The sequence below is a fragment of the Acinetobacter sp. YH16051 genome (assembly GCF_013417135.1).
In the GTDB taxonomy this organism is placed as follows: domain Bacteria; phylum Pseudomonadota; class Gammaproteobacteria; order Pseudomonadales; family Moraxellaceae; genus Acinetobacter; species Acinetobacter towneri.
Map to the genome: position 1 here is coordinate 1 of NZ_VPEN01000014.1, position 51673 is coordinate 51673.

54 protein-coding genes, 1 rRNA gene and 2 pseudogenes are annotated in these 51673 nt (G+C 39.3%); 26 read left to right on the top strand and 31 right to left on the bottom strand.

Features of this window, described 5'->3' with window-relative positions; genetic code table 11:
• The first annotated feature begins 4 nt into the window (after nt 1–4).
• A 5S ribosomal RNA gene (gene rrf, locus FTV41_RS10995) occupies nt 5–119 on the top strand.
• A gap of 156 nt (nt 120–275) precedes the next feature.
• Here rrf and FTV41_RS11000 read toward each other — a convergent pair.
• Complete coding sequence (locus FTV41_RS11000) at nt 276–827, bottom strand: lytic transglycosylase domain-containing protein (protein WP_179991597.1); 552 nt, start codon at nt 825–827, stop codon at nt 276–278.
• Nucleotides 828–1152: 325 nt separating this feature from the next.
• Between FTV41_RS11000 and FTV41_RS11005 the strand changes: the two genes are divergently transcribed.
• The 7 genes from FTV41_RS11005 (at nt 1153) to FTV41_RS11035 (ending at nt 6618) form a co-directional block, all read left to right on the top strand.
• Nucleotides 1153–2745: a Na/Pi symporter gene (locus FTV41_RS11005; RefSeq protein ID WP_179996554.1), complete on the top strand. Its 1593-nt coding sequence runs from the start codon at nt 1153–1155 to the stop codon at nt 2743–2745.
• Between the two features lie 117 nt (nt 2746–2862).
• Entirely contained in the window at nt 2863–3330 is a 468-nt protein-coding gene (gene ybaK / locus FTV41_RS11010; RefSeq protein ID WP_004973860.1) for a Cys-tRNA(Pro) deacylase, read from the top strand.
• A 239-nt stretch (nt 3331–3569) separates the two neighbouring features.
• Nucleotides 3570–3743 (top strand): hypothetical protein, encoded by a 174-nt coding sequence (locus tag FTV41_RS11015; protein ID WP_004973856.1) that lies wholly within the window; start codon nt 3570–3572, stop codon nt 3741–3743.
• Nucleotides 3744–3991: 248 nt separating this feature from the next.
• Nucleotides 3992–4408 (top strand): YeeE/YedE family protein, encoded by a 417-nt coding sequence (locus FTV41_RS11020; RefSeq protein ID WP_004973854.1) that lies wholly within the window; start codon nt 3992–3994, stop codon nt 4406–4408.
• Nucleotides 4409–4825, top strand: coding sequence for a DUF6691 family protein (locus FTV41_RS11025; protein ID WP_004973852.1), 417 nt, complete (start codon nt 4409–4411; stop codon nt 4823–4825).
• A gap of 1 nt (nt 4826) precedes the next feature.
• Nucleotides 4827–5693, top strand: a complete 867-nt coding sequence (locus FTV41_RS11030) for an MBL fold metallo-hydrolase (protein ID WP_004973849.1) — start codon at nt 4827–4829, stop codon at nt 5691–5693.
• Nucleotides 5694–5856: 163 nt separating this feature from the next.
• Entirely contained in the window at nt 5857–6618 is a 762-nt protein-coding gene (locus FTV41_RS11035) for an alpha/beta fold hydrolase (protein WP_179996555.1), read from the top strand.
• A 206-nt stretch (nt 6619–6824) separates the two neighbouring features.
• On the opposite strand, the gene accC is transcribed toward FTV41_RS11035, so the two are convergent.
• From accC to FTV41_RS11060, 5 genes are all read right to left on the bottom strand, one after another.
• On the bottom strand, nt 6825–8192 hold the full coding sequence (accC, locus tag FTV41_RS11040; RefSeq protein ID WP_004973841.1) for an acetyl-CoA carboxylase biotin carboxylase subunit: 1368 nt from the start codon (nt 8190–8192) through the stop codon (nt 6825–6827).
• Nucleotides 8193–8209: 17 nt separating this feature from the next.
• Complete coding sequence (gene accB, locus FTV41_RS11045) at nt 8210–8632, bottom strand: acetyl-CoA carboxylase biotin carboxyl carrier protein (protein WP_004973838.1); 423 nt, start codon at nt 8630–8632, stop codon at nt 8210–8212.
• 16 nt (nt 8633–8648) lie between these two features.
• Complete coding sequence (gene aroQ, locus FTV41_RS11050; protein ID WP_179994446.1) at nt 8649–9104, bottom strand: type II 3-dehydroquinate dehydratase; 456 nt, start codon at nt 9102–9104, stop codon at nt 8649–8651.
• A gap of 967 nt (nt 9105–10071) precedes the next feature.
• Complete coding sequence (locus FTV41_RS11055; RefSeq protein WP_178319304.1) at nt 10072–11478, bottom strand: ATP-binding protein; 1407 nt, start codon at nt 11476–11478, stop codon at nt 10072–10074.
• Nucleotides 11475–12143 (bottom strand): response regulator transcription factor, encoded by a 669-nt coding sequence (locus FTV41_RS11060; RefSeq protein WP_096902342.1) that lies wholly within the window; start codon nt 12141–12143, stop codon nt 11475–11477. Before FTV41_RS11060 ends, FTV41_RS11055 begins: the two co-directional genes overlap by 4 nt.
• A 170-nt stretch (nt 12144–12313) precedes the next feature.
• Between FTV41_RS11060 and dsbD the strand changes: the two genes are divergently transcribed.
• The 3 genes and pseudogenes from dsbD (at nt 12314) to dsbG (ending at nt 16021) form a co-directional block, all read left to right on the top strand.
• Entirely contained in the window at nt 12314–14377 is a 2064-nt protein-coding gene (gene dsbD, locus FTV41_RS11065; RefSeq protein ID WP_179996556.1) for a protein-disulfide reductase DsbD, read from the top strand.
• Nucleotides 14374–15204: a TlpA disulfide reductase family protein gene (locus FTV41_RS11070; protein ID WP_104851946.1), complete on the top strand. Its 831-nt coding sequence runs from the start codon at nt 14374–14376 to the stop codon at nt 15202–15204. Before dsbD ends, FTV41_RS11070 begins: the two co-directional genes overlap by 4 nt.
• 60 nt (nt 15205–15264) lie before the next feature.
• Nucleotides 15265–16021: pseudogene (dsbG, locus tag FTV41_RS11075) on the top strand (thiol:disulfide interchange protein DsbG).
• Between the two features lie 109 nt (nt 16022–16130).
• On the opposite strand, the gene FTV41_RS11080 reads toward dsbG, so the two are convergent.
• Together FTV41_RS11080 and FTV41_RS11085 are read right to left on the bottom strand one after the other, a co-directional pair.
• Nucleotides 16131–16760: a class I SAM-dependent methyltransferase gene (locus tag FTV41_RS11080; protein ID WP_179996557.1), complete on the bottom strand. Its 630-nt coding sequence runs from the start codon at nt 16758–16760 to the stop codon at nt 16131–16133.
• A gap of 30 nt (nt 16761–16790) precedes the next feature.
• Nucleotides 16791–17138: a carboxymuconolactone decarboxylase family protein gene (locus FTV41_RS11085; RefSeq protein WP_004973824.1), complete on the bottom strand. Its 348-nt coding sequence runs from the start codon at nt 17136–17138 to the stop codon at nt 16791–16793.
• A 293-nt stretch (nt 17139–17431) separates the two neighbouring features.
• Between FTV41_RS11085 and FTV41_RS11090 the strand changes: the two genes are divergently transcribed.
• Nucleotides 17432–19639 (top strand): OsmC domain/YcaO domain-containing protein, encoded by a 2208-nt coding sequence (locus FTV41_RS11090; RefSeq protein WP_179996558.1) that lies wholly within the window; start codon nt 17432–17434, stop codon nt 19637–19639.
• A gap of 180 nt (nt 19640–19819) precedes the next feature.
• Here FTV41_RS11090 and FTV41_RS11095 read toward each other — a convergent pair whose 3' ends face one another.
• The 4 genes from FTV41_RS11095 to FTV41_RS11110 all read right to left on the bottom strand — a co-directional run bounded on the left by FTV41_RS11095 (nt 19820) and on the right by FTV41_RS11110 (nt 22503).
• The gene (locus FTV41_RS11095) at nt 19820–20134 is read right to left on the bottom strand and encodes a DNA-binding transcriptional regulator (protein WP_004973819.1); all 315 of its coding nucleotides are present in this window, start codon (nt 20132–20134) and stop codon (nt 19820–19822) included.
• Nucleotides 20131–20439 (bottom strand): transcriptional regulator, encoded by a 309-nt coding sequence (locus tag FTV41_RS11100; protein ID WP_096902348.1) that lies wholly within the window; start codon nt 20437–20439, stop codon nt 20131–20133. Before FTV41_RS11100 ends, FTV41_RS11095 begins: the two co-directional genes overlap by 4 nt.
• Before the next feature lie 111 nt (nt 20440–20550).
• Complete coding sequence (locus FTV41_RS11105; RefSeq protein ID WP_167846009.1) at nt 20551–21846, bottom strand: Y-family DNA polymerase; 1296 nt, start codon at nt 21844–21846, stop codon at nt 20551–20553.
• A gap of 42 nt (nt 21847–21888) precedes the next feature.
• Complete coding sequence (locus tag FTV41_RS11110) at nt 21889–22503, bottom strand: LexA family transcriptional regulator (protein ID WP_131261983.1); 615 nt, start codon at nt 22501–22503, stop codon at nt 21889–21891.
• A gap of 198 nt (nt 22504–22701) precedes the next feature.
• Here FTV41_RS11110 and FTV41_RS11115 point away from each other — a divergent pair, with 198 nt between their 5' ends.
• The 3 genes from FTV41_RS11115 to FTV41_RS11125 all read left to right on the top strand — a co-directional run bounded on the left by FTV41_RS11115 (nt 22702) and on the right by FTV41_RS11125 (nt 25991).
• Entirely contained in the window at nt 22702–23283 is a 582-nt protein-coding gene (locus FTV41_RS11115; RefSeq protein WP_096902351.1) for a hypothetical protein, read from the top strand.
• Between the two features lie 92 nt (nt 23284–23375).
• Nucleotides 23376–24563 (top strand): phosphotransferase enzyme family protein, encoded by a 1188-nt coding sequence (locus FTV41_RS11120; protein WP_179996559.1) that lies wholly within the window; start codon nt 23376–23378, stop codon nt 24561–24563.
• Between the two features lie 180 nt (nt 24564–24743).
• Complete coding sequence (locus FTV41_RS11125; protein ID WP_179996560.1) at nt 24744–25991, top strand: ISNCY family transposase; 1248 nt, start codon at nt 24744–24746, stop codon at nt 25989–25991.
• A 190-nt stretch (nt 25992–26181) separates the two neighbouring features.
• On the opposite strand, the gene FTV41_RS11130 is transcribed toward FTV41_RS11125, so the two are convergent.
• Nucleotides 26182–26640 carry a DUF2147 domain-containing protein gene (locus FTV41_RS11130; protein WP_136143933.1) on the bottom strand — a complete coding sequence of 153 codons (459 nt, stop codon included), beginning with the start codon at nt 26638–26640 and terminating at the stop codon, nt 26182–26184.
• Nucleotides 26641–27061: 421 nt separating this feature from the next.
• Here FTV41_RS11130 and FTV41_RS11135 point away from each other — a divergent pair, with 421 nt between their 5' ends.
• From FTV41_RS11135 to FTV41_RS11150, 4 genes are all read left to right on the top strand, one after another.
• Nucleotides 27062–28921 carry an ABC transporter ATP-binding protein gene (locus FTV41_RS11135; protein ID WP_167846013.1) on the top strand — a complete coding sequence of 620 codons (1860 nt, stop codon included), beginning with the start codon at nt 27062–27064 and terminating at the stop codon, nt 28919–28921.
• A gap of 227 nt (nt 28922–29148) precedes the next feature.
• On the top strand, nt 29149–30177 hold the full coding sequence (locus FTV41_RS11140; protein ID WP_004973729.1) for an AraC family transcriptional regulator: 1029 nt from the start codon (nt 29149–29151) through the stop codon (nt 30175–30177).
• 71 nt (nt 30178–30248) lie between these two features.
• Complete coding sequence (gene gcvH / locus FTV41_RS11145; RefSeq protein WP_104851960.1) at nt 30249–30623, top strand: glycine cleavage system protein GcvH; 375 nt, start codon at nt 30249–30251, stop codon at nt 30621–30623.
• A gap of 295 nt (nt 30624–30918) precedes the next feature.
• Nucleotides 30919–32109, top strand: a complete 1191-nt coding sequence (locus FTV41_RS11150; protein ID WP_179996561.1) for an MFS transporter — start codon at nt 30919–30921, stop codon at nt 32107–32109.
• Between the two features lie 123 nt (nt 32110–32232).
• Here the strand turns inward: FTV41_RS11150 and FTV41_RS11155 are convergent, their stop codons facing one another.
• Together FTV41_RS11155 and FTV41_RS11160 are read right to left on the bottom strand one after the other, a co-directional pair.
• A complete protein-coding gene (locus tag FTV41_RS11155) occupies nt 32233–33291 on the bottom strand; it encodes a 3-deoxy-7-phosphoheptulonate synthase (RefSeq protein WP_104851962.1) in 1059 nt (352 codons plus the stop codon).
• Between the two features lie 517 nt (nt 33292–33808).
• Nucleotides 33809–34924, bottom strand: a complete 1116-nt coding sequence (locus FTV41_RS11160; RefSeq protein WP_004973720.1) for an S-(hydroxymethyl)glutathione dehydrogenase/class III alcohol dehydrogenase — start codon at nt 34922–34924, stop codon at nt 33809–33811.
• Nucleotides 34925–35161: 237 nt separating this feature from the next.
• Here FTV41_RS11160 and FTV41_RS11165 point away from each other — a divergent pair, with 237 nt between their 5' ends.
• Complete coding sequence (locus FTV41_RS11165; protein WP_131261443.1) at nt 35162–36685, top strand: phospholipase D family protein; 1524 nt, start codon at nt 35162–35164, stop codon at nt 36683–36685.
• 77 nt (nt 36686–36762) lie between these two features.
• On the opposite strand, the gene FTV41_RS11170 is transcribed toward FTV41_RS11165, so the two are convergent.
• From FTV41_RS11170 to FTV41_RS11205, 8 genes are all read right to left on the bottom strand, one after another.
• Nucleotides 36763–37353 (bottom strand): uracil-DNA glycosylase family protein, encoded by a 591-nt coding sequence (locus FTV41_RS11170; RefSeq protein ID WP_104851964.1) that lies wholly within the window; start codon nt 37351–37353, stop codon nt 36763–36765.
• A 32-nt stretch (nt 37354–37385) separates the two neighbouring features.
• Nucleotides 37386–37838, bottom strand: a complete 453-nt coding sequence (locus FTV41_RS11175) for an XRE family transcriptional regulator (protein WP_154320746.1) — start codon at nt 37836–37838, stop codon at nt 37386–37388.
• Nucleotides 37835–37978, bottom strand: a complete 144-nt coding sequence (locus FTV41_RS11180) for a hypothetical protein (protein WP_179988972.1) — start codon at nt 37976–37978, stop codon at nt 37835–37837. The genes FTV41_RS11175 and FTV41_RS11180 overlap by 4 nt, the downstream gene beginning before the upstream one ends.
• A gap of 80 nt (nt 37979–38058) precedes the next feature.
• Nucleotides 38059–38769: an SGNH/GDSL hydrolase family protein gene (locus FTV41_RS11185; RefSeq protein WP_179996562.1), complete on the bottom strand. Its 711-nt coding sequence runs from the start codon at nt 38767–38769 to the stop codon at nt 38059–38061.
• Between the two features lie 162 nt (nt 38770–38931).
• Nucleotides 38932–39675: an SDR family oxidoreductase gene (locus tag FTV41_RS11190; protein ID WP_004973576.1), complete on the bottom strand. Its 744-nt coding sequence runs from the start codon at nt 39673–39675 to the stop codon at nt 38932–38934.
• Between the two features lie 10 nt (nt 39676–39685).
• On the bottom strand, nt 39686–40384 hold the full coding sequence (locus tag FTV41_RS11195) for a histidine phosphatase family protein (protein WP_004973573.1): 699 nt from the start codon (nt 40382–40384) through the stop codon (nt 39686–39688).
• Nucleotides 40381–41502 (bottom strand): phosphotransferase family protein, encoded by a 1122-nt coding sequence (locus tag FTV41_RS11200; RefSeq protein ID WP_004973572.1) that lies wholly within the window; start codon nt 41500–41502, stop codon nt 40381–40383. The genes FTV41_RS11195 and FTV41_RS11200 overlap by 4 nt, the downstream gene beginning before the upstream one ends.
• A gap of 130 nt (nt 41503–41632) precedes the next feature.
• Nucleotides 41633–42874, bottom strand: coding sequence for an acyl-CoA dehydrogenase family protein (locus tag FTV41_RS11205; protein ID WP_004973568.1), 1242 nt, complete (start codon nt 42872–42874; stop codon nt 41633–41635).
• Nucleotides 42875–42967: 93 nt separating this feature from the next.
• On the opposite strand from FTV41_RS11205, the gene FTV41_RS11210 reads away from it, so the two are divergent.
• The gene (locus FTV41_RS11210; RefSeq protein ID WP_104851971.1) at nt 42968–43885 is read left to right on the top strand and encodes a LysR family transcriptional regulator; all 918 of its coding nucleotides are present in this window, start codon (nt 42968–42970) and stop codon (nt 43883–43885) included.
• 104 nt (nt 43886–43989) lie between these two features.
• Here FTV41_RS11210 and FTV41_RS11215 read toward each other — a convergent pair whose 3' ends face one another.
• The 5 genes from FTV41_RS11215 to FTV41_RS11235 form a co-directional block, all read right to left on the bottom strand.
• On the bottom strand, nt 43990–44481 hold the full coding sequence (locus FTV41_RS11215) for a hypothetical protein (RefSeq protein WP_004973565.1): 492 nt from the start codon (nt 44479–44481) through the stop codon (nt 43990–43992).
• Nucleotides 44482–44856: 375 nt separating this feature from the next.
• Nucleotides 44857–45240, bottom strand: coding sequence for a type II toxin-antitoxin system HicB family antitoxin (locus tag FTV41_RS11220; RefSeq protein WP_004973564.1), 384 nt, complete (start codon nt 45238–45240; stop codon nt 44857–44859).
• A 2-nt stretch (nt 45241–45242) separates the two neighbouring features.
• Entirely contained in the window at nt 45243–45431 is a 189-nt protein-coding gene (locus FTV41_RS11225) for a type II toxin-antitoxin system HicA family toxin (RefSeq protein WP_004973562.1), read from the bottom strand.
• A 132-nt stretch (nt 45432–45563) separates the two neighbouring features.
• Complete coding sequence (fumC, locus tag FTV41_RS11230; protein WP_179995488.1) at nt 45564–46958, bottom strand: class II fumarate hydratase; 1395 nt, start codon at nt 46956–46958, stop codon at nt 45564–45566.
• A gap of 173 nt (nt 46959–47131) precedes the next feature.
• Nucleotides 47132–48136 carry an SDR family NAD(P)-dependent oxidoreductase gene (locus FTV41_RS11235; RefSeq protein ID WP_096902815.1) on the bottom strand — a complete coding sequence of 335 codons (1005 nt, stop codon included), beginning with the start codon at nt 48134–48136 and terminating at the stop codon, nt 47132–47134.
• A gap of 61 nt (nt 48137–48197) precedes the next feature.
• On the opposite strand from FTV41_RS11235, the gene tusD reads away from it, so the two are divergent.
• The 4 genes from tusD (at nt 48198) to FTV41_RS11255 (ending at nt 49680) form a co-directional block, all read left to right on the top strand.
• Nucleotides 48198–48566 (top strand): sulfurtransferase complex subunit TusD, encoded by a 369-nt coding sequence (gene tusD, locus FTV41_RS11240; protein WP_136144696.1) that lies wholly within the window; start codon nt 48198–48200, stop codon nt 48564–48566.
• Nucleotides 48567–48609: 43 nt separating this feature from the next.
• Nucleotides 48610–48960: a hypothetical protein gene (locus FTV41_RS11245; RefSeq protein WP_167846018.1), complete on the top strand. Its 351-nt coding sequence runs from the start codon at nt 48610–48612 to the stop codon at nt 48958–48960.
• A gap of 65 nt (nt 48961–49025) precedes the next feature.
• Nucleotides 49026–49310, top strand: a complete 285-nt coding sequence (locus FTV41_RS11250) for a DsrH/TusB family sulfur metabolism protein (RefSeq protein ID WP_004973553.1) — start codon at nt 49026–49028, stop codon at nt 49308–49310.
• 58 nt (nt 49311–49368) lie between these two features.
• Entirely contained in the window at nt 49369–49680 is a 312-nt protein-coding gene (locus FTV41_RS11255; protein ID WP_026438386.1) for a TusE/DsrC/DsvC family sulfur relay protein, read from the top strand.
• A 31-nt stretch (nt 49681–49711) separates the two neighbouring features.
• Here the strand turns inward: FTV41_RS11255 and FTV41_RS11260 are convergent, their stop codons facing one another.
• From FTV41_RS11260 to FTV41_RS11270, 3 genes are all read right to left on the bottom strand, one after another.
• Nucleotides 49712–50200: a helix-turn-helix domain-containing protein gene (locus FTV41_RS11260; RefSeq protein WP_004973550.1), complete on the bottom strand. Its 489-nt coding sequence runs from the start codon at nt 50198–50200 to the stop codon at nt 49712–49714.
• A gap of 197 nt (nt 50201–50397) precedes the next feature.
• Nucleotides 50398–50856, bottom strand: coding sequence for a hypothetical protein (locus FTV41_RS11265; protein WP_225530225.1), 459 nt, complete (start codon nt 50854–50856; stop codon nt 50398–50400).
• Nucleotides 50846–51223 (bottom strand): hypothetical protein, encoded by a 378-nt coding sequence (locus tag FTV41_RS11270; protein WP_004973545.1) that lies wholly within the window; start codon nt 51221–51223, stop codon nt 50846–50848. Before FTV41_RS11270 ends, FTV41_RS11265 begins: the two co-directional genes overlap by 11 nt.
• A 203-nt stretch (nt 51224–51426) precedes the next feature.
• On the opposite strand from FTV41_RS11270, the pseudogene FTV41_RS11275 reads away from it, so the two are divergent.
• Nucleotides 51427–51673 (top strand): annotated as a pseudogene (locus FTV41_RS11275) (RNA-guided endonuclease TnpB family protein); the annotation flags it as partial.

Genomic DNA, 51673 nt, shown 5'->3' on the forward strand with positions numbered 1-51673 from the left:
TTGTGCTGGCGACCATAGCAAGAGTGAACCACCTGATCCCTTCCCGAACTCAGAAGTGAAACCTCTTCGCGCTGATGGTAGTGTGGGGTTACCCATGTGAGAGTAAGTCATCGCCAGCTCATTATTCGAACACCCTCAACTCACGTTGAGGGTGTTTTTTATGGGAGAAAGAAAATATTAAGAAGAAAAGTAGAAAAAGAAAGGAAAATAAAACCATCTGAGGATGGCTTTAATTCAACGGGTATTGGCTACTTTATTAAGCTAGTAAGTCAAAATTAAAGTGCATCTTTTAAGTTTTTTTGGTGCTGTTTGACTTGTTTCGCGTAGCGTTTACCTTGCTTTTTCTTTTTTCGATTACTATTGTAGCCAGTAGGTCCCACATTGTAATAGGCCAAAGCTTTAGGCCATTTACCCGACTGATTTTTATAATGATTTAAAATAAATGTACCACAGTTGATATTGGTATGTTCATGGAATAAATCGCCAGGACAAGTCTGCTGCCAATAACGTGGAATAATTTGTGTGAACCCAACTGCACCTGAAGGTGAAACAGCATAGGCACGATAATTCGATTCTTGTCTAATAACTGCAGCGACAAGCAGAGGATCAACATTATGTTGTTCTGCACTTTGTACAATGATTGGTGCTACACGATTTGCTGTATCAGGATGCACAGCATAAGCCTTTTGGATCCCTGTAGAAAGTTTAGCTGAGCGTTTTGCAAGAGAACCACCTCCTAGTGGAGAGCAAGCTGCTAGCGTTAAAACAGTACAACCAATACTGAATATTTTTATAGATGGATATTTTCTAAAAGTATTAAAAATCATATTAAAACTATATCTGTCATTTTGGCGTATGTGAGTATATATACTGATTTTGAGGTGAGCGATTGACCTAGTCAAGCCATTCACAGATTTGAATTGTATCGTGTCAGCATAATACAGAGGTTTCGTTTTGTTTTATCGAATGATTGGATAAACCAATGGAGTCTGATCTATCCTTAGGTTTTAATAATATGTCAAATTGATGACAAGTTTTTTATTTAATATAAACTATTGGAATAGAACAAATAAACTGCAATTTTAAGATAAAAGTACGTACAATATCGGCTTTTTAGCACTTTGAAAATTGCTTATTGCACAGGGAGTAAGTGTGTTAGAAGTCTTTGTACAATTATGTGGTGGTATTGGCCTATTTTTGATTGGTATGACCATGATGACGGACAGCTTAAAAGATATGGCAGGGGAAACCTTGCGTATTTGGTTGTCTAAGTTCACAGGTTCACCCATTAAAGCTGTGCTTTCAGGCATCGGTTTAACTTTAATTGTACAGTCTTCTATGGCAACAACTTTAGCCACGATTGGTTTTGTTAGTGCGGGGATTCTTACTTTTGCTCAGGCAATTGGTGTCATTATTGGCGCGAATATTGGCACAACCAGTACGGGTTGGATGGTGGCATTTTTAGGTGTTAAATTTTCCATCACCAGTTTTGCATTACCTTTGCTGGGTTTGGGTGCAATGCTCAAATTATTTAGTCAGGGGCGAGTTGCATTATTTGGAATGACATTGGCAGGTTTTAGTCTGATTTTCCTTGGCATTGATATGTTGCAAGTTGCCATGTCAGGTTTTGCTGAACGTGTCGATTTATCAGTATTTTCAAGTAGATCTTTGATTGCCCAACTCAGTTTGGTTTTGGTCGGTATTATCATGACCATTCTGTTGCAATCTTCAAGTGCTGCAATTACCGCGACCTTAGCAGCATTGGCCAGTGGTGCGATTGATTTGCAACAGGCTTTAGGTTTGGTGATTGGACAGAATATTGGTACGGTGGCGACAGCCATTATTGCTGCAATTGGTTCAACTGCAAATGCCAAACGTACTGCAGCGGTTCATGTGATTTTTAACATCATTTCAGCCATTTTTGCTTTTATTATTTTAAAACCGTTATTTCTTGAGCTAACACAAAATCAACGTCTTATGGCAACATGGGACAATGTGGTGATTGTTGCTGCATTTCATACAGCATTCAGTATTTCTGGTACTTTGATTATTTTGCCTTTTATCCGTCAGTTCGAAAAACTGATTATGAAAATTATCCCAGATCAAACTCAATCGGTTTTATGTTATCTCGATCAAGCGAGTTTATCTGTGCCCGCCTTGGCTATTCATGCTGCATCAAAGGTGATTTACCATAGTTTGTATGACGTTTTGGTGATGCTGAAACTGGCTATCCAAGAGGGAAGATTACCTTCAAAAGTACGTTTATTACAGCTAGATGAAGTACTCATTCAAGTCCAACGCTATTTGGAAGAAATGTCGATTTCAGAAAATGAAGCCGATCAACAGCGTTTAATGGCGATGCTTCGTTTGATGGTGTATTTACGTGTTTTACGAAGTGATTTGGAAAATATTACTTTAGCAAAAGAAATACGCACGCAACCTGCAATTTATCAAGTTGGCTTAGATTTTTTACAAATTCTTGATGAACATCTAAAGGAAATGGATGATTTTGATGTGCATAAACACGTGCTAAGTCTAAATACGGAATTATCTAATTTGAAAAAATGGACAGAAGATCAACGTGCCGAAAACCGTGAAAAAGTGTTGCAATATACTGCTGTGAATCAGCTCAATGCTGCGACAGGTTTAGAGTTGTTGGCGGCACAACGCTGGTTGGACCGCGTGATTGCGCATGCACAACGCTTAGCTAACGTGTTGGTTGAAAATTCGCGTAAACCGAGTTGATGATTTTAGGCTATTTTTTCGATAGTTACTTTTATATTTAAAAATGGCCTAAGCGAATTCACTTTTAATCTCAATCAAGCGTATAATTTGAGCATCGTTTTTTACAGTATTTTTTCAATGACTCCAGCAGCTAAACTTTTAAAAGCCAAGAAAATTCAATTTTCTATGCATGAATATGAACATGATCATAATGCTAAAAGTTTTGGTTTAGAAGCTGCGGAGAAGTTAGGCTTAGATGTCACAGAAGTATTTAAAACTTTATTGGTCAGTGATGATAAGCATTATTTTGTGGCGATTTTACCTGTCCATTACCAATTAAATCTTAAAAAAGTTGCGGCTGCTTTTCAGTGTAAAAAAGTACACATGGCTGATCCTAAAGATGCTGAGCGTTTGACAGGTTATTTGGTTGGGGGCATTAGTCCAATTGGGCAGAAGAAACAACTGAAAACAGTGATTGATGCATCCGCTCAACAGCTTGCAACTATGTATGTGAGTGGAGGGAAGCGGGGATTAGATATTGGTTTAACACCAAGCGATTTGGCAAAAGTTTTAAATGCTAATTTTGTAGATATTGTAGATGCATGATATGTTGAACTTTATATTGTTTTGAGTCCAAAGCATACAGATGCTTGTTCTTGTATGAATGTAGCAACTATTCCTATTCGTTTCATCTCAGTGATTCTTGTTCCAAGCGACCATTTAATAACAAAAAAAGTTATCTTTAAGCAATAAATAGGGTAATTAAAAACTCGTATTGATGATTTTTTAACAAACTAAATTTTATGTTATATTAGTGAAAGTTAAGAAATTCTGAGAGGTGCAGTATGGGTAAGCGTCTTAAAGACTACACAATCGAAGATCGAAAAGCTCGTCCAATGTGTCCAGCTAAACCTATTGACTTTGGTGATGATGAGACTACCAATCGCATTATGTTAGATGCTGCTAAACGTGTAATTCGTCGGCATAAAAAAGAACTTATTGCGCTTGCTCACAAATGAGTCTAATGCCCTCAACTTTTGTCGTTGCTGTCTATTTTGATATATCTTTATTACGTTATGAGGCAGTCATTTAGAATGACTAAATTTTCTGCCTTATGACTTAATATCAGCCAAAAACTTGCGAAATCTCTCTCACATCGCAAACATAGACGAATAGTCAGATGAAGTTTACAAAACTTACAAGAGAATAGTTGAATAATAATTACAATAATATATTATAAAAACATATATTGTTTTGGGTGTTCAAAATGCATGATTATCTGCTGGCATTAATCGGTGGTGGATTGCTTGGTCTTGCAGTCGTGGGCTATTTATATGTTCATGGTCGTATTGCAGGCATTAGTGGTTTACTGGCTCAAGTATTAAATCCGCAAACGCTGTTCAAAACGCCTGCATTGTGGTTTGTGTTAGGTATTTTCATTGTGCCTTTTTTCTATGGCATCGTGGCTCAACCTAAAGTTGAATTGAATGCAAGCCCATTGATGATGATTGTGGCGGGATTGTTGGTTGGTTTCGGTACTCGTTTGGGTTCGGGTTGTACCAGTGGACATGGTATTTGTGGCATGAGTCGTTTATCTAAGCGCTCCATTGCAGCAACAGCTACCTTTATGTTAGCTGGCTTTATTACCGTTTATGTTATCCGCCATATCACAGGAGCATTCTAAATGAAAAATTTCTTAGCCTTTGTTTTCGGTGGTATTTTTTCAGCTGGATTGATTCTTTCTGGTATGTCGAATCCTGAAAAAGTTTTAAACTTCCTCGATCTTTTCGGTACATGGGATGCAAGTCTGGCATTTGTTATGATGGGTGCAATTGCGGTTGCCTTTATTCCATTCCAAAGAATTATGCGCCAAGCTGAACCAAAAACCATTTTAAATGAACCAATTGATTTGCCTAAACAAACTCAAATTGACTCTAAACTGATCACAGGTAGTTTTATTTTTGGTATCGGTTGGGGCGTTGCAGGAATTTGTCCAGCGCCAAGTCTAACCTTGATTGGTTTAGGTTATTATCAAGCAATCTATTTCATTGTTGCAATGTTGGTGGGGATTCTCATTCATCGTAAGGTTGCAGGAGCATAAGATGCACGCAGATATTCAGCATTTTTTTGATGAAAATACCAATACATTCAGTTATGTGGTAAGTGATCCTGTAACGCGTCAATGTGCCATTATTGACAGCGTGTTGGATTATGACCCTGCATCTGCGACTACTTCAACAATTCATGCCGATGAAATCATTGCTTACATCCAAAAAAATGAATTAACGGTTGAATGGATTTTAGAAACGCATGTGCATGCCGATCACCTGACAGCTTCTCAATATTTAAAAGAGCAGTTGGGTGGTAAAATTGCCATGAGCCATAAAATTTCGATTGTGCAAGAAACATTTAGTGCTATCTACAACTTGGATATCAAGTATTTCAATTCACATCAATCATTTGATTATCTGTTTGACGATCATGAAACTTTTACGATTGGTGAATTACAAGCCTATAACATCCCTACACCGGGGCATACGCCTGCTTGTTTAAGCTATGTGATCGGTGATGCTGTATTTGTAGGTGATACTTTGTTTATGCCTGATTATGGTACGGCACGTTGTGATTTCCCGAAAGGCAGTGCAGGGCAGTTGTACGATTCTGTGCAAACGCTATACGCATTGCCTGAAGAAACACGAGTGTTCTTATGCCATGATTATCTACCAGAATCACGTGAACAATATGAACATGAAACACTGCTCAAAACTCAAAAAGAGCAGAATATTCATATTCATACAGGGGTAAGCAAAGCTGAATTTATTGAGATGAGAACTCAGCGTGATGCTACTTTAACGATGCCTAAATTGATTCTGCCATCAATTCAAATCAATATGGACGCAGGTAAGTTCCCACAACCTGAGGCCAACGGCATTCGTTATTTGAAGTTGCCTTTGAATTATTTTAAATAAAATTTTAAGAAAAGTTCATCTTGTATGTTATTGCTTAGGCTCACACAAATAGCCTAAGTAATATTATAAGTTTCACCGTAAAAAGCACATATAAAATTTGATTTATAAACTCAAAACTCATTAAATAGATTAATCATTTGTATTCAAGTTTAGAGTCTATTTTATGTTATTAAATTATCAAATCACGCAAAATCAGCCTGAATCTACGTTGCCATCTTTGGTTTTTATTCATGGTTTATTTGGTAGTTTGAGTAATTTAGGCATGCTCGCACGTGCATTTCAAGAACAGCGCACCGTAATTCAATTAGATGTGCGCAATCATGGTAAGTCTGCGCATTGTGATGACATGAATTATGCAGCAATGGCACAAGATATTTTAGAAACACTGAACAGCTTGAATATCAAACAGTTTTCTATGGTTGGGCATTCAATGGGCGGTAAGGTTGCAATGACTTTGGCGCCTTTGGCTGCCGAGCGTTTACAGCAATTGGTTTTATTGGATATCTGTCCTTTTGCTTATCCTGAAAATCGTCACGATCAAATTTTTACAGCCTTGTTTGCTGTGCAAGATGCACAAGTTGAAAGTCGCCAAGCGGCAATGGAAATTATGCGTGAGCATCTTCAAGAAGAAATGGTTGTGCAATTTTTGATGAAGTCATTTAGCAAAGGGCAATGGTTATTTAACTTAAATGCGCTACATGAACATTATGCCGAAATTTTGTCATGGCAGACGGTGCATAGTGATGTCAATACTTTGTTTATTCGTGGCGGTAATTCACCTTATATTGAGTTACCTGAGCATTATGCCGCTATTCAAGCACAGTTTCCTCACGCAAAAGTTGAAACAGTCGCTCATGCAGGGCATTGGTTGCATGCCGAAAAAACAGCAGAGGTATTGGCATTCATGACTGAGTTTTTAGATTAATCTTGTCTAGTATTTTGCATCATTCGATGATCTAAAATGATCTCAGTTTTTAAGTCAATTTTAAACCAATACTTCATTTGGAGTATTGTTTTTTTCTTCACACTGATCTGCATAGATGAACGGTTTAGCTTTTATTCTCAACAATAAAAAAGAGCTGATGTTGAATCATCAGCTCTTCATTTTAAACTTAAGCAACCTTAAATTGCTTATGCTTTTTCTTCTTCATTGCCTGCAAGTTGCTTTAGCAAATGCTTTTCAAGATAGTGAATATCCATTGCTTGTTTGCAGAAGTTTTTATCTTGCAGAATTAAGTCTTTGTGCAAAGGAATGTTGGTTTTAATTCCTGTTAAGATGGTTTCATCCAAGGCTTGACGCATACGCGCAATACTGGTTTCACGATCTTTACCATGCACAATCAGTTTAGCAATCATTGAGTCGTAATACGGCGGAATGCTATAACCTTCGTAGATGTGTGAATCTACACGAACACCTGCACCACCTGGGGCATAGAAGTGTTCAATTTTACCCGGTGAAGGTACGAAGGTGGTTGGGTCTTCTGCGTTAATACGACATTCGATTGCGTGACCACGAATTTCAACCTGATCTTGCTCAATGTCTAAACCTAGACCTGCAGCAATACGCAATTGTTGTTCAATGATGTCAATGCCTGTCACCATTTCAGTTACAGGATGCTCAACCTGAACACGTGTATTCATTTCAATGAAGAAGTATTCATCATCTTCAAATAAGAATTCGAAAGTACCTGCACCACGGTATTGCATTAACTTACATGCATTAACACACGCTTCTAAAATATCGGCACGTGCTTGTTCTGGTAAGTTAGGTGCTGGCGCTTCTTCAAGAACTTTTTGGTGACGACGTTGTAAAGAACAGTCGCGGTCATAAAGGTGAATCGCGTGACCATTACCATCAGCCAATACTTGTACTTCTACGTGACGTGGCTTTTGTAAGAAACGTTCCATATAGACCGTGTCATCACCAAACCACATTTCTGCATCACGTTGAGCCGCTTGAACTGATTCAAGCAGGGTGTCTACGCGCTCTACAATACGCATACCACGACCACCACCACCAGCAGCCGCTTTTACAATGAGCGGGAAACCAATTTCTTTGGCTTCAGCTAAAGCATTGTGTGGTGTAACGGCGTGTGCTGAACCCGGTACAGTTGGTACGCCAGCTTTACGCATTGCAGTAATTGCAGAAACTTTGTTACCCATTAAGCGAATATGCTCAGGGCGTGGACCAATGAAAATGAAACCTGAACTTTCTACAATTTCAGCAAATTCGGCATTTTCAGCAAGGAAACCATAACCAGGGTGAATGGCATCTGCACCTGTAATTTCTGCTGCAGTAATAATTGCAGGAATATTCAGGTAACTTTCACTGCTCGCACCCGGACCAATACACACGGCTTCATCACAAAAGCGTAAGTGCATCAGGTCTTTATCGGCATCTGAATAGATACCCACGGTTTTGATCCCTAAAGTTTTGCAAGCTCGGGTGATGCGCAGGGCAATCTCACCACGGTTTGCAATTAAAACTTTTTGCAACATTGTGAATCCCCGAGGTCTTAAGCGCGGTAGCGGAAGAGTGGTTGACCAAATTGAATCACTTCGCCATTTTTAACTAGAATTTCTTCAATCACGCCACTTTGAGTTGCTTCAATTGGGTTCATGATTTTCATTGCTTCGATAATGCCAAGCGTTTCACCAGCAGAAACAGTTTGACCCACTTTAATAAATGGTGCTTCACCTGGGCTTGGTGCTGCATAGAACACGCCAACCATTGGAGAAGTTTCAACAGCACCACGTGGTGAAGATTTAGGTGCAGATGGTACTTCTGCAGAAGGTGCAGGCATTGCAGGAACTGCTGCCGCTACTACTGGACTGCGACGAGTTAATGCAATCGACTGATCGCCTTCTTTAACTTCAATCGCTTGTAAGTCAGATTCAATCATCAAGTCGATGAGTTTCTTGATTTTACGAATATCCATGGACAGTATTCCTAGTTTAAGATTGTGTAGTAGGTTGAATTTTTTCAAGAACAAAGTCGAGTGCTGCGGCATAGCCTTTTGCGCCTAAACCGCAAATCACACCAATGGCTTTGTCTGATAAATATGAATGATGTCTAAACGCCTCACGTGCATGCACATTCGACAAATGGACTTCAAGAAATGGAATAGCGACCCCTAACAAGGCATCACGTACCGCAACAGAGGTATGCGTTAATGCAGCAGGGTTAATAATGATATATTGTGTGCCATCTAACGCGGCTTGATGAATTCGGTCTACAATTGCGCCTTCCCAATTACTTTGGAAAGTATCTATAGAAATTGATGCTTTTTGCGCTTGTGAAATGAGCTGTTGATTTATATCCTCAAGAGTGAGGTAACCATAAACTTCGGGTTCACGCTTTCCTAGCAAATTTAGATTCGGTCCATGAATAACCAAAATGGTCGAAATCATTCCGCTTGCTCCAATAAATAATTGCAATAATACTTTGCAAGATGTCTGCAAAGTTTGCTAATTATGGCATAAAATTCCACATTTTTTTTGTAATTTGTTTAATTTGACGTAGAAAGCGTGTGCCAAAATGAGGCACTATAATGAAAACTTTGCAGGGAATTCGCAATGTTAAAAAATTACATTTTTAGTTTTTTTTGCTGATTTTTATATTCTAAAACAACTGACCAAATCTATTCATTTGTTTTCTGTAACGACTGATCAAGCGAGTGACTTGAACTGGTTTGATTCGGAATGTCAAAGCCAGAAAACAACCAACATCAATATCGCATTTCTTTATAGCATGATATTTCGTTGCTGTTTATAAAAAATGGCGATTCCATTTTTTCAGTTCATTCAAAGTAGATGACCACACAAACTGCAGTGGATCATCTAATACGTTTTGTGATCATCGTTCAAGTGGTTATGGATTCGATAGAAAGATCATTTCGATAATAAGATATTTTAAAAATTCAACTTTATTTAAATAAAACATGAGCTTAAATGGAATGCTTTGATTGATATATTTATCTATATTTTAGTCTGGAATAGATGCTCCTACGCTGCGTATTATATTTTGAGTGGGGTGCTGTTGGTTTTATGTACACTTTAATTAAGTTGTAGATTGATCACAAGACCAAGCACATGCACGATCTGCACGGATATCTACCTCATTTAAAAATATGACGTGGTATCGAACAAAAAAACGGTGATGAAAGTTTCAGCAATTTTTTTCTAGCCAATGTTCTTCTACTCAATAGCCCGCAGCATCTACATCATAGATAAAATTTTAGAACGCATTGACCTTTTATTTCAAAAATCACCTTAAAAATGGCGTTATCGTAAAGTAGAGCAATATGTTCGGTATTGGCAAAAGTTAAGTGATCTTGTTCTGAATCTTGCTTTATTTGCTGTTAAAGCTCAGAAAAGCTTAATCCGTCTGTTGTTTCTCTGTTGCAGAAGGTGCTGCATCAAAACTGACAATCACTTTTAAACCTTGCGGTTGGTTAGCCTGAAATTGAAGTAGGTAGCCATATTGCTCTAATAATACTTTGACTAGAGTTAGACCTAAGCCATAGCCTTGTTTATGCGCAGATTTACGCCAAAAACGCTGAGTCAGAATGGTAAAATCATCTTCATTCAGGCTTTTGCCTTGGTCTGCAATGATCAATTGCAGGTCTTGCATATAAATTTGAATGTTTGGTGCATCCTCTGCATGCAAATAAGCATTTTGAATCAAGTTTTTCAGTACCATGTGCAACGCAGGCGCTGGAATATTAATGTGTTGTGCTACCAAACTCGCCCAATCAATCTGTAATTTCGCTGATAAATTGGGATATTCCACAGTCAGTTCCGACAAGACTGTTTCTAATACGCTACGCATATCTGCATGGCTATGTGCCGCTTGAATACCTGCTTCAGTTTGACTGAGCAATAACAGTTGTTCCAAAAGTTGTTGATAACGTTGGATGCTGCGTTCTGCGTGTTTTAAATTGTCGATGACTTTGGCTGTATCTTGGGCAGATGCGGTTTGATTCAACATCAATTGGCTCAGTTGCACATGCGTTTTAATAGCCGTTAACGGCGTGCGCAGTTCATGCGCAGCAAATGCACTAAAGTTTTTTTCGTGTTCCAGACTTTTATGTAGGCGTTCAATCAGCATCAATAAGTTATCGACAAAAGGCTGAATTTCTTTAGGAATTTTTTGTGATCTCAGTTCAATTAAATAACGAGAAGCTTCATCTAAAGATTGTTTTTTCTGAATTAAGTGGCGGGTGATGTGATCGAGCGGTAAAAACTCCAGACGGATAATCCACAAAATTAGCAAAATACAAATAATCAAAGTAAGCAGTAAAGGAATCAGTACCGACTGTAAAATTTGTTTAAGTAGGTTTTGCCGTAACTGAATTTTTTCAGCCACCACCACCTGAACTTCACCTTCACGCAGTACATAACTACGCCATTGCAGTCCATTTTCTGTCCATGTGCTGAAACCGACTTGTTGGTTTTTTAAATTTTTCGGTGCGCCTTGAGTGCGTGCAATCACATGCTGTGGTAATGAAACATTGGCACGGAAAATAGAGACTTCACAAGCAATTAAACTATGTAGCAAGGCATTTTCTGATTCGGCATGCAAACTTTCTGTGAGTTGTTCTAGGGGCAGTTGCTGAATCAGGCGGGCGACCATACGGGCTGAGGTAGAAAGTCGTTCATCCAGCGTATTTTGTAAGCGTTGTTCCAAGTCATGGTAGAGCCATGCAAAGACAATCACCCACAGCAAAATAAATGCACAGCTGATGGTCGATACCAAACGCCATTTCAGACTGTAGTTTTTCATGTCAGCAGCTCAGGTTTAAAGATGTAGCCGACACCACGCACCGTTTGAATAAAATCGGGGTGGATTTTATGCCGTAAATGGTAGATATGCACATTTAAGGCATTGCTTTCGATACTGTCTTGAAAGCCATACACTTTATCTATCAGTTCTTCATTTTTTAAGATTTGGTTCGGATGCCGTAAAAAGGTTTCCAATAGGCTATATTCACGGCGTGAAAGCTGAATGTTTTGTGAATGCCAACTGACTTCTTGTGTATCGAGGTTCATGTGTAACTGACCACTTTGCAGTTGGTTCGATGAATAACCACGATGACGGCGGCTTAATGCATATACACGGGCAATCAGTTCATTTAATTCAAAAGGTTTAGTTAGGTAGTCATCTGCTCCTAAGTTGAGCGCCTGTACGCAGTCTTGAGTATGATTCCGCGCGGTTAATACCAATACTGGAATATGAATGGCATCTTTACGCCAGTTTTCGAGTAACTGTAAACCATCTTGGTCAGGCAGACCTAAATCGAGCAGGCACAGATCTACCGCACTATGACGTATGAAGTAATCGGCATTGCGCGCGTTATTCACGTGTTCGACTGAAATACTTAAAAATTCGAGTGCTGCCACAATACTTTGGGCAATATAAGGATCATCTTCCACCAAAACGACGAACATATTTGCTCCTATACCACAGTCAGCCCAATATATGACACATCTCGATCACGCCACAAATTTAGATTAGGCACCTACAATGCTCAAGTTTACAAAGAAAAATCTTTATTAATGTTCTCTTAATCTACACTTACCGATAATACAGTCAGTTTTTTAATTTTTAGTATAAATACATGATTTTTATTCGCGTCATTGCTTATTTTGTGTTGAGTCTGTGTGCGGTGTGGGTCAATGCTGCCAATGAATTTTTAGCGTCCGATCAAGCTTTTAAGTTTCAGGCGACGTCATTGTCTGAACAAACGGTTGAACTGAAATGGGATGTCGCACCGCATTACTACTTATATCACGATCAATTCAAAGTCAGTCAGGCTCAAAAGCCGCTTGCTTTTAAATTGCCTGCAGGGCAGGAAAAAGATGATCCGACTTTCGGGCTGACACGTGTGCATTATGGGCAAGTGACAACACAGATTCAGGTGAAGCCTAATCAGCAATATCAAATTACTTGGCAAGGCTGCGCTGAAGATGGTTTGTGTTATCCCGTACAGCGTAAAACGATTCAAACCGATGCCGATGGTTTATTGCCACAGCATAATTTAAGTGCGGGCAAAGGTAATTTACTTCAGCAACTCAATCAGAATAATCAGGCTGCTTTAAACACTAACTTAAATGATGCAGATAAGCATCAAGCCAATGGTTCTAGTACACAAAAACAAGTTACGACAACTGCAAATACTGTAACGACAAAAGAACTCAAACTTGAACAGCAAACGCTAGAAAACAAAGCACAGCTTGCTGAAAATGCGGTTGCTGTAACACAAGCTGATCCTAAACTTACCCCTGAACCAGTAGAAAACGTTGATTTAGCAAATTCCTTAGAGATTGAAAATACAGATACGGCGTTGACAGACAATACATTCGCTGCATCAGCCAATTCAAGCAATACGGAAACAGCCAGTAGTACGAGTCTGAATCAGCAATGGAACAATGATCAATTTTTCCTGAATTTATTGTCTGAGCAAGGGTTGTTACTGAATGCGTTTATCTTTTTAGGTTTTGGGGTATTACTGGCTTTTTTACCGTGTTCATTGCCGCTGATTCCAATTCTTTCTGGCATTTTGGTGCAGCGCAATACAGGCTATAAAGCGGCAGTAATTGCGATCACCTTTATCGTCAGTATGGCGCTAGTCTATAGCTTGATGGGCGTTGTTGCGTCACACATTGGTTATAGCGTACAGCGTTGGTTCCAAAATCCCGTAGTGATTGCAGTTTTTGCTATGTTGTTTGTGCTCTTTGCTTTAAACCTGTTTGGACTGTATCAGTTGTCATTACCACAAGCAGTGTTACAGCGTTTAGATCGTATTCAGCAATATCAAAAAGGCGGTACTTTATTGGGTGCGGGCGTTATGGGGGTGATTTCTGCACTGATTGTCGGGCCATGTATGAGTGCGCCTTTAGCGGGAGCATTGCTGTACGTCTCACATTTGGATCAAGCAGCATTGGGTGGTTTATATTTGTTCCTGCTCGGTTTAGGTATGGGAATTCCTTTACTTATTGCCAGCGTGTTTGGCGCGAAATATTTGCCAAAGCCAGGTTTGTGGATGGAACGGCTAAAATTTAGCTTTGGTTTTATCATGTTGGCAATGGCTTTGTATTTTGCTCGTCCGCTATTTTCTGTGACTTGGTACTATGTTGCTTTTGCTGTGGTGTTATTTGCCTTCGCTGCATATTTAATTGCAATTTTGCGCCACGTGTTACATCGTCCACAGCGTTTTTCGTTATTGGCTTTGGTGGCAGTAATCGCCAGTAGTGGAATTTGGCATGTCAATCAGAGTATTGCCAGTGTCAATGCGCAGGTACAAGCAGACCAATTACAGCCATGGATCAAAGTACGCACAGAACAAGAGTTGAATGCAGCTTTGGCCGCACATGCTCATCAAAAGATTGTGATTGATGTCTATGCCGATTGGTGTGTGGCGTGTCAGCCGATTGAGCGTGATGTGATTCCTCGTACCGATGTGCAAGATGCTTTAAAGCATGTGGTGCGGATTAAACTCGACTTAACCGAACAGCATCCTTCACAAGATGCCTTATTGAAAAAATGGCAGATTTTAGGGCCGCCAACGTTGTTATTTTTGGCAGATCCACAACGGGAACAACGTGAATTGCGTCTAACAGGTGCTTATAACGCAGCGCAATTGATTCAAAATATTCATCAACTGCAAGAGGCTGCGCCATGATTCAATCCGCAGTCTTGCAGTTAGGCATGTTGATGATTCCATGGCCATTGGTGTTTTTATTGCTAGGACTGATTGTCGTCTTTGCAATGGGTAAATTTTTTCAGCGTCGTTATACATGGAATGCACAGACTTGGACAGGTTATCAGGATGCATTATGGAATGCGCTGTGGATTGGTGCTTTAGTTGGGCGGGCAGTTTTTGTGTTGCAGCATTATGAGCTGTACTTTGCCAACCCGATTGATATTTTAAAAATTCAGGACAAAGGCTTTCATCTGATTGCCGCAGTTATGGCAGGTGTGGCGTGGTTTGTCTGGAAAAATCGCGCTATTCAACGTGTTGTTCTGGCATGGGCAGTTGCGCTCTTTATTACAGTACAAGTTGTAGGTTGGAGTCTTATCCAACCTTTGCAGACGCAGCATGCCTATCCCAATCTAGTATTGCACAACCTAGCGCAACAACCTCAAGATTTAGCTCAATTTTCAGGTCAGCCCACCGTGATTAATCTCTGGGCGACTTGGTGTCCAGTTTGTCACCGTGAAATGCCTGTTATGCAACAAGCACAGCAAGATTTCCCTGAGGTCAATTTTGTATTTGCCAATCAAGGCGAATTTGCAGCAGAGATTCAAGCCTATTTACAGAAACATCGATTTCAGTTTGAACACGTGTTATTAGACCCTGCAGCTCGTTTAGGACAACACTTCAATATGTTCGGTTTGCCAAGTACTTTGTTTTTTAATGCACAAGGAGAATTGGTCGATCATCACATGGGTGAATTGACCAAGCCGATGCTGCAGCATTATCTGAAAAAAATACAAGCGAATCCATAAACGCGCTCTTAACGATTTGAAAGAAAACCCGCCGTGAAGCCAAAATTAAGGACAATCAATATGACATCTAACATCAAAAATAACATGCTGAAACTGGCGATAGGTATGAGTCTTGCCAGTAGTGTGAGTATGCTGCAAGCACAGGACAGCTTAAAACAGCACATTGAAAAAGAAGGTTTTAAGTTTGTGCAGCAAATTCAGGCACCTGCACAAATGACAGGTTGGGCAGGGCATATTGAACAAAGTCCTGCGACAGTGTTTATTTCCAATGATCAGAAATACTATATTGTAGGCACTTTGTTTGATGCACAAGGCAATAATTTAACCGTCGATGCTTTAGACCGTTATGTGAAAAAGTCGGTACTTGAAGATGTGTGGCAAAGTCTGGAACACGCTACTTGGATTCAGGATGGGCAAACCAGTGCTGAAAAAATTGTCTACGTGTTTTCAGACCCGAATTGTCCGTATTGCCATACCTTTTGGAAGCAGGCACGTCCGTGGGTAGAATCTGGCAAAGTTCAGTTAAGACATATTATTGTGGCGGTGATCCGAGCTGAAAGCAAAGGGCAGGCGGCGACTTTATTAATGGCGAAAAACCCACAGCAGACCTTTAATGAGTTCCATCGTCAATACGGACAAAAAAAGCTGATCGAGCAAAAAACTGTGCCTGTACATGTAGAAAAAACCTTAGAACAGAATCAGGCACTGATGGATAAATACGAGTTCTTTGCCACACCTGTTGTGCTTTGGAAAAATAAACAGGGCGAATCAGTCGGTACAAGGAATGCCAAAATCTATGAAAGATGTGTTTGAGTGATTTTAAAAATTTCCGAGCAAATATCTAACTGAATATTCAAATCTAAAGCGCAAAAAAGCTTGCTCTAATTGCATTGGAGCAAGCTTTTTGATGTAAAAGATTCAGTCTTTTATTTCTGAATACGAATCGCAAATTGAATGACGTGGGATTTGCCCTGATGCAGTTTGCCTTCTGAGCGTTCTACATCGCCCACAAAGAAATGAATCAGATGATCGTGTTTAAAATGGCTTAAAAACTCGATAGGATCGTACAGCATTTCTACTGCACGTGGGCCGCCCGTTTTATATTCTAGCTGACGAGTAGAATACAGCTCACCAACAAATAAACCGCCGTTGACCAAAGTTTCGCGCACGCCATTCAATACTTTTTGCTGTGTTTCAGGGTTAAAGTGACCAAATACGCAAATCACGTTGTCATATTGATTCGCTGGCCAATTCACCTGACTTAAATCTTGCTTTCGTGTATTTAGACTTAAACCACGTTGCTGTGCATAGCCTTGGACCTTATCTAAAGCAACTTGCGAGTAGTCCCACAAATCTGCTTCAAATGCTTGCCCATTGGCTTGTGCCAAAGCGGCCAAATATAACAAGTTACGACCTTCACCTTCGGCCAAGCCCAAAGTTTTGCCGTGAATAGACAGTTTTTGCGTAATGTCCTGAATGAACGCATTGGCTTGTTCACCATAAATATGGTCATGTTGGCTGTAGCGTTCATCCCATTCATTATGGATATTTAACATAGTTTCGACTCGGTAAATAATTTGATGCTGTTATTCGGCTGTAGATGGAGAAAACTCTTTAAATGCTGCCACGGCGTTTGCGGCATACATGAGTGATGGGCCACCGCCCATATAAACAGCAATACCTAAAATTTCATTCAATTCTTCAAAAGTCATGCCCATTTTGACCAAAGTTCTGACGTGAAAACCGATACAACCATCACAGCGTTGTGCCACACCAATTGCAAGCGCAATAAACTCTTTGGTTTTGGCATCAATTACGCCGTCTTTCATCGCAACTTGTGATAGGGCATTAAAGCTTTTAAGTAAATCGGGAGATTGTTCTTTAATGGATTTGATATTAGACGAAATTTCAGCAGTGAGTTCGGTATATTTCATGTTGTTTCACCATCAAGCAGATTAGAACCTAAAGACAATATACCATACATTTAAATATATTATGTTTGTATATATTAATTAGCAGCTTTGCTTAAATTCAGTAAATCTGTATTTATAGCATTATCAATTCACCTAAATCACTTTATAATGTTGTCGCATATTCTGGAGTCGCTATTATACCGTTGCGATGACTTCAAACCTCATTTTTAAGTCTTATTCTCCCTCTTGATTCGGCTTATAAATCAATATTTTATAATTTTGTGTCTGAGTAGGCACATACAATAGGTGCCTGCATGGAAATTAAAGTCAATTATTTAGACAACTTGCGTCTTGAAGCTAAATTTGACGATTTTACCGTCATTGCCGATCAGCCCATCCGTTATAAAGGCGATGGTTCTGCGCCAGGCCCATTTGATTATTTCCTTGCGTCATCTGCATTGTGTGCTGCGTATTTCGTGAAGGTTTATTGCCAATCACGTGATATTCCAACCGATAATATCCGCTTATCTCAAAACAATATTGTCGATCCTGAAAACCGTTATAAACAGATTTTTAAAATTCAGGTGGAATTGCCTGCAGATATTTCTGAAAAAGACCGTCAGGGGATTTTACGTTCTATTGACCGTTGTACCGTAAAGAAAGTCGTGCAAACAGGCCCTGAGTTTGTGATTGAGCAAGTCGAAAGCATTGATGCCGATGCACAAGCTTTGCTGATGCCGAACTTGACTTCATCTCAAGCGACTTTTATTGCTGGTAAAGATTTACCGCTTGAAGAAACTATTGCCAATATGTCGGGTATTTTGGCAGGTTTGGGCATGAAAATTGAGATTGCCTCATGGCGTAATATCGTGCCAAATGTCTGGTCATTACATATTCGTGATGCGCAATCGCCAATGTGTTTTACCAATGGTAAAGGCGCAACCAAAGAAAGTGCATTAGCATCTGCTTTGGGTGAATTCATTGAACGTTTGAACTGTAACTTCTTCTATAACGATCAGTTCTGGGGTGAAGAGATTGCCAATGCCGAATTTGTGCATTATCCAAATGAAAAATGGTTTAAGCCTGGCCCAAATGGTGAATTGCCTAAAGAAATTTTAGATGAATATTGCTTAGAAATTTATGATCCTGAAGATGAGTTGCTGGGCACACATCTATATGACACCAACTCGGGTAATACTGAGCGTGGTATTTGTTCATTGCCATTTGTGCGTCAATCCGATGGTGAAACGGTATATTTCCCATCAAATTTAATTGAAAACTTATATTTAAGTAACGGGATGAGTGCAGGCAACACGCTGGCAGAAGCGCAAGTACAGTGTTTATCTGAAATTTTTGAACGTGCAGTGAAGCGTGAAATTATTCAGGAAGAAATGAGTCTGCCTGATGTACCGCAAGAAATTTTGGCAAAATATCCAAGCATTGTGGCAGGTATTCAGGCTTTAGAAGAACAAGGTTTTCCAGTATTGGTGAAAGATGCGTCTTTAGGCGGTCAATTCCCTGTCATGTGTGTGACCTTAATGAACCCACGCACAGGCGGTGTCTTTGCGTCATTTGGTGCGCATCCAAACTTTAAAGTCGCTTTAGAGCGTAGCTTAACTGAGTTATTGCAAGGGCGTAGTTTTGAAGGTTTAAATGATTTACCTCAGCCGACCTTTAGCACGAATGCGGTAACTGAGCCGAATAACTATGTTGAACACTTTATTGATTCAAGTGGTGTAGTGTCTTGGCGTTTCTTTAGTGCGCAGGCAGACCATGAATTTGTAGAGTGGGATTTCACCAACAATGGTCAATATAGCAATGTCGAAGAAGCTGAGGCTTTATTTGCGATTTTAGAAGAAATGGGCAAAGAATCCTATATGGCGATTTATGAACATTTAGGTGCAACTGCTTGCCGAATATTAGTCCCTGATTATTCAGAAGTGTATTTGGTAGAAGACCTGATTTGGGATAATACCAATAAAGCTTTGCTGTACCGTGAAGACATTTTAAATCTGCACCGTTTGGATGATGTACAACTTGAAGCTTTAGTTGAGCGTTTGGAAGAATGTGAGCTAGATGACTATACCGAAATCAAAACCTTAATTGGCATTGAATTTGATGACAATACCGTTTGGGGGCAGCTCACTATCCTCGAATTAAAATTGTTGATTTATTTGGCATTAGAACAGTTTGAAGAAGCAAAAGATTTAGTCGAAGCATTCTTACAATACAACACAAATACCGTAGAACGTGGCTTGTTCTATCAATGTATGAATGTCGTGCTTGAAGTTATTTTAGATGATGAAATGGATATTGCCGATTATGAGGTCAATTTCCGCCGTATGTTTGGCAATGAACGTATGGATGCAGTCATGGGTTCTGTTGAAGGCACAGTACGTTTCTATGGTCTAACCGAAACCAATATGCAGCTTGAAGGTTTAGATCGTCATTTACGTTTAATCGACAGCTACAAAAAACTGCATAAAGCACGTGCCAAGTTTGTTGGGCTGAATAAAGACTAATCTTGCAGAAGTAGAACGCTGTTCTGATTTGAATCACCGTCCAAGAAAAAGACTCGGCTTTAAAAGTCCGAGTCAGGTATTATGGCAACAACATGGTGTTGCATTTCAAATGCTATCTAAGATTTGCTGTTGCTATAGGAAAGGCAAAATAATAACCCTCGTTGTTGAGGGCTATTTCATTTAAGCGAGATGGTCACGAACAAATTGAGGATCTAAAATAAACAATTTAATCAGTGATTGAGCTGCTCCTGAAGGTCTTCTAACACCTTGCTCCCAAGATTCCAATGTACGTTTAGAGATACCTAAAATTTTAGCAAATTGATCTTGAGTGAGTTCAGACTTTCTTCGTGCTAAAGCAACATCTGTTTCATTGATCACAGTTTTTCTTGCTGCGTTATTAGCAAGCATTTGTTTAACGCCTTCTAATAATTCAACATTTAAGTCTCGTTTTGCTTCTCGAGCTTCCAATTCTTTGTCACTTAATAAACGACTCATTTCAGTAACTCCGCTAATTGTCTAAGTGTCTTTTTCTCAAGTTGGGTAATTGTGTCTTTACTATATAAGGTCAATAACCAAATTTCGCCATTTGCTAAACGGTTGTAATAAATTACACGAACACCACCTTGTTTACCTTTACTCTTTCCACCCCATCGAATTTTACGAACGCCGCCAGTACCAGGTTCTACATCTCCTGCTGTAGGGTTCTCGGCAATGAAAATTTTAAAGTCATTGTATTGTTCTTCAGTCCAATAGTAGGGATATTCATTGGTAAAAAAAGTAGTCTCACAGATGGTATACATCAAACACCTTTATACTACTTTGTAGTGTTTAATTGTATACTACTTTGTAGTACTTTTAAGCATTAAATTAGGTCTCATATTGTGAGCTTTTTTAGCCCAATCAAATCACTGCTAATCACCAAGCGCCAATAAACCTTCCCAGCTAAAATAATTCGGGCTTAAATGGCTGCGCTGCATCGCCCAAGTTCGATCTTGCAATTTACATGCTCCAATGGCGAGTTTTTGCACACCAAATTTATTTTTCACGGTATCCAACACTTGCTGTAATTGTTCCTGTTTTTCAATGGCGTCAGTATCTGTAAGCAGGTCGTGAATATAGCTTTGTTTGGGTTCAAGTCCCGTTAAAATCACACCACATTTTTTAAAGGCAATTCCTTCCTGAAATAGCGTTGTCACATGCTTCATCATGGCTTTGTTCATGAGCAAAGCAGAATCTGTTGGCTCATTGAAAGCAATAGTGACCGATTGATTGTAAAAAACTTGGCGCGGATCAAAACGGTTAGATTGCGCAAAAATGATCATACAACCACATAAACTTTTTTCAGCTCTGAGCCTTTGCACAGCAGATTGTAAATAATCGCTCAAAGCTTCTGAAAGCGCATGAATATCTGTTACACGCTGCCCAAAAGAACGTGAGCTGATGATTTGCTGCTTACTTACGGTATTGTGCTCCAGTTCAATACATGCTGTACCTGTGAGTTCAAGAATGGTTTTTTTCATCAAAATAGAAAATTGGCGCTCCATTTGGTCTGGATTGCTTGTTGCTAGATCAAATACAGAACGGATACCCAATGATTGTAATTTTTTAGCGTTTTTGCGTCCCACACCCCAGACTTCAGCGGCATCAATGTGTTGAAACAAGGCTTCTTTGCTGCATAAATCCATATCCAGTAAATTACATACGCCGTTGAAATAGCGGTTTCGCTTAGCAAGATGATTGGCTAGTTTAGCTTCAGTTTTACTTTGACCAATACCAACACAAACAGGAAGAGCCAGCCATTTCCACAAGGTTGTTTTAATTTCCTGTGCAAGTGCGTTTAAATCGCGCTGAGAATATGAACTCAACTCAATAAAAGTTTCATCAATCGAATAAATTTCAACATCTTTGGCACTGACAAATTCTTGAATAATATTATTAAAACGTCTGGACATTTCTGCATAGAGCGCATAATTACTTGAAAAGACCGCAACATCATGTTGTTGAATTAATTCTTGAACTTGGTAAAAGGGCACAGCCATTTTAATGCCAAGTCGTTTGGCTTCTTCGGAACGTGACACCACGCAGCCATCGTTATTGGAAAGCACCACCACAGGACGATGATTCAGGTGTGGTTGAAACAACCGCTCACAGCTCACATAACAATTATTAATGTCAATGAGCGCAAAAACTTGCTCTAAAGCTTTCATGACTATTCTACTTATTCGGCTTTTTTATGCGTTATTGTGGGTTTAAACCATCAGGTTTTTTAAATTCCACGTGACCACGGCAAACACTTCAAAAGTTTGCCCATCTTTCAGGTAAATGCTGTCGTAGTCGGGACTTTCTGCTTTAAGCCAAGCTTCAGGCAAAGTGGCAGGGTCATAGTCTTCACCAAAATGTTCGGCCAATTCACTTTTGGACATTTTGGCTGTAATCATCAAGCGTTTAATAGTCAGGTCTTTTTGGTCAATTAATGCGACCACAATACTGCGGTGTTTGGCTTCTTTGCTGCGATCTACCAGTACAATATCGCCGTATTCAAGCCCAGCATTCACCATAGAGGTGGTGCGTACCACATTTAAAAAGGTCGCATTTTCATTGGAAATGAGATATTCATTCAGATCAATATTTTTATCAATATAGTCTTGAGCAGGCGAAGGAAAACCTGCAGGAATGGATTCTATTGTTACGGGAAGATGCAGTGTTTTTCTTTTAGAAAGTGCTTGAAAATCATGCTGATTCAGCAATTCAATTTGTTCAAGCAGGGCATTAAGGCTAGGGCTGGGTTTACCATCGCTGCCCATGATTTTTTGTAATGACGCCCAAGCAGCGTCAGAGAAGTAAATAGGTAACTTCTTAGACATGAGATTACTCCTACGCAACGAGGCGTGTTTGAAGTGAAATTTGATGTGTTGATAGCATAGCTGAAAACATGATTAAGATTCAATCTACGTGGATAATTGATTGCTAGATATAGATCACACTCTACGATTGCATAGCTATACAAACACAAGCCTTTCCGTTAGGATTTTTCTATCGCAGCAGCATATTTAGAGATTGGCATGCATATTGTTGAAGACATTTATTTAACGAAAGAAGAAGTTGAATCTTTACTGTTGGGATTAATTAATTCACAACTTGAACCTGAGTTTTTAATGCAGGATTTCATTAAACATCAGGTTTGGTCTTTGGCTGAATATTTTAAGCAAAATACTGAACATGAAATTGACTTTGCGCAAATCAGTTGCCCGATTAAAGTCAAAGCAGAATATCAAAATCATCGTTTGAAACGTCATTTCCTGGTTGAATTTCATCTGACCACCACACCTTTTTTTAATTATGAGCCAGAAGAAAATAGCGTGGCTTACTCCTACATGATGAAAGATTTTTATCTGACCGATATTATTTTTTATGATGCCTATACGGGTGAAAATTTGCAGGCTTGGATGCAAAGAAGATTCGTGATTTTGCAGGGTGAACGTGAAATAGAAGTGAATTCATTGTCATGGTATGCAGATTACAATTTACCGCAAGTTACGCAAAATATGGTGTCTTTTGTGAGTGAAGCCGCTTATGACACGGGTTTAGATCAGATTGTAGATGAAGTCAATTTACGTTTACGACAAGCCAAAACAGTTAATTAAATAGATAATATTCATCTAAAAAATGGTTGTTTGAGATGGATGATGGGGAATATACGATTACACAATACTGATCAAGTTAAGGAATATCTAAAATGACCACAATCACACATGATTTAGGTCATGGCATGGGGAATGACTGGGAACATAAAGATTGGGCACATCTGACTGTCTCAGAATTACACAACCTGCAACCGTATTACCCATGTTTGCAAGGGAATATTCAAATTTTGTGGTGCAGTCCGCGCCCATTTTCATCTGCCGCAGTGATTGAAGTCACGCAGGATGCAGCCAGTACAGATAAAATAGGAAGTCGCTCGTATTTCATTAAACGCAGTCATCGTTCATTTCGTAATGCGCAAGATATTTTGCAAGAGCATGCTTTTTTGCGACATTTAGCCAGTAAAAACATTCCTGTTGCGACATTAATTGCCTCGAATTGCGGACTGACCGCTTTAGAAATGGGCGACTGGACTTATGAAGTCTACGAAAAAGCAGCAGGTTTTGACTTATATGTCGATCAGCAATCTTGGACGCCGTTTTTCTATACAGAACATGCTGCAAAAGTGGGAAGTTTGCTTGCCAAATTGCATGTCGCCATGCAGGATTTTCCTGAGTTACATGGCAGATCGGCGCGATATTTAGTATCAAATCAGCAGCTTTTAGAAAGTGAAAATATTGTAACGGCTATTCAGCAACGTATTCAAAATAGCCCTGAATTGAGCCGTTATTTTGCCGATAAAAACTTAGACGCCGTTTTTTTAGAGCGTGTATCTCAGACGCATCATAAAATTAAGCATATATTGCAGCAGACCACTAAAATTTGGACGCATAATGATTTGCATGCTTCCAATCTGTTTTGGTCTGCGCAAAGTGCCGATGCCAATATTACAGCGGTAATTGATTTTGGCTTATCAGATCGAAATTCAGCGCTTTATGACCTTGCGGTCACGATTGAGCGTAACTTTATAGATTGGCTGGCTTTAGAACATACATCACAAATCAATATTGACGAAGCGGGTTTAAGCGCGTTTTTACAAGCGTATTTTGCAGAGATACATCCACAACAAGACTTTAGCATTTTGCCCGAATTGCTAAAAATTGTGCATTTGGATTTCGCATTTTCAGAGCTTGAATATTTTGTCGGAATTACCCAAAACCTGAAACATGCCGATGCTGCTTATTATGATTGGATTGTTGGGCATGTAAATTGGTTTTTTGCAGAGCAAGGACAGCAATTTACCCAGACTTTTACTCGATTAATTCAACGCGAATTGTCATAATCTGCACAGCTAAATGCAGGGTGCTGTCTTTAGATATCTTATTTAACATAATATAGATTATACGCAATTGAATTGTAACTCCAAAATAGAAATGTCCGGTTTCTCCAAAGTAAAAATGTCCGCTTTTAGAATACGCACTTTTGCGATTTTCTTAGCGGACGGTTTGTTATGTTGGTATCTATGTCGGATAAAGAACTTAAAAGATTGTCGGTCTTGCAGGAAATCTGTGATCAACGCATAACCCAGTCCCAGGCTGCTCAGTTATTACATATCTCAGAACGTCAGATCAGACGCTTATTGCAAAAATATAAAGCTCAAGGTCCTGCTGCATTAGCACATGCTGCTCGTGGTTTCGGTCCCACTTTAGCACATGAAAAGCTGACTACCATTCATGGATTTGATATTTCGGTAGAAACCCTGCGTTCTTGGATGATTGCAGCCAATTTATGGATTCCTCGTCATAAACGTCTGAAACGCCCGTATCAGCCTCGTTATAATCGAGACTGTTATGGTGAATTGGTCCAAATCGATGGCTCACATAATGACTGGTTTGAAGGACGAGCACCTAAGTGCTGTTTGCTGGTATTTATCGATGATGCAACTGGTAAATTGCAGCATTTACGCTTCTGTGAATCAGAATCAGCCTTTGACTATATGATTTCAACACGCCTGTATGTCGAACAGCATGGTAAACCTTTAGCATTTTACAGTGATAAGCACTCAGTTTTTAGAGTCAATCAAAGCAGCAAGAAAGACACCAAGATTACGCAATTTGGACGCGTACTCAGTAGTCTCACTATTGATATTATTTTCGCCAACTCGCCACAGGCTAAAGGTCGTGTGGAACGCGCCAACAGAACTCTGCAGGATCGCCTGATCAAGGAAATGCGTTTGGAAGGCATCTGCTCAATTACCGAGGCCAATGCTTGGCTGCCCTGCTTCATTGAGCAGTTCAATCAGAAGTTTGCCAAGTGTGCGAGAAACTCGAAGAACTTGCATCGGCCATTAAGCGAATCTGATCTTGAACTGGATGATATTTTTACCTGGCAGGAACCGCGTAAGGTCACCAAGAATCTGACCCTGAGCTATGACAAGTGTATTTATATGCTTGAGCCAACACCACTGAACCACAAACTTGTTGGGCAATACATAACATTTTTAGAGTATCCAGATGGTACTGTGGCCATCATGCACGAAGGACGGAAGATCAACTACAGTATTTTCAATAAACTGGCTAGACTGCAGCAGAATGAAGTAGTTGAGAATAAAAGATTAGGTGCGGTTCTGGCCCATATCCAGCAACAACATGAAGAGTTGGAAAAACAAAATAAAAGTTCCCGTGCCAAGAAAAGTATGCCGAGTCGTAAAGCTCAGAAAGTTGTTATTGAACAAAGAAATTTAAATCCTGTTCTTGACTCTTGCAGTTAAAAACAGGACATTTTAAATGGTTTATCGCATAGACATTTTAATTGGTGAATAACATGAATATATTAAGCAATTGATATATATGGGTTTATTTTGAGTGTTCGGTGTCTCAATTTATCTTATCATTCACAAAAAGATAAAAAGCTACTCAATCTTTCAATCAAGTAGCTTCAAAAATACGCCGTACAATCTGTTAAAGTTTTTTCCAAGTCATCGTGCTAATCGCATTCGCGCTCTTGGCTTTGCCATATACTTTCATTTGATTATTCGCCGCATTTAATTGAGCATCAATTTTATAGACATAACCATCTTTCGGATTAATCCATTGTCCTTGCGAAAATTGTTTCGGATTTGAATTTGCCACTAAGCCTTCTAATGCCTGCATGCCTTTTATGGGCTGATTCTTTAAGTTGCCTTGGCATTTACTGCATACCTCTAATTGAATTGTGCCTACCGATAACAAATTTCGAGTAATTACAGCACTATATTCCGAAGTTTTAGAGTTCTTACGAATCACAATTTCTGCAACATAATGCCCTTTATGATCATCAATGACTTTCCATGTACCAATCAATGGATCAAATGGCATGGCTTGAGCAGGAAAAATAAATCCCAAATATAGTGCAATTGCACCTAAAAAATTACGCATCATAAAAATATCAACTTAAAACCAATTTACAGCACGGTTGTGCTAAAAATGGGCGTGATTATAGCAATCAATGTTGAATTTAAAATAATTTTTTCATTAAAATTAAATGTTTATATGCTATTGGTTCGATGAAATATCATTAAAAATGTGAACCAATACGCGTTTTGTGGATGGATAATTTTTGATGTGTTGCAGCTTTATGTATAAAAGTGAATCTATAACGTGATTTTGTATGCAAATTAATCATCTATATTTCTATTTTCAACATTTGCTGTGTTATGGCGTAAACTAGACCTACAAGCTGTATCACTATAAGTTAAGAAATATTCACAGGAATGCTCTTAACTTTATCCTAAGTTTTTGTTTTTACTGTCTTAAATTTATCTATCTTTAAATTTAGGTTTAGTCATCAAGGTAACATCGTATGCTCAAGTGGTTCGAGAAACTTATAGATCCTTATCCAAATAAAGGTTTGACCGAACCCTTGCCAACCACGTTTTTTGCCTTTGTTTGGCAAGCAGCTTCAGGTGTACGTCCATATTTATTGTTATTGGTTTTATGTACTGCAGGCGCTGCCAGCTTTGAAGCTTTGCTATATGCAAAAATTGGCGATTTAGTCACATGGCTTAGTCAAAGTCAGCCAGATACTTTCCTTGCGCAACATCAGCAGAACCTTACTTTGCTGTTTTGTATTTTATTGGCCAATATCTTTTTTGCCAGTGCGCAGTCAATTGTGAAGCATCAAATGTTATACAGTGGTTTTCCAATGCGTTTGCGTTGGCGTTTCCACAATTTAATGTTGCAACAAAGTCTGGATTTTTTCCATAATGATTTTGCAGGAAGACTCTCTGCCAAAGTCATGCAAACCGCCTTAGCAGTACGTGAGTTTTGGGTCATTTTGGGCGATATGCTTGCCTATGTATTCATTTACTTTATTACGATTAGTCTGGTATTGGGCGCAATTTCTCCAATGCTCATTTTGCCGTTATTGCTATGGTTGGCTTTATTTATTCTTGCAGCAGCTTATTTTATTCCGCGTTTGAGCAAAGTATCTAATGAACAAGCCGATGCACGTGCGGTGATGACAGGACGCGTGACCGATGCTTATACCAATATTCAAACCGTAAAATTATTTGCGCATGCAGGTCGCGAAAGCCAATATGCCAAAGCGTCGATGCAAGAATTTATGTTGACGGTTTATAAACAAATGCGTTTGGGCGCTCAATATGAAATCAGCATCAATTTATTAAGCGTGGTGTTGTATGTGGGCGTTTTAGGTACAGCAATTTGGCTCTGGTTAAATGGCCGTGCAGAATTGGGGATTATTGCTGCCACCACAGCCATGATTCTTAAACTCAACAGTATTGCCGAGTTTATGATGTGGCAGACCTCTGCCCTGTTTGAAAATGTCGGCACCATTCAAGATGGTATGAAAACTCTCGGACGTCCAATTGCGATTCAAGACAAAGCCGATGCAAAACCATTACAAGTTGCTCAGGGCGAAATTCAGTTTAAAGATGTCAGTTTTGCTTATAACAGTAAAAACGTGATTGATCAGTTTAATCTGCATATTCGTGCAGGCGAAAAAATTGGTATCGTGGGACGTTCAGGCGCAGGTAAATCGACCTTAATTCAATTGCTTTTACATTTTTATGAGCTCAAACACGGCTCAATTATGATTGATGGGCAAAATATTGAAGATGTAACCCAAGACAGTTTGCGTAAAAATATTGCACTTGTCACTCAAGATACTTCGCTATTACACCGTACTGTGGCTGAAAATATTAAATATGGTCGTCCTGACGCGACTGATGCAGAAATGTTTGAAGCTGTACGCAAAGCCAAAGCCGAAGAATTTATTCCACAATTGACCGATTTACGTGGCAAAAAAGGCTATGAAGCCTACGTGGGCGAACGGGGTGTTAAACTTTCAGGTGGACAACGTCAACGTATTGCCATTGCCCGTGTTTTCTTAAAAGATGCACCTATTTTAATTTTAGATGAAGCCACCAGTGCGCTCGACTCTGAGGTTGAAGCGGCAATTCAATCGAGCCTCGATGAACTCATGCAAGGTAAAACTGTAATCGCGATTGCACACAGACTATCTACCATTGCACAAATGGATCGTTTAATTGTGCTCGATCAAGGACGTATTGCAGAACAAGGTACGCATGATGAACTGGTGGCTATGAACGGAATTTATGCACAACTTTGGCAGCGTCAAACAGGTGGTTTTTTAATTGAACAAGATAAAATCGTAAAACCATCGACTGATAAAAATTAGCATCTCCAGCAACTTTGCTGTAACTCAGGCTTTGATGAAATGCAGATTTATCGCATATAGTCAAAGCCTGTTTTGTCTAACAATTTCCATAGAATTTCTTTAATTTTCATGCCAAGATGCAATATGTCATCTACGTTCTTATGTCGCCGTTTGGCAAACTAAGATATGCATAGATGACAGTCGCTAAGGCAAATTAAAATAAAATTAGCAAATGCAATGGAACATGCATGAAAACAATATCAGCACGTCAGGAACAAGGTGTTCCAGGGGTTTATGGCTTATTGGTTTTGGATGTTGTATCCCGTTGGGGTTATAACGCAGATACCTTATTTGCACCATTTCAACTCAATAGCGAAATGTTGGCAGACCCAGAATGTCGTATTCCTACACCTATTGCCAATGAGTTGGTTAAACATGCTTTAAAACTTACAGGCGAATCGACGCTCGGTTATCATCTTGGTACGCAAATGCGCATTTCTATTCATGGCTTTATTGGCTATGCGATTATGACTGCGCATGAAATTAGTGATGCGCTGATTTTAGCCAATCGTTTTATTCAACTGCGTATGCCCTTTTTACAATTGTTTTTCTCAACTTTTGGTGAAAAAGCCAGTCTGCAATTGCAGTGTGATATTCACATGGAACCTTTACGCACAGAAATTGCCATCGCTTTAATTATTGGCATGATTACCATGAGTAAAGCCATGACAGGTACCGAACACTTTACAGGTGAAGTCGATTTTGACTTTCCTAAACCTGCAGGTTTTGATCAGTATTTTTCGAAATTTCCTTATCATCAATTCCGTTTTGATCAGCCGTATTTAGGTTTAAGTTTTGATAAGCAATATCTGGGCTTAAAAATGATTAATGCCGATCCTATTGCCAGTCAAATTGCGATTAATCAATGTGAAGCTGAGCTTTCAGCTTTAGGTGAACGTCGCCGAATTTCTATGCGGGTGCGTGATATTTTAACTCATGCAGAACAGCATTATTTAAGCATTGAAAATGTTGCCGACTATCTACACATGTCCGACCGCACACTCAAACGTCAACTGGCTGCAGAAGGTACTTCATTTTCAAACTTGGTCGATGAAGTCCGTTATCGACATGCGACTTCCCTGCTTTCCCGTACCGACTACACGCTAGAACAAATTGCCGATGAATTGGGTTATAGCGATGTGGCTAATTTTAGTCGTGCTTTTAAACGCTGGAGTGGACGCAGTCCGAGCAATTGGCGTAAAGATCCGTATTTATAAACTTTTGTTTTTGGCAAAAAGCATGTATAAAACATGGCAAAAAGATTCGATACAATTTAAGGAGTTATCAAATGAATCACCCTGCTGAATTAAAATATGCAAGAACACATGAATGGGTGCGTATTGAAGGTGATTTGATCGTCACAGGTATTTCAGACCATGCACAAGATGCTTTAGGCGATTTGGTCTATGTAGAAGCACCTGAAGTTGGTCAAAAAGTAATTGCGGGTGAACAAGCAGGTGTGGTTGAGTCTGTTAAAACAGCTTCAGATATTCACGCCCCTGTTTCAGGCGAAGTAGTTGAAGTGAATAGCAATTTAGAAGATGACCCTGATTTTGTGAATGATGAACCGTATGGCAAAGGCTGGATTTATAAAATCAAACCAGACAATATGGCAGATGTAGAACAGCTTTTATCAAGTGCAGACTATGAATCTGGCTTATAAGCCTTAAATTTGCAGCGTTTAATCGCTCAAATTCAAAGAAATCAGCTTCGGCTGATTTTTTTTGTATTGCAACTTTAGAAAATAAACCTAATTATCTTTATTTGATAAAATAATTAAAATAATTGCATTAAAATCTAATTTTAAGTTTAATTTTATTGAATAGCTGTACTTTTCACATAAATGGGTTTATTATTTTTTGCATGATCTCGCGGTGTGATGATTTCCAATAACAAAGCATCTGTATAACAAAGTACACATTGCACGCTACTCCACTCACCATATATAGGTTTAAGTTATGTCAGCTATAAATGTCGAACATTTATGGAATAAGTCGTTTATTCTCTGCTTATTCAATAACTTGTTCTTATTCATATTTTATTTTGCGCAAACGACAGTTTTGCCTATTTATATTGTGAATGAGTTGGGTGGTAGCTTGTCACAGGCAGGTTTAGCCATGACTTTGTTTATGTTATCTGCAATCGCGATTCGCCCATTTAGCGGTTTGATTATTGAAAAATTTGGTGTAAAGAAAACCTTATATGTTTCTGAAATCATGTTTTGTCTGTGTAGCGTGGCATACATTTTTGTAGATAGTTTACTGTTTCTACTCGTACTGCGTTTTTTACATGGGATTTGGTTCAGCATTGTCACCACAGTTACCGTCCCTATTGCCAATAACTTTATTCCAGACAGTCGCAAAGGTGAAGGTATGGGCTATTTTTTGGTGTCAGTAAATTTAGGGATTGTATTGGGACCTTTAATTGGTTTAAGTCTGATTCAAAGTGTTTCTTATGCCAGTATTTCTACCTTACTATCCGTCAGTGTTTGGGTAGGTTTCGCCTTCTGTTTAATGATTCCAATTGCGACCCAAAAAGTAAAAACTGAAACAACACCTAAACGTAAATTAGGGCTTCAAGATTTTGTAGAGAAAAAAGCAATTCCTGTATCACTCATGGCGATGATGGTTTCTTTCGCGTATGCCAGTATTATGTCATTTATTTCCACCTTTGCAGAATCACGCAATATGCTGTCTTATGCGAGTTTATTCTTCGTGATATTTGCAGTTTCGATGATGATTTTGCGCCCAATTACAGGCAAAATTTATGATCGTAAAGGGGCGAGTTATGTGATTTATCCTGCAATTATATTATTTGCTTTAGGATTAATTGTCTTGAGTCAGGTACACAGTGTATTCGGTTTTATGTTGGCTGCTGCATTAATTGGTGTAGGGTTCGGGTCTGCCCAACCTTGCCTGCAAACCATTTCAATTCAACGCTCCCCTAAAGATCGTATTGGTCATGCCACATCTACGTATTTTTGTTGTTACGATATTGGTATCGCCTTAGGCGCGTTAATTCTAGGTTGGATTATTGCGGGTTATGACTATACCGCAGCGTATTTGCTCTGTGCTGTTGTGACCTTAATCAGTTTAATTTTCTATAAATTTGTTGTGGCTAAACAACCTAATGCAGATATTCAGGCTTAGTTTTTAATAGCAGCAAAAGAATTGTTATTTTAAAAACTAATCTAAGAAGAGTTGATTTTTAAATACTCTCCCACCCAAAAAACCTGAAATTTCAGGTTTTTTGGGTTTCTGGAGTTTTATTTTTTATGCAGTTTTAGCCAAAACCTGACGATTTAAGCTTTCAGCGACCTCAATAAGCAGTTGTTCAGTCTTATCCCAACCCAAGCAGCCATCGGTAACAGATTGACCATAAGTCATCTCGCAAGAAATCTTTTGATTTCCATCCACCAAATGACTTTCTAACATGATGCCACGGACTTGCGTCTGTTCACGTTCTGCCACAATGGTACGCAAGACTTGCGGTTGTTGTTGTGGGTCTTTATGGCTGTTACCGTGACTACAGTCAATAATCAATGCAGGCAACTGCCCTTTGGCTTTGTGCTGAATTTTCTCAATTTCTGCCAATTGATAATTTGGCCCTGAATTTGCGCCACGTAAAATTAAATGCGCGTGTGGATTACCTTGTGATGACAAAATAGCAGGTAAACCCGACTGGCTCATTCCCATGAATTGATGTGGATGACTTGCCGATTGAATTGCATCTAATGCAATTTGAATTGAGCCATCAGTTCCGTTTTTGAAACCAATGCTATACGGCATGGCGCTAGAAATTTCACGGTGAATTTGTGATTCACTGGTACGTGCGCCAATTGCACCCCAAGCCAGTACATCATCAAAATATCCCGTTGCCATTGGGCTTAAAATTTCAGAAGCAATTGGTAAACCCATTTCTATAATTTGTAGATACAGTTCACGTGATTTTTCTAAGCCTAATTGCATGTTTGCAGAGCCATCTAAGTCTGGGTCATACAAAAAGCCTTTCCAGCCTACCGTAGTACGTGGCTTTTCGATATAGGCGCGCATCACCAAGAAAATTTGATCTGAAACTTGGCTTTGTAATTGTTTTAATTTTTCTGCGTATTCGAGTGCTGCTTGCGGATCATGAATTGAACAAGGTCCTGTAATGACCAATAAGCGAGGGTCTGTGCCCGCTAAAATGTTCTGAATAATCTGTCGATGTTGTGCGATTTGTTGTTTTAGCGCAGATGAAAGTGGGAGTTGCGCTTTGAGTTGATGCGGTAAACTTAAACTAATTTCAGTATTGTTGGTCTGTTGTTGTAAAGCAGTATTTAAAGCATTCATTGGTCTGTTCCTTTGGACTGTTTCTCTTTTTTACAGTCCGATCATTTATTTCAGCGTTATGGGTCTAATGGATTGCAAGGTTTGAGTCATAGATTGACTAAAGTAAAACCAATAAAAGTTGCTAAAGTATGAATAATTAACGTTGTACATGATTAAATCTCCGAAAAACCTATAAAATTCAAAACACCAGACATAAAAAAACCTGATCAGGGTTGCCGATCAGGTATCAACTGGTGGGCAACCTTTTGCCCGAACGCGACTCAGGCAATCATTGAAACTGCCAAAAGTAATAGTAAGCGTTTGCAATTAAAGGTTGCTTTAACATCTTGTTTTCATCAAAAAATGAGCTGTTAAAATTAAAATACGCTGTATTGTTCCGTTTGGCAATCCTTTTTGTAAAATAATTTTTATTGGATGTATTTATTAAAATTAAGCTGCTGTTTTAGCGAATCCAGGGGTTAAAAAAACCAAGCCGAAGCTTGGTTTTTGTTGGGTCTTTATTTAAGCGCGTTACTCATCATTGATCAAAATGAATCACACTACGAATAGATTTACCCTCATGCATTAAATCAAAGGCTTCATTAATTTGGTCTAGCCCCATGGTGTGCGTTACAAATGGTTCGAGTTGAATATCACCCTTCATGGCTTCTTCAACCATGCCTGGCAATTGCGAACGACCTTTTACACCACCAAACGCAGTTCCTTTCCAAGTACGACCTGTCACCAATTGGAATGGACGAGTTGAAATTTCCTGACCTGCACCTGCAACACCAATAATAATGGATTGTCCCCAACCACGATGCGCACATTCCAAAGCGGAACGCATCACATTGGTATTTCCAATACATTCAAAAGAATGATCTACGCCCCAACCTGTTTTTTCCACAATGACTTCCTGAATTGGGCGGTCATAATCTTTTGGATTTAAGAATTCGGTTGCACCAAATTGTTCTGCCAATTTGAATTTCTCTGGGTTGGTATCAATGGCGATAATACGGCTGGCTTTGGCTTTATGCGCACCTTGCACAACTGCTAAACCAATACCACCTAAGCCAAATACCGCAACGGTATCGCCTTCTTGGACTTTTGCAGTATTTTTAACTGCACCTAAACCAGTTGTAACACCGCAACCTAATAAGCAAACTTGCTCATGATTGGCTTCAGGATTAATTTTTGCTAAAGATACTTCAGCAACTACCGTATATTCACTAAAGGTTGAACAGCCCATGTAGTGATAAATCGGTTGTCCATTATAAGAAAAACGTGTCGTGCCATCAGGCATTAAACCTTTACCTTGTGTCGCACGTACGGAAACGCATAGGTTGGTTTTACCAGATTTACAGAATAAACATTCGCCACATTCTGCTGTGTAAAGCGGAATCACATGATCGCCTGGTTGAACACTGGTCACACCCTCACCAACTTCAACCACAATACCTGCACCTTCATGGCCAAGAACTGCAGGGAAAACACCTTCAGGATCTTCACCCGATAAGGTAAATGCATCGGTATGGCATACCCCTGTGTGGGTAATTTTGACCAAGACTTCTCCAGCCTGCGGCGGTGCAACATCAATTTCAACAATTTCAAGCGGCTGACCTGGGCCGAATGCGACGGCTGCACGTGATTTCATGAGCAAATTATCCCTAAAAAATACATTAACAGATGATAAGGGGCTGCTGACAATTCGTCTATGTTTGCGATGTGAGAGAGATATCTCGCAAGCTATTTATAAAATATCAACAGACTCTCACAATACCCTCTTTCTATTCAGAGTTTCAAGCATTAACATGAGGATAATCTCCATGTATAAATACAGAATGACTTAAGAATAATCATGAAGATCCAAAGACCTTGTTACTGGCTTGGAATGTTGGCTTTTTTCGCTATTTTACTGACAGGATGCAGTTTACCGATGAATCAAGCGAGCAAAGATAGCCCTGTTGAGCATTATGTAGATCATTGGCTGAATGGTCAGGAAATTGATGCACATTTATCCCAAAATTTAACAGCGTATCTTTCTCTAAATGATGCCTTTAGTAGCATCGCCTCGCGTTTATATTTGATTCAAAAAGCACAGCACCATTTAGATTTACAATATTACATTTGGGAAGATGATTTAATTGGTCAGTTGATGTTGGCTGAACTGCTCAAAGCAGCAGATCGTGGTGTAAAAGTTCGTTTATTAATTGATGATCAAAATGGTACGCAACTTGATCCAACCTTAAAACGGCTTGCTCAGCATCCTAATTTTGAAATAAAAATTTTCAATCCGTACAAATATCGGCATTTTCGTGTGATGGATTATTTGTTTCGTTTTAAACAAATCAATCGCCGTATGCACAATAAACTAATTATTGCCGATGGGGCGATTGCCGTGACAGGTGGGCGTAATATTAGCCGTGAATATTTTGATGCCAGTGAAAATTTTCAATTTACTGATATGGATATTCTATTCTATGGCAGTGCTGTCCCCCAAGCCAATGCCGTGTTTTTAGAGTTTTGGAATGACGAACTAAGCTATTCAGTAAAGCAATTATTAGGCACAGGCAACGCGTTGCAATTGAGAGAATTGCGTAATCGCTATGAATTAAATGCCAAATATAAAGATAAAATTCGTGAACGTGTGGCTAACGCGCAAGAAGAAGTCAGCATCAAATTAGAACAACATCCTGTACAGTGGGTATGTGCGCATTTTGTGGCAGATTCTCCGAATAAAATTCGGGGTACAGCTCAAGGCGAGCAACTGATTTACAAACAAATGTTAAAGTTAATGGGTGAGCCCAAACAACATTTAGAACTGGTTTCTGCCTATTTTGTCCCAACAGAAGATGGTCTTAAAACACTCACTCAACTGGCTGAAAAAGGAATACAGATACGTGTATTGACCAATTCATTTTTAGCCAATGATGTGCCTTTGGTACATGCATTTTATCAGCAGTATCGCGTAGATTTACTTAAATCAGGTATTCGTTTATATGAATTTAAGCCTTATATTGAACGAAAAAAGCGTACTTGGTATGAAGTTGCAACGGGTAACGTAATTCCTGCCAAAGGCAAAAACGCCTCGAGTTTACATGCCAAATTCTTTGATATAGATGGCATGGTCTTTGTAGGTTCTTTTAACCTTGATCCTCGTTCTGCAAAATTAAATACCGAAGTTGGCTTGGTGTTAGAGTCTGAACAATTGCAAAACGATGTTTCTCAATCTTTAGACCGCTATTTGCCACAAATTGCGTATGAACTGCAATTAGACGAAAACGGTCAAATTATTTGGTTAGATCATCAGGCAGATGGCAGTATTCAAACGTATCATCATGATCCTGAAACCACACAGTTTCAGCGTTTTATGATGAAAACAGTTTCATTATTCCCTATTGAATGGATGATGTAATGACAATAGATAGACATTAATTATGGAAGCGTATTTTTCTTTCTCTGCCATCACTGTCTACAATTATTTAAAGTTACTTATAGTAAGCCTATTTCTTTAAATAAGTTAAAATACGCTTCTGCCTTTTTCTCTAAAGCTAAAGGATAGGCTCGTGAAGATGAAGGCATCCGATATAAATGCAGCTCACGCTTGGCAAAATAGCAATGTGTCGCCTGCCCAATTTGAGGTTTTTCGGCAGATTCAGGCATAGATAACATGAGTGTATCAGTCGCTTTATCGCCTGTGGTCATAATGCTTTGACATAAAGGTATCTTGCTTAAAAGTGCTGCAATATCCATTGGTTTTTCAATCTGTAAAAATTTGTCTGATGCATTGCCTTTTAAGCGAATCACCTGCTGCGCCGTATCTGAAATAGCAATGCCAGTGGTGTTTAAAAAATCAATAATTTTATGAAGATGAAAATTTTTAGCTTCTAAATCTAAAAAGTAGTTTTTATCTTGAAAAAAGCATAAGCCCAAAATTCGCCACATATCATTTTGATAATTCGGATAATAAAAATCCATTTTCCAACGGCTTTTAGGTGGTGGAAAACTCCCAAGCATTAACAGCTTGGCATTGGCTGGTAAAAAGGGTTCGAGTGGATGGGTTTCTATTTTAGAATCAGACATTTATAGATTGAACCTTTGGTCTTTAAATTAAGCTAAGACATTGCAGTACGAGCAACTTCATAATGATTTTTATGTAACTTCCCTTGATTGAATAACCATGTCGCAACTTCTGGCCAAAAATACATTGCAGATCTAGATGCAAGTCCATACATCGGACGTGGAAAGTTTCCGTCACCACGTTTATTTTGCGCATATAAAGATAATGCTTGACGAGTCATTCCAGCACGTTCAGCCATTACTGCCAAAGTTGAATAACCTTGCTCTTCTACTATCAGATCATGAAATCCTAATGAGCGAATATTGTCTAATGCTGAGTGAATCGCTTGTTCTGCATTTTCAGCTTCACGGTCAAACTCAAGATAAATTGTATCGTTATAACTGCAAACTAATGCATCATCACAACCCGCTTCAAAGAACTTATCTTCTAGCACAGACAGATCAGAACGTGCGTCACGTACCACAACAGTAAAGTGATAGTTATTCATAGTTCATCTCCATGACATTGCTTTACTTTACGCAAGATTTGTTTTGCATGTGCTGATTTACCTGAATCGATAACATCCCAGCCGTTTTCAATCGCATATTCAATTGCTTCGCGAATATGTTTATTGGGATGTTTCTTCATATTTTCATTCTGCTTGATGATTTAATTATAATTTAGTGTTGACGATTGTTAACACTATACCATTATTTAAGTTAATTTACCTAAAACCACTCCAAAATCCTATCCGAGACTTCTTTCCCCCAAATCTGGTAAATTTCTTTACTTGGATGAAAACCATCTTTTGCCATTTCTAAACTCATGGATTGATATTTTCGAATATCATATTCAATCCACTGCATATCTTCTTGTTGTGCAATCATTTTTTCTAATTGTAAGTTCATTTGTTTTGCGTATTGTCCAAATAGCCAAGATAATGGATTGGGCAATGCGGGAAATAAATGCATTGGTGGAACCCCCGTAGCAATGATTAATTCAGGTTGGAATTTCGCTTGAATAAGTTGATAAAAATGTTGCTGTTGTTTAATCCAAGTCTGTGCCGACATTAAGCGTGTTACATCGTTGACACCAACAGAAGTAACCACAACATCATATTTTTGATTTACCAGTTTTTTCGTTTTTTGAATGACTTGTGAGGTAGTATCTCCAGACTGCGCCTCTAAACGCCAATGTACTTGGTACTGATGCTGCAAAGCAGAAATCACCGCACCTAAAAGCGCATCATTTTGATGTGCTACCCCAACGCCTGCAGCGGCAGAATCGCCTAAAATCAATAATGACAGCGTTTGCCCTTCCCCTGTAATACCTTCTCGTGCGCCTTCGGCTTCAGGCAATCGGATCTTGTTCTTTTTAACACGACTTCCCTGAATCACCAAAGCGGGAATTAAGGCAAGGGTTGCTGTTCTAAGCCACATCACATTTCACTCTTAAATACGAAAACCGAAAATACAAATTTTAAACCCAAACAAAAGTAGAGACTCAAATATAAAAATAGCATCGTGTCATTTAAAGTGATTGCATTCATCATCAGCTTTAAATTTCAGGATGCTATTCAAATACTATGATATCGCTGCTATTTAGCCGAGTTTATTGACCAATTTTAATGGTAAAACTTTCATAGCTAAGCCCAATGGCAACCATGGCCATTTAGGTACATAGGCTTTAATTGGCGCTTTTTCAATTTCTGCAGCAAGTAAGCGTGAACCTGTTTTTTCATCAACTTCAAAAGGCAGTTTTTTTGCACCTTCGTTGATTTCGGTACGAATATAACCAGGGAAAATAGTCGTAACTTGAATAGGTGTATCAATTAATTCTGCACGAATTCCTTCTGCTAAATGTGCTACTGCAGCTTTACTTGCACCGTAAGCAGTAAGATGTTTTGGCATACCACGAATGGCACTCATAGATGAAATCATCACCAAATGCCCTGAGTTTTGCTCACGGAAAATTTCAACCGCGGCTTCACACTGCGCCAAAGCTGAAATAAAGTTGGTTTCTACTGTGGCTTTGTTGATGGCAAAATTACCTTTACCAATGCGACGTCCTTCGCCCACGCCTGCATTGACAATAATGCGGTCAATTTGTCCAAAATCTTGTTTAAATTCACGAAACACCTGAAACACCTGATCATAATTGGTGACATCCAGCGTTTTTGCAATAACACGAATACCAAACTGGCTTTCCAGTTCTTGTTTCAGCGTTTCCAAACGCTCTAAACGTCGGGCGCAAATTGCAAGGTTATAACCCATTTGAGCAAATTCACGTGCCATACCCGCACCAATACCTGAACTTGCACCTGTAATTAGAATTGTTTTTGTCATGGTTTGATCCTTAAATCCAAGTCAATAAATTTGAGTTTTCAGCTTTAATAAAATGATGTTCATTCAAGCTTAACAGTTGTGGTTCACTGCCGACCAAACGTAAAGTGGTGATACTTGAGTTAGTAATTGCCCAGTTCAATGCAAAGGTTTTATTGGGCGTTAAGCCTAAAATTTTACCTGCAGCCACAGAAATCACACCACCAGAAGTAAATACCACAGCATATCGTGGTTGTTTTTGGGCTAAGTCATCACATAAATGCTGCAATGCATCTTCGACACGCTGTTTAAAATGCGGCCAAGATTCTTCATATTCATGGTGATATTCACCGCCCGTCCAGCGTTCTATCGCACCTTCAAAAATTTTTGCCAAATATGCACGAGGATTGACCTCTTTGGCGACATCTTCTTTCATCAATTCAGGTTGATTAAAACGCGGTTCATACTGCGCGAAAACCTGTTGATGATTAAACTCGTTCCATGCGCTGTCGGTATGAATTTCGACCTCAGGAAAACATTCTGCCAAAGCCAGTTGTGCAGTTTGCTGATGGCGCTGCATTGAACCAGCCACCACATAGGGTGCTTCTTTTAAAATGCGATCAAAATAACGTCCGAGCAATTTGGCTTGTAACTCACCATTAGGCGAAAGTTGATCATAACTTTCTGCCCCAAAAGATGCTTGCCCATGACGAATTAAATAAATGGTGGTCATTTCGGCATCAATTCCTTAAATTTGGCGATATATTTTTGTGCTAGTTCATTTGCTTCCAGTTTTTGTAAACCAATTAACTTTAAGGCACGAATATGCAAAGCATGAATGACAATCCAGAAATCCTTAAATGCAGGATTATTGGTTTGCTTGTGGAAATAACGATAATAAATTTGCTGGGCGATCACCGCTAAACGGAAAATTCCAAACACTTCATAGAATGTCCAGTTATCGGTGCTCAAGCCTGTTTTTTGCAAATAATAGTCCACCACTTGCTGACGTGTGAACATGCCTTTTAAGTGCGTTGGTTGACGACGGGTGGCTTTAAAAATTTGATTATCGGTATCTTCAACCCAATATGCCAAAGCCGAGCCTAAATCCATGAGTGGATCGCCCAGTGTTGCCATTTCCCAGTCCAAAACGCCAATCACTTGAGTCGGATGTTTCGGGTCTAAAATCACATTATCAAAACGCCAGTCGTTATGAATAATGCAGGTTTTTGAATCTGCAGGAATATGGTCTAACAACCATTTACGCACATATTTAAAAGATGGCACGTTGATGGTATGTGCTTTGGCATAGCGTGCATCCCAACCTTCTACCTGACGTCGGCAATAACCATCACCTTTCCCTAATTTTTCTAGCTCAGTTCCTGCATAAGGTACTTGATGCAGCTCAATCAGTTTATCAATGACATTTACACAAAGTTCATGTACTTGAGTTTCGCTAAAATCAAGCTCTGGTGGCAATTTTGCACGTGGGATAATGCCTTCAATACGTTGCATCACGTAAAAATCGCAGCCAATTACAGCTTCATCCTGACACAACGCCACCATTTCAGGTAACACAGGATAAAACGGGGCTAAATTCTTTTGCACATGATATTCACGCGCCATGTCATGTGCAGATTTAGCTTTAGTACCTTTGGGCGGACGACGCAAAATTAAATCAGCATTGCTGTACTTAAGGCGATATGTCCAGTTCGATGCACCGCCTGAATATTGTGTGACTTCTACAGGTTCTACGACATCGACATTTTGTTGTTTTAACCATGCTGTCACTGCCTGAATATCGAGTTCTTCGCCTTCGCGTACTGTGCCGCCTACATCAATAACTGACATTATTTTTCCCTAATTTTCCAATTTTTTTAATCTAACATAGATTTTCTGTGTTCTCTTGAGATGTTTCGGCAATATCAGAAATATTGCCGAATACACTACCAAGCGACACAATAAAAAATTCGCAACTGACTTATTTTTTGCGGCTGCTACGATAACCACGTTTAGCCAACTCAAGTTTGGCAATCATGCCTTTGTGTACTTCGTCTGGTCCATCGGCAAGACGTAAACTACGCGCTTGGGCAAAGAAACCTGTCAACGGTGTATCTCTAGATACGCCTGCACCACCATGAATCTGCATCGCCATATCAACTACTTTTTCCAAGACACTTGGTGCAACCACTTTAATGGCAGAAATTTCGGTAAGTGCTGCCATATTGCCTAAAGTATCCATTTTATAGGCTGCATAGAGAGTTAATAAACGTGCTTGGTCAATCGCCACACGTGCTTCCGCTACACGCTCCAAATTGCCACCGAGTTTCAGAATTTCCTTGCCAAATGCGGTACGACTCATGCCACGGTCAATCATCAACTCCAAAGATTTTTCGGCTGCACCAATACAACGCATACAATGGTGAATACGCCCCGGACCTAAACGACCTTGTGCAATTTCAAAACCTTGTCCTGCACCGCCAATAAAGTTGGCAACAGGCACACGCACGTTATCAAAACTGACTTCGCCATGACCGTGTGGCGCGTCGTAATCACCAAATACAGGTAACATGCGTTGAATTTTAACGCCCGCAGTATCCACAGGGACTAAAACCATAGAGTGTTGATGATGACGGTCTTTGGTTTCATCGGGTGTATGCGCCATAAAAATAATAATTTTGGCATTTGGATCGCCCAAACCTGAAGACCACCATTTACGACCATTCAAGACAATTTCATCGCCGTCTACGACTGCTGTTGCCTGCATATTGGTCGCATCACTTGAAGCCACTGCAGGTTCAGTCATACAAAACACAGAACGAATTTTACCTTCAAGCAGCGGTGTCAGCCATTCTGCCTTTTGTGCTTCAGAACCATAGCGCCATAAAACTTCCATGTTGCCGCTGTCGGGTGCATTACAGTTAAATACGGTTGGCGCAATCAAACTGCGTCCACTCAACTCTGCAATGTGTGCATATTCTTGTACCGACAAACCTTGTCCTAATTCTGGACAAGGTAAAAACATATTCCATAAACCTGCAGCTTTGGCTTTGGCTTTTAATTGTTCTAATTGTGCTGGCCATTGCCATTTAGTCCAGTCACCACCCTGATTTAATTCGTGAACTTCTGCCCAGAATTCAGCTTCAATCGGCTCAATTTCTTTGGCAATAAAGGCTTTGGTACGTTCTATATAGTCTTTGGCGCGTGCAGATAGCTCAAACATGGTTCAAATCCCTTAAAATATTGTATTCATTGCTTTACAACACCTTAACTTGAAAAGTAATATGAACAAAATGATTTAATTCAATAAAACACTATGAATCATGTTCATAACAATGCAAAAGTTGATCTTACCGTTTTTCATCGTTTAGACATCAATTTATACCCGATGTTTGTTGCAATTTATGAGCAGCGCAGTATTTCCAAAGCTGCACAAATTTTGTGTATTAGCCAATCTGCCGCCAGTCATGCTTTGCAGCGTTTAAGACAACATTTACAAGATGATTTACTGGTGCGAAGTGGCAATAAAATGCTGCCTACGCCTTTTGCCGAGCAAATTTATCCGACTATTAAAAATGCCTTGTTGGCGATTCAAAGTATTGCAATACAGAAACAGCAATTTGAGCCGAATATGTTGCAATCGCTCAAAATTGCTATCCATGATGAAATTGAACCGATTATTTTTCCTAAATTGGTGGCACATTTTCAAAAGTTGAACTTGGATATTCAATTTCTGAGCCACAAATTAGACCGCAAAACGGTTTTGGCAGATTTAGCAACACAACAAATTGATTTTGTAATTGATTTAGAACAAAACTTTGGCGATAAAATTCAGTTTCAATCCTTAGTTCAAGACCAATTTGTGGTCTGTAGTTCACAACAAGAAATGAATACTGCACTTTATTTATCTTCTGCACATATTGGGGTTTCATCACGGCGTACAGGTATGTTGCTAGAAGATATTTATTTGCATCAAAAGCAATTATCACGGCAGGTTTTTTTACGTTGTCAGCACTATTCTACGGCGTTACAGATTTTACAGCAGCATCCTCAAGCAATACTAACTATTCCTAAAATGATTTTAAAGCATTTGAATATGAGCCAAAAATTGAATATTTTTGATGTGCCTGTAGACTTGCCTGTAATTAATATGGGGATGTATTGGCATAAAGATTTACAGGAAAATTCAAGGCATTATTTCTTAAGAGAGGAAATTTCTAAAATCTTTGCTTAGGCTATTTTGAATTAATCTTGAATTTGCAAGTGGTTGCTAATCGTCTTGTATGATTCTATAAAAAATAAAAGCCGCCGAGACAGCTTTTTAATATGGGTTTGTTCTTAAAACTTCGCTTCCAATACTTTTGTAGATACTTTGCCTTTCCATAAATCACGCAAAATTGGCAAATAGAACTTTTCACCTACTTCTACCAATTCAGCATCAATTAAGGCATGTGTTTCATGCATAAATAAGTAATCTAGCTCCACAGTTTGTAATTGTTGTTGTGCTTTGGCGAAATCTTTACGTTTTTGTTGGGCTTGTTTCACTAACTGATCTGCAAATGTCTTGCCCTTGAACTGACTGAGCGCATTTAAACGTAATTCAATCACGCCCCACCCACTGAGCAGCAATTTAAATAACTCTAAATCTGCAGTGGTTGATTCCCACGTCATTTCTTCCAGATTTTCATTTTCAGGCAATACAGGTAGTAAAAGCTCCATTACACTTGGAAAAATCTTTTTAAAATTCAAGATAAATTTAACAGGCTGCTCACCCGGGTAATCTTTAAATTGCACGTGTTGCTGAACATCTGTTAAATAAATTGAGAGCATTGAAAATTTCCGTAGTTAAGATATTGAGTTGCTTATAAAAAAATTAAATTTTGCAAAATAAATGCAAAACTTTAGCAAAACAGTATTTTGAAGTATTGCGTATTCTAGCAATTATGGCAGCTTAATCAATGTAAGTTGAATAAGGAACGGACATAAAAGAAAGCATCTAAAAGTGGTTAATGCGACTAAATGACGGGTTTTGAACTATTACATTTAGATAGCACCTTGTAGCAGCCTATTCTGCCGTTATGCAAATTATGTCTTTACACCAACACATAAATTTAAAATCGTATTAGGATGAATTACCCCTCTACATTCAAATTAGGTGCAATAGAAAACCCAGCATTTAGGCTGGGTTTAGTATATTTTACTTGATTAATGCAACGCCATTTCCGCGCTTTTAGCTAAGAATGCCGAACGGCTTAAATGTTGTTTTTTTGCAACAGCATCAATACGTTTCACTAAAGCTTCTGGCATGCTGATATTAATACGAATAGACTTTGTATTTACTTTTGTTGTATCAATATCAACTAACAACCAAAACCCCCCCTCAAATCGCTCATCACCTAACCATTGCTCTGGGCTTGATGGTTCTGGTAACGGAATATCTTCACCATCAAAGTGAACTTCAACCGCTTCCTGTGCCATGCGCTGAATATCTTGCATCTCATCTGCTGCGCTAAAGCATCCATCAAAGTCAGGAAAGGTTAAACCGTATGCGCTATCTTCATCTTTGTGAACATATACTGGATATAACATTTTTACCTCCACTCCCAACCAGCCTGTTTATATATATTGCGTAGAGTTCCTATTGGCATATCTTTACGTGGATGTGGTACCACAACATGTCCAGGCTTTTCAGGATGCTTATACTTTTCATGGTCGCCTTTACCACCCACTTTGTACCAGCCTTCCTGCTCAAGACGCTTAATAATGTCTTTGCTGTTCATTGTGTAATTATACACAACATAATTTTAATAAGGAAGGATGCCCAAAATTTTCCCTGATTTTCATAAACAAAGTCTGTGTCTACCTCGCATCATGTGCAGACAAACACAGACCTTGAATTTGTTTAAAACTGATTACTTGGTATTCGGTGCAATCATTTGTTCAGGACGTACCACTTCATCAAACTGCTCTGCTGTGACCAAATTCAGCTCTACTGCAACTTGCTTTAAGGTTTTATTTTCCTTATAAGCTGTTTTAGCCACCTTCGCTGCATTCTCATAACCAATTACAGGATTCAAAGCGGTCACTAACATGAGTGAATCATGCAAAAAGTGATCTATTTTTTCACGGTTTGCTTGAATGCCAACGGCACAATGCTCATTAAAGCTATTGCAGGCATCACCCAAGAGTTGAATAGATTGCAATAAGTTATATGCGATCACTGGCATAAATACATTCAGCTCAAAATTGCCCGATGCACCTGCCACGTTAATCGTGGTGTCATTGCCCAATACCTGTGCAACTACCATGGTCATCGCTTCGCTTTGTGTTGGATTAACCTTACCCGGCATAATACTTGAACCAGGTTCATTTTCTGGAATACGCAACTCACCAAAACCACAACGCGGGCCACTGGCTAACCAGCGAATATCATTGGCAATTTTATTTAAACTCACCGCCAAAGTTTTTAATGCACCCGAAGCAAATACTGCAGCATCACGCCCTGCCAAAGCCTCAAACTTATTTGGTGCAGTCACAAAAGCTAAGCCTGTAAGCTGTGCCAATTGCTCCGCTGCCTGTACCGCATAATCAGGATGTGCATTTAAGCCTGTACCGACTGCTGTACCACCAAGCGGCAACTCATACAAGCCTGTTAAAGCCTGTTCCAAACGCTTTAAACTATGATCTAATTGAGATACATAGCCACTAAATTCCTGCCCTAAAGTTAATGGCGTTGCATCTTGTAAATGTGTACGTCCAATTTTGACAATTTCAGAAAATTCTTCACTTTTGGCATGCAACGTATCACGCAAACCCTTTACTGCAGGAATGAGCAGTTCATTAATTTGCAAACTCGCTGCTACATGAATTGCAGTTGGAAAAGAATCATTGGTCGATTGGGCGCGGTTGACATGATCATTCGGATGTACAGGCTTTTGTGCACCTAAAGGATTCCCCAGTTTTTGATTGGCGATATTGGCAATCACTTCATTGCAGTTCATGTTACTTTGCGTACCCGAACCTGTTTGCCACACCACCAAAGGAAATTGACTGTCCCACTGCCCTGCAATGACTTCATCTGCTGCACCGACAATGTACTGCGCCAACTCTTGCGGGATTTGCCCTAAGTTTGCATTGGTTATTGCCGCAGCTTTTTTAACCAAACCCATAGCGCGAATCATGGCGCGTGGTAAACGCTCATTGCCGATTTTAAAATTTTGTAAGCTGCGCTGAGTTTGTGCGCCCCAAAGCGCGTCATTCGGAACTTCAACCTCACCCATGGTGTCATGTTCAATACGTGTTTGCATGTTCAGCCTCATTCCTTCGTGATTTCAATGATGTCATGTGCTCTTATCTCGATCTTATAAAAAACAGACAGCCTAGTAAATGATAATTATTATCAATAATTCCGTTGCATTGTATCTGTTTCAGCTATGAGGCTTCGTGAATCGCATCTCAACGAATTTTATAGCGCTTACTTTTAATGCTTAAGCGTATTTTGATAAAAACGCCATTCATCCTCTAGCATTTTTTCCAGACTACGTTTTGGCTGCCAGTGTAAATATTGTTGTGCCTTATCTACGACTGCACCTAACTGATCTAACTCAGGATATTCATAATGAATTGCAGGAACTGTAGCAATTTCAGTGTCAGTGACTTCACTAATACGTGCAAGTAATTGTTGAATTGAAACCACTTCTCCCGCAATATTAAAAGCTTCACAGCTATGCGTTTGCTCAAATAACCAATGCAGGCTTGCAATCACAGCATCACAGGCATCGAGTACGTGCACAAAGCTACGTTCTACAGTTTGATCTGCAGTATTAGCTTGCTGACGTAATTCAATCGCTTCACGCTGCTGTACTGCGACTTGCATCGCCAAAGGAATAATATTTTTAGGTAACGGAGCAACGACTTCACCTAAAATGCCGTGTTCAAATGCACCTGCTATATTACTCAAGCGCAAAATAGCAATATTCCATTCATTATCCGTTCTAAAAGTATCGCGGATGATTTCTTCAACCATCTGCTGAGATTTCACATACGGATTGGCATAGGTGTAATTAAAACTCTGGCTTTCTTCCAGATTCAATCCTGACTTGCCATAGACCGCTATACTTGAAAGATGCACTAAACGACGCACACCTGTACGTTGCATGGAACGCAATAAACTCATAATACAACTGACGTTATCGTTATAATATTCCAGTGGTTTAAGCACCGATTCTTCTAAAGATTTAAACCCTGCACAATGCACCACCGCAATAATCGAATATTGTTCAAAAACTTTGTTCAGCGCAGGCGTATTTCTTACATCCAGTTTGGCAAAAGGCACATAACGCCCTGCAATATATTCAAGTCGCTCTAAAGTCTGCATACTTGCATTGGATAAATTATCTACAATAATGACCTCTTGCCCTTGAGCCATTAGGCTTAATGCAATGTGTGAGCCTATAAAGCCTAAACCACCAGTCACTAAAATCATTTATACTACCTTTTTTTATAAAGTCTGAATGCGCCTTGGCACATTGCATTAGTGAATTTTGATGAGCACCTTATTACTAATAACCTCCGCACCAACCTCTATTCATGCATGGCATGCACTCGGTCTTGCTCAAGCCTTACAACAGAAAAATGAGGCTTTTCGTGTGTTTTTTTATCAAGATGGCGTTGCTGTAGCGAATGAGTTGCAATGGGTACCCGATGATCAACGCAACCTCAAAACAGAATGGCAAAAATTGTCTATTCGTTTACCCGTATGTGTAAGTGCCGCACTGGCACGTGGTATTAGCGATGCAGACAATGCCAAACGCCATCAACTGAGCCAACACAATTTAGCCGCAGGCTTTGAATTGGTTGGCTTGGGCGAACTGACCGATGCAGTGCAAAGCACAGAACGCCTGATTCAATTTTAAGCGATTCATTTTGTAAATCTGTTGCATTTAAAAGGTAAATTGTGTGAAAACTGTACTCGTGGTTTTACGTCAGGCCAATTTAAACAGCTTACAAGTGCATGAAAGCTTGTCTGCAACAATGGTACTGGCAACTTTTGGTTGTGAAGTCAAAGTGTTATTACAAGATGCGGCATTAAGCCTATTACAGTCGGAACTGGCATTTGATTCACTAAAACATGCTTTTAAAGTGGCATCCAATTTGGTCGATAGCTTTGAGTTTTATGACCTCAGCCCAATTTTGATTGAAAATAAACATGCTAACTCGCTGTTTATCAAAAATACGGTACATGAAATTGAATGGGTGGAACTGAATCGGGAGCTGATTCAAACCTTTGATCGAGTTTTATATTGGTAGGTTGATCGGTGGTTTAACAATCTGATTGATCATTTGACCATATCTAAACATCTAAAGAGAAAAGCATGTCTGACGCAAATTTATATTTAATCCAAGCGAGCTTTGATAGCACCGCAACAATTTTAGCAGAGCTAAATGCCTTGTATGCTCCGCAAGACAGCGTTGTACTTATGGGTGATGCGGTATTGCATCAGCAACATCCACTCTGTGCCCAGCTAGACAAAATATATGTACTGGAAAATGATGCAGAAATATTGAATGGTCATTTGGCGGAAAATGTACAGCCGATTAATTATGCAGCTTTTGCAACGCTGTGTTTAGCACATCAGCGCTGTATCAGCTTAAAATAGCAAGCCGTAATGATATGAAACCAATGCAAAGCATTTTTAAGGGTGAATGAAACAAGAGATGACACTAGAATTAGATCAAGATGGACATTTGCTGGATTACACTGTCTGGAATGAACAAGTGGCGCAAGAATTGGCGCAAAGTTTAGAGCTTGAACTCACAGCTTGGCATTTTGAAGTTTTGCACGCTGTACGCCAATTTTATCAGCAATTTGGACACTCACCTGCAACCCGTCCTTTAATCAAATTTTTAATGAAAACTGTAAGCCCAGAGATTAACAACGCTGTTTTGCAGGAAAAATTTAATACAGGTTTGGTGGCACGGCATTTAAGTCGTTTAGCGGGTATTCCTAAACCAGCCAACTGCTTATAGACAAACTGTTGCTGATTAATACAGCACTGATTTAGGCTTGTTTTAAATTCTGCTGTGCTTGGATGTACTGATAATACACTGGGGTAAAATGTGGTTTTACTTGCTTGGCATGCAGTTCTTCACCACATTCCGAACATACTACGACAGGTTGAAACGTCTTAGCACAATTTTTATGGATGTATTCCACAGGCTTACCTAAACCTTGATCCATCCATTTATCTGCCCAATTTGCCATAGACAGCATTAAGGGATAAAGCTCCAAGCCCTTCTCTGTCAATTTATATTCAAAACGTTCTTGGCGCTCTACATAAGGCACTTTGACTAAAATTTCATGTTCCACCAAACGCTTTAAACGATCTGACAATACATGCCGCGTTACGCCCAAATGTTGTTGAAAATCATCAAAGCGACGCATGCCCATAAAGGCATTACGAATAATCAGCATCGTCCAACGGTCACCAATCACCGACAAGGTTCGTGCAATCGAACAAGGCTGCTCGCCAATTTCATCCCATTTCATCTATGTCGCCTATCCCTCAGTTCACTACCTGCAAGTTAAAAGATTCTACAGTCTTTGCAAAGTCAGTTTTGCATGAAAATTGATAAAAAATGAAGTATGACTTCACAATCTGCTTAAAAGGGATCCCCAGTTTTGGGGTTTTATATGTCTGCATCTTCAATCTTCAGATTTGCTATTCACTTATAAGGCAGATCACACTATTTAGATGTAGCTCCTGCACAAAAAACTTGTTCAGTCATACCTGAAGCCGTGAAACTGTTGTGCTGCTGCTCTAAATAACGCCTTGCCACCATTAACATCACAGGTGCAGGATACAAGTTTGGATTGTGCTCGGAAATTTCAGCAATATTTTTATAGGCGTGATAGCGTGCACAAAATGCCTGTTTTTGTTGTTCTGCCGTTGCTTGGCTAGCTGGGTCATCCAGTATTTTTTTGCTGTCATTCACAATTTGCGTGTATTGATTTAACAAATATTGATATTGCGTTTGGGTCAATCCATCGACTGCGTGTTGGATTGTAATAGGCATCGATGATGCTTCAAGTGCCAACTGCTGCGCTTGAATACCTTGTGCCATTACGCTCAGACTTTGCAGTCCAAGCATAATGCTCACCGATATTTTTGCCATGTTCGACATGCGCATAGGCTTAAGACTCATCGCCTTCTTTCCAGACATCTTCATAGTCATCAGCATCAATCATAAAGCGGTAGCCTTGTTCTAAAGCCAAGTATGGAAGCACATCGGGCAAAATATCTTGTAGCTCGCGTACAGGCATGGTTTCAAAGTTCACGTCATCTTCACCCAATTCACCGCCATAAATGTACCACGCGACTTTTTCTTCACCTTCTGGCGCTTTACGCAAGCCCACAAGTGGATCTTTATTTAAGGTCTGGACTGCAACTGCGACAACATCATCGCCACTCACAGCAATATAGGCTGAACCAAATTCTTCACAGAGCAGTTTTTGTTCTTCTATCAACTCTGCCAAGGCTGAGTTTTTTTGCTTTTGCTGTGGTTTAGACATGACAATTCTCTAAGATAAGCTGTGAGTATTCTAACGAGATTGTACAGATAGAAAATCTTTATTTTTATCCACTGGAGCGAAAAACCTCGTGGTTCAGCACGAGGATATAAGCGACTGGAGTAAACCATATGAACGACACGAAATGTCGTTTTAAATACTTGTACTATAGTCACTATTAAGAAAAATACTGTTAAAATAATTGGATGAAGACACTCAAATTACGCATAAAAGACAAACATTGCAAGGTGCTAAATCAGTTAGCATCCGAAGTAAATTTTGTCTGGAATTATGTCAATGATTTGTGTTTTAAGCATCTGCAACGTAAACAACAATTCTTTTCAGCATACGACATTGCAAAATACACGAAAGGCACATCGAAAGAATGCAACTTGCACAGTCAAACTATTCAGGCAGTGACAGAAGAATTGGTCACAAGACGCAAGCAGTTCA

Excerpts from the sequence above, each read along its gene's own strand:
- FTV41_RS11095 (WP_004973819.1), bottom strand. The coding sequence starts at position 20,134 with ATGAGTCGTTTATTAAGTGACAAAGAATTGGAAGCTCGAGAAGCAAAA.
- FTV41_RS11110 (WP_131261983.1), bottom strand. The coding sequence starts at position 22,503 with ATGTCTAAGAAGTTACCTATTTACTTCTCTGACGCTGCTTGGGCGTCA.
- FTV41_RS11135 (WP_167846013.1), top strand. The coding sequence starts at position 27,062 with ATGCTCAAGTGGTTCGAGAAACTTATAGATCCTTATCCAAATAAAGGT.
- FTV41_RS11210 (WP_104851971.1), top strand. The coding sequence starts at position 42,968 with ATGAATCATGTTCATAACAATGCAAAAGTTGATCTTACCGTTTTTCAT.
- FTV41_RS11150 (WP_179996561.1), top strand. The coding sequence starts at position 30,919 with ATGTCAGCTATAAATGTCGAACATTTATGGAATAAGTCGTTTATTCTC.
- dsbD (WP_179996556.1), top strand. The coding sequence starts at position 12,314 with ATGATTTTTATTCGCGTCATTGCTTATTTTGTGTTGAGTCTGTGTGCG.
- FTV41_RS11140 (WP_004973729.1), top strand. The coding sequence starts at position 29,149 with ATGAAAACAATATCAGCACGTCAGGAACAAGGTGTTCCAGGGGTTTAT.
- gcvH (WP_104851960.1), top strand. The coding sequence starts at position 30,249 with ATGAATCACCCTGCTGAATTAAAATATGCAAGAACACATGAATGGGTG.
- FTV41_RS11000 (WP_179991597.1), bottom strand. The coding sequence starts at position 827 with ATGATTTTTAATACTTTTAGAAAATATCCATCTATAAAAATATTCAGT.
- FTV41_RS11120 (WP_179996559.1), top strand. The coding sequence starts at position 23,376 with ATGACCACAATCACACATGATTTAGGTCATGGCATGGGGAATGACTGG.
- FTV41_RS11250 (WP_004973553.1), top strand. The coding sequence starts at position 49,026 with ATGTCTGACGCAAATTTATATTTAATCCAAGCGAGCTTTGATAGCACC.
- FTV41_RS11170 (WP_104851964.1), bottom strand. The coding sequence starts at position 37,353 with ATGTCTGATTCTAAAATAGAAACCCATCCACTCGAACCCTTTTTACCA.
- FTV41_RS11130 (WP_136143933.1), bottom strand. The coding sequence starts at position 26,640 with ATGATGCGTAATTTTTTAGGTGCAATTGCACTATATTTGGGATTTATT.
- FTV41_RS11165 (WP_131261443.1), top strand. The coding sequence starts at position 35,162 with ATGTTGGCTTTTTTCGCTATTTTACTGACAGGATGCAGTTTACCGATG.
- FTV41_RS11100 (WP_096902348.1), bottom strand. The coding sequence starts at position 20,439 with ATGTATACCATCTGTGAGACTACTTTTTTTACCAATGAATATCCCTAC.
- FTV41_RS11265 (WP_225530225.1), bottom strand. The coding sequence starts at position 50,856 with ATGAGTCTTAAGCCTATGCGCATGTCGAACATGGCAAAAATATCGGTG.
- FTV41_RS11235 (WP_096902815.1), bottom strand. The coding sequence starts at position 48,136 with ATGATTTTAGTGACTGGTGGTTTAGGCTTTATAGGCTCACACATTGCA.
- FTV41_RS11155 (WP_104851962.1), bottom strand. The coding sequence starts at position 33,291 with ATGAATGCTTTAAATACTGCTTTACAACAACAGACCAACAATACTGAA.
- FTV41_RS11215 (WP_004973565.1), bottom strand. The coding sequence starts at position 44,481 with ATGCTCTCAATTTATTTAACAGATGTTCAGCAACACGTGCAATTTAAA.
- FTV41_RS11015 (WP_004973856.1), top strand. The coding sequence starts at position 3,570 with ATGGGTAAGCGTCTTAAAGACTACACAATCGAAGATCGAAAAGCTCGT.
- FTV41_RS11270 (WP_004973545.1), bottom strand. The coding sequence starts at position 51,223 with ATGTCTAAACCACAGCAAAAGCAAAAAAACTCAGCCTTGGCAGAGTTG.
- FTV41_RS11185 (WP_179996562.1), bottom strand. The coding sequence starts at position 38,769 with ATGTGGCTTAGAACAGCAACCCTTGCCTTAATTCCCGCTTTGGTGATT.
- FTV41_RS11070 (WP_104851946.1), top strand. The coding sequence starts at position 14,374 with ATGATTCAATCCGCAGTCTTGCAGTTAGGCATGTTGATGATTCCATGG.
- FTV41_RS11035 (WP_179996555.1), top strand. The coding sequence starts at position 5,857 with ATGTTATTAAATTATCAAATCACGCAAAATCAGCCTGAATCTACGTTG.
- FTV41_RS11175 (WP_154320746.1), bottom strand. The coding sequence starts at position 37,838 with ATGAATAACTATCACTTTACTGTTGTGGTACGTGACGCACGTTCTGAT.
- ybaK (WP_004973860.1), top strand. The coding sequence starts at position 2,863 with ATGACTCCAGCAGCTAAACTTTTAAAAGCCAAGAAAATTCAATTTTCT.
- tusD (WP_136144696.1), top strand. The coding sequence starts at position 48,198 with ATGAGCACCTTATTACTAATAACCTCCGCACCAACCTCTATTCATGCA.
- FTV41_RS11160 (WP_004973720.1), bottom strand. The coding sequence starts at position 34,924 with ATGAAATCACGTGCAGCCGTCGCATTCGGCCCAGGTCAGCCGCTTGAA.
- FTV41_RS11125 (WP_179996560.1), top strand. The coding sequence starts at position 24,744 with ATGTCGGATAAAGAACTTAAAAGATTGTCGGTCTTGCAGGAAATCTGT.
- FTV41_RS11205 (WP_004973568.1), bottom strand. The coding sequence starts at position 42,874 with ATGTTTGAGCTATCTGCACGCGCCAAAGACTATATAGAACGTACCAAA.
- FTV41_RS11195 (WP_004973573.1), bottom strand. The coding sequence starts at position 40,384 with ATGACCACCATTTATTTAATTCGTCATGGGCAAGCATCTTTTGGGGCA.
- FTV41_RS11260 (WP_004973550.1), bottom strand. The coding sequence starts at position 50,200 with ATGAAATGGGATGAAATTGGCGAGCAGCCTTGTTCGATTGCACGAACC.
- FTV41_RS11190 (WP_004973576.1), bottom strand. The coding sequence starts at position 39,675 with ATGACAAAAACAATTCTAATTACAGGTGCAAGTTCAGGTATTGGTGCG.
- FTV41_RS11220 (WP_004973564.1), bottom strand. The coding sequence starts at position 45,240 with ATGTTATATCCAGTATATGTTCACAAAGATGAAGATAGCGCATACGGT.
- FTV41_RS11020 (WP_004973854.1), top strand. The coding sequence starts at position 3,992 with ATGCATGATTATCTGCTGGCATTAATCGGTGGTGGATTGCTTGGTCTT.
- FTV41_RS11080 (WP_179996557.1), bottom strand. The coding sequence starts at position 16,760 with ATGTTAAATATCCATAATGAATGGGATGAACGCTACAGCCAACATGAC.
- FTV41_RS11105 (WP_167846009.1), bottom strand. The coding sequence starts at position 21,846 with ATGAAAGCTTTAGAGCAAGTTTTTGCGCTCATTGACATTAATAATTGT.
- FTV41_RS11060 (WP_096902342.1), bottom strand. The coding sequence starts at position 12,143 with ATGTTCGTCGTTTTGGTGGAAGATGATCCTTATATTGCCCAAAGTATT.
- FTV41_RS11055 (WP_178319304.1), bottom strand. The coding sequence starts at position 11,478 with ATGAAAAACTACAGTCTGAAATGGCGTTTGGTATCGACCATCAGCTGT.
- FTV41_RS11180 (WP_179988972.1), bottom strand. The coding sequence starts at position 37,978 with ATGAAGAAACATCCCAATAAACATATTCGCGAAGCAATTGAATATGCG.
- FTV41_RS11085 (WP_004973824.1), bottom strand. The coding sequence starts at position 17,138 with ATGAAATATACCGAACTCACTGCTGAAATTTCGTCTAATATCAAATCC.
- aroQ (WP_179994446.1), bottom strand. The coding sequence starts at position 9,104 with ATGATTTCGACCATTTTGGTTATTCATGGACCGAATCTAAATTTGCTA.
- FTV41_RS11115 (WP_096902351.1), top strand. The coding sequence starts at position 22,702 with ATGCATATTGTTGAAGACATTTATTTAACGAAAGAAGAAGTTGAATCT.
- FTV41_RS11255 (WP_026438386.1), top strand. The coding sequence starts at position 49,369 with ATGACACTAGAATTAGATCAAGATGGACATTTGCTGGATTACACTGTC.
- accB (WP_004973838.1), bottom strand. The coding sequence starts at position 8,632 with ATGGATATTCGTAAAATCAAGAAACTCATCGACTTGATGATTGAATCT.
- FTV41_RS11090 (WP_179996558.1), top strand. The coding sequence starts at position 17,432 with ATGGAAATTAAAGTCAATTATTTAGACAACTTGCGTCTTGAAGCTAAA.
- accC (WP_004973841.1), bottom strand. The coding sequence starts at position 8,192 with ATGTTGCAAAAAGTTTTAATTGCAAACCGTGGTGAGATTGCCCTGCGC.
- FTV41_RS11030 (WP_004973849.1), top strand. The coding sequence starts at position 4,827 with ATGCACGCAGATATTCAGCATTTTTTTGATGAAAATACCAATACATTC.
- fumC (WP_179995488.1), bottom strand. The coding sequence starts at position 46,958 with ATGCAAACACGTATTGAACATGACACCATGGGTGAGGTTGAAGTTCCG.
- FTV41_RS11225 (WP_004973562.1), bottom strand. The coding sequence starts at position 45,431 with ATGAACAGCAAAGACATTATTAAGCGTCTTGAGCAGGAAGGCTGGTAC.
- FTV41_RS11200 (WP_004973572.1), bottom strand. The coding sequence starts at position 41,502 with ATGTCAGTTATTGATGTAGGCGGCACAGTACGCGAAGGCGAAGAACTC.
- FTV41_RS11025 (WP_004973852.1), top strand. The coding sequence starts at position 4,409 with ATGAAAAATTTCTTAGCCTTTGTTTTCGGTGGTATTTTTTCAGCTGGA.